At 30.0% G+C, this 55,699-nt stretch carries 56 protein-coding genes; 32 read left to right on the plus strand and 24 right to left on the minus strand.

The window, feature by feature from the left end; translation table 11 throughout:
* The 14 genes from GQ540_RS10060 to GQ540_RS10125 form a co-directional block, all read left to right on the plus strand.
* The coding region (locus GQ540_RS10060; RefSeq protein ID WP_291800616.1) for a hypothetical protein at positions 1–417 on the plus strand (417 nt) is incomplete at its 5' end.
* A 53-nt stretch (positions 418–470) separates the two neighbouring features.
* Entirely contained in the window at positions 471–1,946 is a 1,476-nt protein-coding gene (locus GQ540_RS10065; protein WP_291800618.1) for a DUF5687 family protein, read from the plus strand.
* A gap of 10 nt (positions 1,947–1,956) precedes the next feature.
* Positions 1,957–2,652 (plus strand): ABC transporter ATP-binding protein, encoded by a 696-nt coding sequence (locus tag GQ540_RS10070; RefSeq protein ID WP_291800620.1) that lies wholly within the window; start codon positions 1,957–1,959, stop codon positions 2,650–2,652.
* Positions 2,653–2,747: 95 nt separating this feature from the next.
* Positions 2,748–4,931: a hypothetical protein gene (locus GQ540_RS10075; protein ID WP_291800622.1), complete on the plus strand. Its 2,184-nt coding sequence runs from the start codon at positions 2,748–2,750 to the stop codon at positions 4,929–4,931.
* 21 nt (positions 4,932–4,952) lie between these two features.
* Positions 4,953–5,351: a polymer-forming cytoskeletal protein gene (locus GQ540_RS10080; RefSeq protein ID WP_291800624.1), complete on the plus strand. Its 399-nt coding sequence runs from the start codon at positions 4,953–4,955 to the stop codon at positions 5,349–5,351.
* Positions 5,320–5,550 (plus strand): AtpZ/AtpI family protein, encoded by a 231-nt coding sequence (locus GQ540_RS10085; protein WP_291800626.1) that lies wholly within the window; start codon positions 5,320–5,322, stop codon positions 5,548–5,550. The genes GQ540_RS10080 and GQ540_RS10085 overlap by 32 nt, the downstream gene beginning before the upstream one ends.
* Positions 5,543–5,929, plus strand: a complete 387-nt coding sequence (locus GQ540_RS10090; protein ID WP_291800628.1) for a hypothetical protein — start codon at positions 5,543–5,545, stop codon at positions 5,927–5,929. Before GQ540_RS10085 ends, GQ540_RS10090 begins: the two co-directional genes overlap by 8 nt.
* Positions 5,930–6,045: 116 nt before the next feature.
* On the plus strand, positions 6,046–7,155 hold the full coding sequence (atpB, locus tag GQ540_RS10095; protein WP_291800630.1) for a F0F1 ATP synthase subunit A: 1,110 nt from the start codon (positions 6,046–6,048) through the stop codon (positions 7,153–7,155).
* A gap of 33 nt (positions 7,156–7,188) precedes the next feature.
* Positions 7,189–7,380, plus strand: a complete 192-nt coding sequence (gene atpE, locus GQ540_RS10100; protein WP_291800632.1) for an ATP synthase F0 subunit C — start codon at positions 7,189–7,191, stop codon at positions 7,378–7,380.
* Positions 7,381–7,466: 86 nt separating this feature from the next.
* Positions 7,467–7,967, plus strand: a complete 501-nt coding sequence (locus tag GQ540_RS10105; RefSeq protein WP_291800634.1) for a F0F1 ATP synthase subunit B — start codon at positions 7,467–7,469, stop codon at positions 7,965–7,967.
* A gap of 10 nt (positions 7,968–7,977) precedes the next feature.
* Positions 7,978–8,520 (plus strand): ATP synthase F1 subunit delta, encoded by a 543-nt coding sequence (gene atpH, locus GQ540_RS10110; RefSeq protein WP_291800636.1) that lies wholly within the window; start codon positions 7,978–7,980, stop codon positions 8,518–8,520.
* Between the two features lie 44 nt (positions 8,521–8,564).
* Positions 8,565–10,142: a F0F1 ATP synthase subunit alpha gene (atpA, locus tag GQ540_RS10115; RefSeq protein ID WP_291800638.1), complete on the plus strand. Its 1,578-nt coding sequence runs from the start codon at positions 8,565–8,567 to the stop codon at positions 10,140–10,142.
* Positions 10,143–10,210: 68 nt separating this feature from the next.
* Complete coding sequence (gene atpG / locus GQ540_RS10120; RefSeq protein ID WP_291800640.1) at positions 10,211–11,071, plus strand: ATP synthase F1 subunit gamma; 861 nt, start codon at positions 10,211–10,213, stop codon at positions 11,069–11,071.
* A gap of 132 nt (positions 11,072–11,203) precedes the next feature.
* Positions 11,204–11,683 (plus strand): hypothetical protein, encoded by a 480-nt coding sequence (locus GQ540_RS10125; protein WP_291800642.1) that lies wholly within the window; start codon positions 11,204–11,206, stop codon positions 11,681–11,683.
* Positions 11,684–11,709: 26 nt separating this feature from the next.
* Here the strand turns inward: GQ540_RS10125 and GQ540_RS10130 are convergent, their stop codons facing one another.
* The 3 genes from GQ540_RS10130 to GQ540_RS10140 all read right to left on the minus strand — a co-directional run bounded on the left by GQ540_RS10130 (position 11,710) and on the right by GQ540_RS10140 (position 13,858).
* Complete coding sequence (locus GQ540_RS10130; protein ID WP_291800644.1) at positions 11,710–12,948, minus strand: DEAD/DEAH box helicase; 1,239 nt, start codon at positions 12,946–12,948, stop codon at positions 11,710–11,712.
* 83 nt (positions 12,949–13,031) lie between these two features.
* Positions 13,032–13,268, minus strand: coding sequence for a VF530 family protein (locus tag GQ540_RS10135; RefSeq protein WP_291800726.1), 237 nt, complete (start codon positions 13,266–13,268; stop codon positions 13,032–13,034).
* A 23-nt stretch (positions 13,269–13,291) separates the two neighbouring features.
* Positions 13,292–13,858: a hypothetical protein gene (locus GQ540_RS10140; protein ID WP_291800646.1), complete on the minus strand. Its 567-nt coding sequence runs from the start codon at positions 13,856–13,858 to the stop codon at positions 13,292–13,294.
* A gap of 128 nt (positions 13,859–13,986) precedes the next feature.
* Between GQ540_RS10140 and GQ540_RS10145 the strand changes: the two genes are divergently transcribed.
* Complete coding sequence (locus GQ540_RS10145; protein ID WP_291800648.1) at positions 13,987–14,715, plus strand: NYN domain-containing protein; 729 nt, start codon at positions 13,987–13,989, stop codon at positions 14,713–14,715.
* A 116-nt stretch (positions 14,716–14,831) separates the two neighbouring features.
* The gene (locus GQ540_RS10150) at positions 14,832–16,310 is read left to right on the plus strand and encodes a Na+/H+ antiporter NhaC family protein (protein ID WP_291800650.1); all 1,479 of its coding nucleotides are present in this window, start codon (positions 14,832–14,834) and stop codon (positions 16,308–16,310) included.
* Between the two features lie 12 nt (positions 16,311–16,322).
* Here GQ540_RS10150 and GQ540_RS10155 read toward each other — a convergent pair whose 3' ends face one another.
* Complete coding sequence (locus GQ540_RS10155; RefSeq protein WP_291800652.1) at positions 16,323–17,609, minus strand: DEAD/DEAH box helicase; 1,287 nt, start codon at positions 17,607–17,609, stop codon at positions 16,323–16,325.
* Positions 17,610–17,732: 123 nt separating this feature from the next.
* On the opposite strand from GQ540_RS10155, the gene GQ540_RS10160 reads away from it, so the two are divergent.
* On the plus strand, positions 17,733–18,539 hold the full coding sequence (locus GQ540_RS10160) for an HAD family hydrolase (protein WP_367206035.1): 807 nt from the start codon (positions 17,733–17,735) through the stop codon (positions 18,537–18,539).
* Here the strand turns inward: GQ540_RS10160 and GQ540_RS10165 are convergent, their stop codons facing one another.
* From GQ540_RS10165 to GQ540_RS10180, 4 genes are all read right to left on the minus strand, one after another.
* Positions 18,540–22,403, minus strand: coding sequence for a T9SS type B sorting domain-containing protein (locus GQ540_RS10165; protein ID WP_291800654.1), 3,864 nt, complete (start codon positions 22,401–22,403; stop codon positions 18,540–18,542). It lies immediately after the preceding gene.
* Positions 22,404–22,499: 96 nt separating this feature from the next.
* Complete coding sequence (locus GQ540_RS10170; RefSeq protein ID WP_291800656.1) at positions 22,500–22,895, minus strand: nuclear transport factor 2 family protein; 396 nt, start codon at positions 22,893–22,895, stop codon at positions 22,500–22,502.
* 42 nt (positions 22,896–22,937) lie between these two features.
* Positions 22,938–23,354: a hypothetical protein gene (locus tag GQ540_RS10175; RefSeq protein WP_291800658.1), complete on the minus strand. Its 417-nt coding sequence runs from the start codon at positions 23,352–23,354 to the stop codon at positions 22,938–22,940.
* Between the two features lie 78 nt (positions 23,355–23,432).
* Positions 23,433–23,723, minus strand: a complete 291-nt coding sequence (locus tag GQ540_RS10180) for a hypothetical protein (RefSeq protein ID WP_291800660.1) — start codon at positions 23,721–23,723, stop codon at positions 23,433–23,435.
* A gap of 92 nt (positions 23,724–23,815) precedes the next feature.
* Here GQ540_RS10180 and GQ540_RS10185 point away from each other — a divergent pair, with 92 nt between their 5' ends.
* The 3 genes from GQ540_RS10185 (at position 23,816) to GQ540_RS10195 (ending at position 28,195) form a co-directional block, all read left to right on the plus strand.
* Positions 23,816–24,235 (plus strand): OsmC family protein, encoded by a 420-nt coding sequence (locus GQ540_RS10185; protein ID WP_291800662.1) that lies wholly within the window; start codon positions 23,816–23,818, stop codon positions 24,233–24,235.
* Positions 24,236–24,270: 35 nt separating this feature from the next.
* Positions 24,271–25,968, plus strand: a complete 1,698-nt coding sequence (gene recJ / locus GQ540_RS10190) for a single-stranded-DNA-specific exonuclease RecJ (protein WP_291800664.1) — start codon at positions 24,271–24,273, stop codon at positions 25,966–25,968.
* Positions 25,969–26,311: 343 nt separating this feature from the next.
* Positions 26,312–28,195, plus strand: coding sequence for a proprotein convertase P-domain-containing protein (locus tag GQ540_RS10195; protein WP_291800667.1), 1,884 nt, complete (start codon positions 26,312–26,314; stop codon positions 28,193–28,195).
* Between the two features lie 243 nt (positions 28,196–28,438).
* Here the strand turns inward: GQ540_RS10195 and GQ540_RS10200 are convergent, their stop codons facing one another.
* Positions 28,439–28,894, minus strand: a complete 456-nt coding sequence (locus tag GQ540_RS10200; protein ID WP_291800670.1) for a 3-oxoacyl-ACP synthase — start codon at positions 28,892–28,894, stop codon at positions 28,439–28,441.
* 42 nt (positions 28,895–28,936) lie between these two features.
* A complete protein-coding gene (locus tag GQ540_RS10205) occupies positions 28,937–30,271 on the minus strand; it encodes a Na+/H+ antiporter NhaC family protein (protein ID WP_291800672.1) in 1,335 nt (444 codons plus the stop codon).
* Between the two features lie 95 nt (positions 30,272–30,366).
* On the opposite strand from GQ540_RS10205, the gene GQ540_RS10210 reads away from it, so the two are divergent.
* Positions 30,367–31,302 (plus strand): TIGR01212 family radical SAM protein, encoded by a 936-nt coding sequence (locus GQ540_RS10210; protein ID WP_291800674.1) that lies wholly within the window; start codon positions 30,367–30,369, stop codon positions 31,300–31,302.
* Positions 31,303–31,305: 3 nt separating this feature from the next.
* Here the strand turns inward: GQ540_RS10210 and GQ540_RS10215 are convergent, their stop codons facing one another.
* Positions 31,306–31,530 (minus strand): hypothetical protein, encoded by a 225-nt coding sequence (locus tag GQ540_RS10215; RefSeq protein WP_291800676.1) that lies wholly within the window; start codon positions 31,528–31,530, stop codon positions 31,306–31,308.
* Positions 31,531–31,598: 68 nt separating this feature from the next.
* Positions 31,599–32,243, minus strand: coding sequence for a hypothetical protein (locus GQ540_RS10220; RefSeq protein ID WP_291800678.1), 645 nt, complete (start codon positions 32,241–32,243; stop codon positions 31,599–31,601).
* A gap of 220 nt (positions 32,244–32,463) precedes the next feature.
* Between GQ540_RS10220 and GQ540_RS10225 the strand changes: the two genes are divergently transcribed.
* The gene (locus GQ540_RS10225) at positions 32,464–33,597 is read left to right on the plus strand and encodes a saccharopine dehydrogenase C-terminal domain-containing protein (protein ID WP_291800680.1); all 1,134 of its coding nucleotides are present in this window, start codon (positions 32,464–32,466) and stop codon (positions 33,595–33,597) included.
* Positions 33,598–33,998: 401 nt separating this feature from the next.
* On the opposite strand, the gene dinB is transcribed toward GQ540_RS10225, so the two are convergent.
* The 7 genes from dinB to GQ540_RS10260 all read right to left on the minus strand — a co-directional run bounded on the left by dinB (position 33,999) and on the right by GQ540_RS10260 (position 43,121).
* Positions 33,999–35,090 carry a DNA polymerase IV gene (gene dinB, locus GQ540_RS10230; RefSeq protein ID WP_291800682.1) on the minus strand — a complete coding sequence of 364 codons (1,092 nt, stop codon included), beginning with the start codon at positions 35,088–35,090 and terminating at the stop codon, positions 33,999–34,001.
* A gap of 22 nt (positions 35,091–35,112) precedes the next feature.
* Entirely contained in the window at positions 35,113–35,484 is a 372-nt protein-coding gene (locus tag GQ540_RS10235; protein ID WP_291800684.1) for a hypothetical protein, read from the minus strand.
* 10 nt (positions 35,485–35,494) lie between these two features.
* Positions 35,495–37,114, minus strand: coding sequence for a CRTAC1 family protein (locus GQ540_RS10240; protein ID WP_291800686.1), 1,620 nt, complete (start codon positions 37,112–37,114; stop codon positions 35,495–35,497).
* 1 nt (position 37,115) lies between these two features.
* Entirely contained in the window at positions 37,116–37,793 is a 678-nt protein-coding gene (locus GQ540_RS10245) for a DUF6796 family protein (RefSeq protein WP_291800688.1), read from the minus strand.
* 15 nt (positions 37,794–37,808) lie between these two features.
* A complete protein-coding gene (locus GQ540_RS10250; protein ID WP_291800690.1) occupies positions 37,809–38,426 on the minus strand; it encodes a LysE family transporter in 618 nt (205 codons plus the stop codon).
* Positions 38,427–38,557: 131 nt separating this feature from the next.
* Positions 38,558–39,895 carry an NADP-specific glutamate dehydrogenase gene (gene gdhA / locus GQ540_RS10255; protein WP_291800692.1) on the minus strand — a complete coding sequence of 446 codons (1,338 nt, stop codon included), beginning with the start codon at positions 39,893–39,895 and terminating at the stop codon, positions 38,558–38,560.
* 193 nt (positions 39,896–40,088) lie between these two features.
* Positions 40,089–43,121 carry a PEP/pyruvate-binding domain-containing protein gene (locus GQ540_RS10260; protein WP_291800694.1) on the minus strand — a complete coding sequence of 1,011 codons (3,033 nt, stop codon included), beginning with the start codon at positions 43,119–43,121 and terminating at the stop codon, positions 40,089–40,091.
* 222 nt (positions 43,122–43,343) lie between these two features.
* Here GQ540_RS10260 and pheS point away from each other — a divergent pair, with 222 nt between their 5' ends.
* From pheS to GQ540_RS10275, 3 genes are read left to right on the plus strand one after another with little or no spacing between them, the layout of a single operon-like run.
* Complete coding sequence (gene pheS, locus GQ540_RS10265; protein ID WP_291800696.1) at positions 43,344–44,363, plus strand: phenylalanine--tRNA ligase subunit alpha; 1,020 nt, start codon at positions 43,344–43,346, stop codon at positions 44,361–44,363.
* 10 nt (positions 44,364–44,373) lie between these two features.
* Complete coding sequence (locus GQ540_RS10270; RefSeq protein ID WP_291800699.1) at positions 44,374–44,775, plus strand: hypothetical protein; 402 nt, start codon at positions 44,374–44,376, stop codon at positions 44,773–44,775.
* 14 nt (positions 44,776–44,789) lie between these two features.
* Positions 44,790–45,854: a lactonase family protein gene (locus GQ540_RS10275; RefSeq protein WP_291800701.1), complete on the plus strand. Its 1,065-nt coding sequence runs from the start codon at positions 44,790–44,792 to the stop codon at positions 45,852–45,854.
* 19 nt (positions 45,855–45,873) lie between these two features.
* Here GQ540_RS10275 and rlmF read toward each other — a convergent pair whose 3' ends face one another.
* On the minus strand, positions 45,874–46,800 hold the full coding sequence (gene rlmF / locus GQ540_RS10280; RefSeq protein WP_291800703.1) for a 23S rRNA (adenine(1618)-N(6))-methyltransferase RlmF: 927 nt from the start codon (positions 46,798–46,800) through the stop codon (positions 45,874–45,876).
* Positions 46,801–46,927: 127 nt separating this feature from the next.
* On the opposite strand from rlmF, the gene GQ540_RS10285 reads away from it, so the two are divergent.
* Genes GQ540_RS10285 through GQ540_RS10300 form a run of 4 tightly spaced genes read left to right on the plus strand, consistent with a single transcriptional unit; the run spans position 46,928 to position 49,994 of the window.
* The gene (locus GQ540_RS10285; protein WP_291800705.1) at positions 46,928–47,506 is read left to right on the plus strand and encodes a TetR/AcrR family transcriptional regulator; all 579 of its coding nucleotides are present in this window, start codon (positions 46,928–46,930) and stop codon (positions 47,504–47,506) included.
* 3 nt (positions 47,507–47,509) lie between these two features.
* Positions 47,510–48,169, plus strand: a complete 660-nt coding sequence (locus GQ540_RS10290) for an NAD(P)H-binding protein (protein WP_291800707.1) — start codon at positions 47,510–47,512, stop codon at positions 48,167–48,169.
* Between the two features lie 9 nt (positions 48,170–48,178).
* A complete protein-coding gene (locus tag GQ540_RS10295) occupies positions 48,179–48,811 on the plus strand; it encodes a nitroreductase family protein (protein ID WP_291800709.1) in 633 nt (210 codons plus the stop codon).
* Positions 48,812–48,833: 22 nt separating this feature from the next.
* Positions 48,834–49,994 (plus strand): iron-containing alcohol dehydrogenase, encoded by a 1,161-nt coding sequence (locus GQ540_RS10300; protein ID WP_291800711.1) that lies wholly within the window; start codon positions 48,834–48,836, stop codon positions 49,992–49,994.
* A 182-nt stretch (positions 49,995–50,176) separates the two neighbouring features.
* On the opposite strand, the gene GQ540_RS10305 is transcribed toward GQ540_RS10300, so the two are convergent.
* Entirely contained in the window at positions 50,177–51,628 is a 1,452-nt protein-coding gene (locus GQ540_RS10305) for an aminotransferase class V-fold PLP-dependent enzyme (RefSeq protein ID WP_291800713.1), read from the minus strand.
* 290 nt (positions 51,629–51,918) lie between these two features.
* Here GQ540_RS10305 and GQ540_RS10310 point away from each other — a divergent pair, with 290 nt between their 5' ends.
* Positions 51,919–52,053: a hypothetical protein gene (locus GQ540_RS10310; protein WP_291800714.1), complete on the plus strand. Its 135-nt coding sequence runs from the start codon at positions 51,919–51,921 to the stop codon at positions 52,051–52,053.
* A gap of 44 nt (positions 52,054–52,097) precedes the next feature.
* Entirely contained in the window at positions 52,098–52,232 is a 135-nt protein-coding gene (locus GQ540_RS10315; RefSeq protein WP_291800716.1) for a hypothetical protein, read from the plus strand.
* Between the two features lie 10 nt (positions 52,233–52,242).
* Here GQ540_RS10315 and rsmI read toward each other — a convergent pair whose 3' ends face one another.
* The 3 genes from rsmI to GQ540_RS10330 form a co-directional block, all read right to left on the minus strand.
* Complete coding sequence (gene rsmI / locus GQ540_RS10320; protein ID WP_291800718.1) at positions 52,243–52,914, minus strand: 16S rRNA (cytidine(1402)-2'-O)-methyltransferase; 672 nt, start codon at positions 52,912–52,914, stop codon at positions 52,243–52,245.
* 1 nt (position 52,915) lies between these two features.
* Positions 52,916–53,275, minus strand: coding sequence for a cupin domain-containing protein (locus tag GQ540_RS10325; protein ID WP_291800720.1), 360 nt, complete (start codon positions 53,273–53,275; stop codon positions 52,916–52,918).
* A gap of 84 nt (positions 53,276–53,359) precedes the next feature.
* Positions 53,360–53,713 carry a DoxX family protein gene (locus GQ540_RS10330; protein WP_291800722.1) on the minus strand — a complete coding sequence of 118 codons (354 nt, stop codon included), beginning with the start codon at positions 53,711–53,713 and terminating at the stop codon, positions 53,360–53,362.
* Between the two features lie 136 nt (positions 53,714–53,849).
* Here GQ540_RS10330 and aspS point away from each other — a divergent pair, with 136 nt between their 5' ends.
* A complete protein-coding gene (gene aspS / locus GQ540_RS10335) occupies positions 53,850–55,598 on the plus strand; it encodes an aspartate--tRNA ligase (protein WP_291800724.1) in 1,749 nt (582 codons plus the stop codon).
* Positions 55,599–55,699 lie beyond the last annotated feature (101 nt).

The raw sequence follows: 55,699 nt of genomic DNA on the forward strand, positions 1-55,699 counted from the left end.
CAGTTTTTTAATGTACCACACATTATTATTTCAATTTCAATTTTTTTAATATTACTAGTTGGTTTTCAATTTATTTCCTCAAAAACACTATTTATATCAATTAGTATTGGAGGTGTAATTATTTTGGGTTTCAAACTGTATTTTTTGAATAAAGAAAAAAAGAAACGTTTTAAAGAAACCAATAAAAAGTGGTTGCTAGAAGAATTTGTTTTTAATTTAGGAGGAGCAGTAGCTTTTTTAAATTTATTTTTACAAATGGCAAATTTTTCACCCGAAACAACTTCAAATACTCTTATCTTAATTGCCTCATTTATTTTAACAATATTTATTTTATTAATTTATATAACAACATTTATTTTACCTTCACAAATTGAAGAAATTTTAGAAAAACAATATCCTGAATACAAATTAGTGTAACAATTTATGTTTAAAACATACTTATTAACCGTAAAGTCTCAAAAATTAACCAAATGATTAAACATTTTATAAATTTTGAATGGAAACAGTTTACCCGTTCATCTTATTTTCAAAAGGGATTAACCATTAAAATATTGCTTTTTATAGCCGTAATTTATTTTGGAGGAATGGCACTGCTTTTAGGAACAGGGTTATTTTTTATTCTTAAAAAAATAATGCCAGAATTAGATCCTATTGTAGTAGTTAATAACTACCTTATTTTTTGGATTCTGACAGATTTGGTTATTCGTTATTTTATGCAACAACTACCAGTAATGAATATTAAACCTCTAATGCTTATTCCTATTAAAAAAAGCAAGGTGATTAATTATTTACTTGGAAAAACAACCATATCATTTTTTAATTTTATTCCAATATTCATTTTTTTACCCTTTAGCATTGTTCTTTTAGTACATGATTACCCTGTATTAAATGTTTTAAGTTGGTTTTTTTCGGTGATATTTATTGCTTTTTCAACTAATTTTTTAAACTTCCTTATTAATAAAAGTAACATAGGTTTTTATAGTATTCTTTCAGTATTAGTGGTGTTTGTTGGATTGGAGTTTTTTAATATTTTTAAAACTTCACATTTTTTTGGAATTGCATTTAATGCACTTTATAACAATCCTATTTTTACAATAATTCCTTTCTTGGTTTTGGTAGGAATGTATTATTTAAATTTCAGCTTTATTAAAAAAAGTTTTTATGTAGATGGTGCTATTTCTAAAGAAATAAAAGAAGTGAATGCTACAGATTTATCTTGGATGAATAGATTTGGAAGCACTGCAACATTTTTAAAAAATGATGTAAAACTAATTTATAGAAATGCAAGACCTAAACAAGTTGTACTTATGTCGTTCTTATTTTTGTTTTATGGATTAATTTTTTATACACAAGACGCCTATAAAGATATGCCAGCAATGATGGCATTTGCATCCATATTTGTTACTGGTGGGTTTTTATTAACCTTTGGGCAGTTAGTACCGTCTTGGGATAGTGAATATTATAAAATGTTAATGAGTCAAAACATTCAGTATAAAGAATATTTAAAATCAAAATGGTATTTAATGGTATTTGGAGTGTCCTTGTCCTTTGTTTTAAGTACTCCGTATATCTATTTTGGATGGAAAATATACGGATTAATAGCTGCCGCTGCGTCATTTAACATTGGATTAAATTCGTTTATCACACTATTTGGTGGTGCTCTTAATAGAGTGCCAATAGAATTAAATGTAAAGGCAAAAGCTTTTGGAAATACAAACGGATTTAACCCTACACAATTGTTAATAGCTTTACCAAAAATGGTATTACCAATGCTTCTATTTTATATACCATACAAATTAATTAATTACGAAGCAGGCATAATATCTTTAGGACTAAGTGGCGTTTTAGGAATTGTATTTCAAAACTTTTTCTTAAACAAAATCGAAAAAATTTATCAAACAGGAAAATATAAAACCATTGCTGCATTTGGCGAAAAAAATAATTAAAAGAAACAAAATGATTAAGACAACTAACCTTTCAAAAAAATACGGAAATGTAACCGTTTTAAATATAGAATCTTTAGAAATTCCAAAAGGACAAGCATTTGGTTTGGTAGGAAATAACGGAGCGGGTAAAACTACATATTTTAACTTACTGTTAGATTTAATAGCTCCTACAACCGGAACTATTTTTAATAACGAAATTCAAGTGAACACTAGTGAAGATTGGAAACCGTTTACAGCTTCTTTTATAGATGAAAGTTTTTTAATAGGCTATTTAACAGCTGAAGAATATTTTTACTTTATAGGAGAACTTCGAGGAATGAATAAAGCTGATATTGATACTTTTTTAGAACAGTTTTCAGAAATTTTTAATGATGAAATTATAGGTAAAAAGAAGTATTTAAGAGATCTATCAAAAGGAAATCAGAAAAAAGCAGGAATTGTAGCCGCTTTAATTGGAAACCCAGAAGTAATTATTTTAGATGAGCCTTTCGCTAATTTAGACCCAACCACACAAATTAGATTAAAAAAATTATTAAGTGATTTAACAAAAGATAGTAACTCAACAGTATTAATTTCAAGCCATGATTTAGGTCACATAACCGAAGTTTGTGAGCGTATTGTTGTTTTAGATAAGGGTTCAGTTGTTAAAGATTTAAAAACTTCAGAAGCAACATTAAAAGAGTTAGAGGCGTATTTTTCAGTGTAATTCAAATTAGTAAGTAGATTTTTGTATTTTTACAACCCTCTTACAATAATTGTAAGCTTTAATTAGTTAGAAGGGTAGTAAAAAAACGGTTTCTTTTGAAAAACAACATTAAAATAATTGTAAGCTTTTTAGTAGTTCTTTTTGCTGTGGGTTGCTCCACTAAAAAAGATGCATTTTTAAATAGAAATTTCCATGTAATGACCACAAAGTACAATGTACTTTACAATGGAAATGAAGCTTTACGAATGGGTTTAATAAATTTAAACTCAAGTTATGAAGATAATTTTTGGGCGCGTTTACCTATTGAACCTTTAAAAGTTGAAGAACAGGTTTTTCCTGACATGCAAAACAATTTAGACAACACGCCTAAAGAGTTTGAAAGAGCAGAAGAAAAAGCCGTAAAAGCAGTTCAAAAACATTCCATGTTAATTGCTAGGCAAGAGCGTAACAGTCAAATAGACAATGCGTATTTGTTATTGGGAAAATCACGTTATTACTCAAGTAGATTTGTACCGGCTTTAGAAGCATTTAACTTTGTACTTTTAAATTACCCAAGAGCCGATTTAATTAACGAAACCAAAATTTGGCAAGCCAAAACATTGGTTCGTTTACAAAATGAAGAGCAAGCAATAGAAAATCTTCACTATTTATTAAAAAACAAAGAATTAAGTAGCGAAATAAAAGAAAATGCGCATACTGCAATAGCAATGGCTTATATTAAAACGGATAGTTTACAGCAAGTAACTAACCATTTAAACAAAGCTATTTTAACAACTAACAACAACGAACAAACTGCACGAAATTTATTTGTTTTAGGGCAAATTTATAGAGAATTAAAATTAAAAGACTCTTCAAACTTTGCATTTCAAAAAATAATTGATTTCAAAAAGGCTCCTTATAAGTATAAGATTCACGCACATATTGAAAAAGTAAAAAATGTTTCAAATAAAGAAGAAGCTTTAAGCACTATTGAAACATTAAAAAAATTAGTAAAAAATAGAGATAACAGACCTTATTTAGATCAGTTAAATTATCATTTAGGAATGCTTACAAAAGAAGACGATTCCGAAAAAGCAATTTCTTACTTTAAGCAATCAATACATCATAGTGCAAAAGATAATTTTCAAAAAGAACTTACGTATGAAGCTCTTGGGAATTCTTATTTTGACAATACATCTTTTTTAAAAGCAGGAGCCTATTACGACAGTATTTTACAAATAACACAAGCGCATAACACAAAACGTGTGAGAATTGTAAAAAGAAAAAGAGATAAATTAAGTGATGTAATTTTATATGAAAACATCTCTAAAAGAAACGATAGTATTTTAAATTTAGTAGCTATGACCGAAAATGAAAGAGAAACTTATTTCTCTGATTTTATTGTGGCGCTAAAAGCAAAAGATAAAGAAAAAAAAGCAAAAATAAGCGCAGAACTTGAGCGTGCAAAACAAGCAAGTAAAAAACTAGTAAAACTAGACAATACTGGTAAATGGTATTTTTATAATATTCAAACGGTACTTTTTGGAAAAGAAGAATTTAAAGCACTTTGGGGAGATAGAAGTTTAGAAAATAATTGGAGATTAGCAGATGAAACAATTATAAATATTAAAAATGAAATTGCTGTAGAAAATCTTCAAGTAGTAGAAGTTGGAAGCGTAAAAAGATACGAAGTATGGTATTATACAGATCAAATACCAACAAGCCCAGTAAAAATTGATAGTATTATTGCTGAACGAAATTCAGCCTATTTTAAATTAGGAGTTATTTATAAAGAACAGTTTAAAGAATTGGAACTGGCAACAACCAGGCTAGAAAAATTACTAACATTTAAGCCAATACCAACTATTACATTACCTTCAAAATATCATTTGTATAAAATTTACACAAACCAAGATAACAGTAAAGCTGAAGGGTTTAAAAACGACATAGTAAATGAGTATCCAAATTCAAAATATGCTAAAATTATTTTAAACGCTAACGAAGTTGTAACTAATGAAAATGAAACAACTCCTGAAGATGAGTACGCACTTGTTTTTTATGAATATAAAGATGAGCAATTTGAAAGTGTTATAGAAAAATCTATCAATGCTATTCATAAATATGAAGGAGGAAAAATTATACCTAAATTTGAATTGCTAAAAGCCTATGCTATAGGAAAAAAAGATGGTATTATTGCTTTTAAAGAAGCATTAGATTTTGTTGCTATGAATTACCCAAATACTGAAGAAGGAAAAAAAGCGTTAGAAGTAATTAATACGATTAAAGAAAAAATAAAATAAATCCCAAAAACACATAGCAACATGTTTTCAGAAAAAAAAGAAACGAAACCACAAGTGTCAGAAAGAAATACCATTGGAAAAAACACCTCAATAACAGGTGATATTGTTTCTGATGGCGATTTTAGAATTGATGGAAAAATTGATGGAACTATTAAAACTTCAGGTAGAGTAATTGTTGGTAAATCAGGAATTATTAGCGGAAAAGTAGAATGCAATAATGCAGATATCGAAGGTAAATTTTCAGGTGAATTAATTGTAAATAGTTTACTTACGTTAAAGGCTTCAGCAGTTATTACTGGTGATGTAATTATTAGTAAATTATCAGTTGAACCTGGTGCAGATTTTAACGCAACTTGTTCTATGAAAGGTTCAGTTAAGGAATTAAAAAATGAACAAACCTCCAAAGAAAAAACAGCTTAACCGTTATATACAATTAACAGGCGTTGCATTTCAAATGGGTATTACTATTTATTTAGGTGCTTATTTTGGAAAGTGGTTAGATGCACATTTTCAAACTTCAAATAAAACATTTACAATTATTGGAACTTTAGTAGCTATGGTTGTTTCAATTTGGAGTGTTTTAGCTCAATTAAAAAAAATAAACGATAAATATGAGTAAAAACATCGTTGTGTTTTGTGTAAAACTAATACTTTCTTTAAGTGTAGTTTTTGCATTCCATTTAGCAATTTTACACTTTTTAGATTTCCCTTTATTTGAAAATCAACTAATAATGTCATATAGTATTAATGGAATTTTAGCCATTATAATTTTTATAACATTATATAAGCTAAGAGTAAAATACCTAGATTTATTAGGGTTTATTTTTATGGCTGGAAGTTTTTTAAAATTTGGAGTTTATTTTGTTTTATTTCGTCCAATTTTTAAACAAGACGGAGATGTCACAGCCTTAGAAGCTACCTCATTTTTAGCGCCATATCTTTTGTGTTTAATAATTGAAACTTTTTATCTTATAAAAATGTTAAATAATAAATTGTAACCCCTTAACAATTAGCAATAAACAACCGTTCAAATTCAAAGGAATTATTTTTTGGATTCTAATATAAAAACGTACATTTGCAAAATATTTTTAGAAAACAGCATTAATAAAGTGATATGCATAGAATTACCTTAGTAAAAATACTTACGTTACTATTTTTAACTGTAACAATATCGGTAAAAGCACAACATGACACACCTGAAAAGGAAACTGTTCATGTAGAAAGTAGTGATTCGGAAAAAGGAAGCCTAAGAACTGAGATTAAAGAGTACATTAATCATCACTTATTAGATTCTTACGATTTTAGTTTGTTTTCATATACAAATGATACTGGGGAACATATTTATTGGAGTGCACCTTTACCAGTAATTTTATTTGATGGCGGTTTAAAAGTATTTTCTTCCTCTAAATTTCACCACGGAGAAACTGTTGCTAATGTTAGCGGTAATTATTACAAAGTATTTCACAATAAAATATACAAAACAAACGCTGAAGGAACCATCAATTTAGATGACCATCATCATCCAACAAATGCAAAACCTTTAGATTTTTCAATAACTAAAAACGTAACTGTTATTTTCTTAGTTGGGTTATTAATGTTCTTTATGTTTAGTAGAATGGCTAAGTCTTATAAAAAAAATGGATTAATGCCAAAAGGAATGGGACGTTTACTAGAACCAATAGTATTGTATATAAGAGACGATATTGCAATTCCTAACATTGGTAAAAAACACTATAAGAAATACATGAGTTATTTACTAACGGTATTTTTCTTTGTGTGGATTATAAACTTATTAGGTTTAACACCATTAGGTGTAAACGTAACCAACAATATTGCAGTAACACTAGCATTAGCTTTAATTACATACATTTTAACAACATTTACCGCAAATAAAAATTACTGGAAACACATTTTTTGGATGCCAGGTGTACCAGTACCAATGAAATTTATTTTAGCGCCAATTGAATTGTTAGGAACTATTATAAAACCTTTTTCATTAATGATTCGTTTGTATGCAAACATTACAGCAGGTCATATTGTATTAATGAGTATTATTGGATTAATGTTTATTTTCAAAAGCTGGATTGGTAGCCCACTATCTTTCGGGTTGGCTTTTGCATTGGCTCTTTTAGAGTTATTAGTAGCAGCGCTACAAGCATATATTTTCACCATGTTATCAGCACTATATTTTGGTATGGCTGTTGAAGAACACGATGATCATTAAAATTGAATGTTTAATTAATTAATTATATATATTATGAATATTCCAGAAATTGTAGGAGCAGGTTTAATCGTTATTGGTGCTGGTTTAGGTATCGGTAGAATTGGTGGTTCAGCAATGGACGCTATTGCACGTCAACCAGAAGCTTCAGGAAAAATTCAAACAGCGATGCTAATTGCAGCAGCGTTAATTGAAGGTATTGGATTTGCTGCATTATTTGCTGCATAACAAAACTAACAACAAGTAGCTACAACGGTTGGTTGTAGCTACTGTTTTTAAATTAGAAATTAAATTATATATAACACCAAATAAACATGGATAAGTTAATAGAACAGTTTTCATTAGGGTTATTTTTCTGGCAATTAATTTTATTTGTTGGATTGGTACTTTTATTGAAAAAATTTGCTTGGGGACCAATTTTAAATTCGGTAAGTGAAAGGGAAGAAGGTATTAAAAGTGCATTAGATGAAGCTGAGAATGCGCGTAAAGAAATGCAAAATTTAAATGCAGATAACGCTAGAATTTTAAAAGAAGCACGTGCTGAGCGTGATATACTTTTAAAAGAGGCGCGCGAAATGAAAGATGCAATTATTACCGAAGCTAAAGATGAAGCTCAAGTACAAGCAAATAAAGTTGTAGAACAAGCTCAAGCAACAATTCAATCTGAAAAACAAGCTGCAATTGCAGATTTAAAAAATCAGGTAGCTGAATTATCTATTAATATCGCTGAAAAAGTTGTTAGAGGTGAATTATCTGATAAAAACAAGCAAACAAAACTTGTTGAAGATTTATTAAAAGAAGTAACTATTAGCTAATTAAATTCAAATGAGCGGATCTAGAGCAGCAATAAGATATGCAAAAGCAATACTAAGTTTTGCACTTGAACAAAACAAAGAAGTTCAAGTGAATGATGATATGTTGTTAATTGCAAATACAATTGAAGAAAGTGAAGATTTACAATTGTTGCTAAGTAGCCCAATTATTAAATCTGAATTAAAAAAGACAGCTATAAAAAAAGTGTTTTCTTCAAAAATAACAAGTTTAAGTACAGGTTTACTAGATTTGTTAATTGATAATAAAAGATTGTCAATTTTAAATGAAGTAGCAAAAAAATATACTATTCTTTTTGATACACTAAAAGGAATAGAAGTTGCACAAGTAACCACTGCAGTTCCATTAACCGAAGCTTTAAACAAACAAGTTTTAAGTAAAGTAAAAGAAATTACAGGAAAAGAAGCAACAATTGAAAACAATATAAACCCTGATATTATTGGCGGATTTATATTACGTATTGGAGATGTTCAATACGATGCAAGTATTGCAAATAAATTACAAGGATTAAAAAGACAATTTGAAAGCGAAAGCTAAATTGAATAACATAAAAAAGATTTTAGTTTTAAAAATTATATAAAATGGCATCAATAAAACCAGCTGAAGTATCAGCGATTTTAAAACAACAATTAGCCGGATTTGAAGCGTCAGCTTCATTAAACGAAGTTGGAACAGTACTACAAATAGGTGACGGTATAGCACGTGTCTATGGCTTATCTAATGTTCAATACGGTGAATTAGTTGAGTTTGAAGGTGGATTAGAAGGAATTGTATTAAACCTAGAAGAAGACAACGTAGGTGTTGTTTTATTAGGGCATTCTAAATTAATTACTGAAGGTTCAACAGTAAAACGTACTGAAAGAATTGCTTCACTAAAAGTAGGTGAAGGAATTGTTGGACGTGTTGTAAATGCATTAGGTTTACCAATTGATGGTAAAGGAGCAATTCAAGGGGAAACTTTTGAAATGCCTTTAGAGCGTAAAGCGCCTGGTGTACTTTTTCGTCAGCCAGTAACTGAACCATTACAAACAGGTGTAAAAGCTGTTGATGCAATGATTCCTATTGGTAGAGGTCAGCGTGAACTTATTATTGGTGACCGTCAAACAGGAAAATCTACAGTTGCTATTGATACTATTATCAATCAAAAAGAATTTTACGATGCTGGTGAACCAGTATATTGTATATATGTTGCAATTGGACAAAAAGCATCTACAGTTGCTGGAATTGCAAATTTATTAGAAGAAAAAGGAGCAATGGCATATACAACAATAGTTGCTGCTAATGCTTCCGATCCTGCATCAATGCAGGTATACGCTCCAATGGGAGGTGCTGCAATTGGTGAATATTTTAGAGATACAGGTCGCCCTGCATTAATTGTTTATGATGATTTATCTAAACAAGCAGTTGCGTACCGTGAAATTTCATTGTTATTACGTCGCCCACCGGGACGTGAAGCATATCCAGGAGATGTATTTTATTTACACTCTCGTTTATTAGAACGTTCTTCAAAAGTAATTAATGATGATACCATTGCTGCTCAAATGAATGACGTACCAGATTCTTTAAAAGGAAAGATAAAAGGTGGAGGTTCATTAACAGCTTTACCAATTATTGAAACGCAAGCAGGAGATGTATCAGCTTATATTCCAACAAACGTAATTTCTATTACTGATGGACAAATATTCTTAGAGTCTGATTTATTTAACTCAGGTGTACGTCCTGCAATTAACGTAGGTATTTCGGTATCACGTGTAGGAGGAAACGCACAAATAAAATCAATGAAAAAAGTAGCAGGTACTTTAAAATTAGATCAAGCACAATACCGTGAGTTAGAAGCTTTCGCAAAGTTTGGTTCAGATTTAGATGCAGCAACTATGAATGTAATTGAAAAAGGAAAACGTAATGTGGAGATTTTAAAGCAAAATCAAGCCGATCCGTTTAAAGTTGAAGATCAAGTTGCAATTATTTATGCAGGTTCTAAAAATTTATTAAGAGATGTTCCTGTAGAAAAGGTTAAAGAATTTGAAAGTGATTACATTCAGTATTTAAATGCAAAACATAGAGATACTTTAGATACTTTAAAAGCGGGTAAATTAACTGATGATGTTATTGACACTTTAACAAGTGCAGCAAAGGAAGTTTCAGCAAAATACGCATAAATTAGTTTTGAGTATTTAGTATTGAATCATTCAATACTAAATACTCAAAACTAGATACCAAATTTAAAATGGCAAACTTAAAAGAAATACGTAACAGAATTACATCCATTGGTTCAACAATGCAAATTACCAGTGCCATGAAAATGGTATCGGCTGCAAAGTTGAAAAAAGCGCAAGATGCAATTACTCAAATGCGTCCGTATGCTAATAAGTTAACAGAACTTTTACAAAGTTTAAGTGCAACTTTAGAAGGTGAAGTTGGTGGAATTTATTCTGAGCAAAAAGAAGTTTCAAAAGTATTAGTAGTAGTAATTACTTCAAATAGAGGTTTGTGTGGTGGTTTTAATTCAAGTGTAGTTAAGGCAACCATCAAAAATATTGAAGAAAATTACACAGGTAAACAAGTTGATTTGTTAACTATTGGTAAAAAAGGAAACGATATTCTTGCAAAAAGTAACAACGTAATTGAAAACCATAATGAAATTTTTGATGATTTAACATTTGATAATGTTGCTGAAGTTGCTGAAAAAATAATGAATTTATTTGCTGAAGGAGCTTATGATAAAGTTGAATTGGTGTACAACCAATTTAAAAATGCAGCAACACAAATTGAAACTATTGAGCAGTTTTTACCAATTGCACCAATAGAAAGTGACACAACTACAAATGTTGATTATCTTTTTGAACCTTCAAAAGCTGAAATTGTTTTAGAATTAATACCAAAGTCGTTAAAAACACAATTGTATAAAGCTATTAGAGATTCATTTGCAGCTGAACATGGTGCTCGTATGACCGCAATGCATAAGGCTACAGATAACGCAACTGAATTACGTGACGATTTACTATTAACTTATAATAAAGCCCGTCAGGCAGCTATTACAAGCGAAATTTTAGAAATTGTTGGTGGTGCTGAGGCTTTGAATAACTAAACAAAACCAAATTCCTTAAAAGGTTGAGGTATTGAATAAAAACAAAACATTAAAAGAGCTTATCTGTACAGATAAGCTCTTTTTTTATAGTTTGGTACACACTTTGTATATGATTGATTAAATAGTATAGTTATGAGTAAATTTACAGTTATTTTTAGTTCGGTTATAATTCTTTTAACATGTACGTTTTGTAGTGCTACAAAAGATATTTCAAAAGAAAATCACCCGTTTAAAGTTACAAAAGCAACGTATAATACATGGGTTGGTGGACAACCAGGTGTTAAAGGAATTAATATTTCTATCATAATTGACAATCCAGAGATTCAATTAGATACTGTTTTTTTTAGAAATATGAAAACAAAATTAAAGTCTAATAAAAATACTGAACCTATTGTTTTTATAGGAACCTTTATATATCCAAATACTAAAAATGATTATGTTTTACATAAAAATGCAGAGAAAGAGTATGGTAATACACCTCCAAATATTTTAAAAAACATCCCTTTTGAAATTCAAGAAGATGAGGCTATTGTAAGTTATATATTTAAAGGTAAAATACGTTATTATAAAGTTGAAAAATTAAAAGAAATCAAATCCGTAATTATGTATTAATTAAAAAGAAACCAGAATTAGTTGAATTAATACCAACGCTTTTTATTCTTTTTTGAAGCTTCAGATTTTCTATTTGGTCTGTGCTTACTTTTCCCAGGAGTTCTATGCACTTCTCTTTTAGCCTTTGGGTCTAAAACGTATGGATGCTCATCCATAACAGGTATTGTTGTATTTAATAACTGTTGAATTCCAGCAATATATGGTTTTTCATCAGCTGAGCAAAATGAGAATGCGGCACCAGAATTACCAGCTCTACCAGTTCTTCCAATTCTATGAATATAGGTTTCTGAAATATTTGGAATATCAAAATTTATAACGGCATCTAAGTTATCAATATCAATACCACGTGCTGCAACATCTGTAGCAATTAATACAGTGGCTTTTCCTTCTTTAAACTTTTCTAAGGCATCTTCTCTGTCGTTTTGAGTTTTATCACCGTGAATACTTTCAACCTTAAAATCGTTGCCTTTTAGCATTTTTTCTAATTTAGCAATACCCATTTTGGTACGTCTAAAAATTAAAATATTTCCTTCAATGTTGTTTCTTAATAAATGCAAACATAATTCCATTTTATGCTGTTTATCAACATAAAATAACAGCTGATTTACATTTTGTGCGGCTGAGGATGATGGTGTTGCGTTTACCGTTTCAGGGTCTTTTAAAATGGTATTTGCTAGTTGAACAACTTTTTCTGGCATAGTTGCAGAAAATAACAATAGCTGTTTTTCCTTTGGACATAAACGTTCAATTTTTCGAACATCATCAATAAATCCCATATCCAACATTAAGTCGGCTTCATCTAACACTAAGGTTTCTACATAATCGAAATTTAAGCAATCTTGTTTGTGTAAATCTAGCAACCTACCAGGTGTAGCAACTAAAATATCAACACCTTTGCGTAATATATCTTTTTGAGGATCAATAGAAGTTCCACCATAAATAACAGTAGTTTTTAAATTAGAAAATTTACTATAAGCATTAAAATTTTCCTGAATTTGTAGAGCCAATTCTCTTGTTGGACTGACTATTAAAGCTCTTATTTTTTTTCCTTTTTTACCAGAATCTTGTTTGTTAAACAACATTTGTAAAATTGGTAGTGCAAAAGCAGCTGTTTTTCCAGTTCCTGTTTGGGCTGTAGTAATTACATCTTTTTTTGCCAAAACCAACGGAATGGTTTGCTGTTGAACAGGTGTTGGAACCTCATAATTTAGCTCTAAAAGGGCTTTTAAAATAGATTTATTTAACTTTAAGTCTTTAAATTGCATGTGTGTTTTTTAAAACAAGATTTCTGCAAAGATACGGATATTTATAAGTACTTTTTTAGTGAAGAAGATAGATAAACTAAACTTTATTTTTCAATACTTTTTAGGTATAAGTTTTCAACTTTAGTTCTTGCCCATGGTGTTTTTCTTAAAAACTTAAGGCTAGATTTAATGGTTGGATTGTTATTAAAACAGTTTATTTTAATACGAATTCCAAGTTCTTCCCAGCCATATGTTACAACTAAATACTGAATAATTTCTGCTAATTTAACACCGTGAAGTGGATTGTTTGGTTGTTCTTTATCTGTGTTTTTTGAAATCATATTATTTTGCAAAAATAAGCTATTTAGAATGATTTAAATTCTGTTTTCAATTTAAAGTTTTTAATTCCAACTAATATAAGTACTACAATTAATATCATAAAATAAATTGAAGTAGTGATGCTTTTAATAATGGTAAATAGGTTGGTACTCATTATTAAGTTTTGAGAATAGCTAGGGTAATTAGAAAGCATAAAAATGATTCCTATATTTTCAAAATAATCAAATATACCAGCAATAATTGGCAGAAAACACAAGTAATAAAATGGTGATTTTAACTTGTTTAATTTATTTAGAAAATAGGCAAGGATTAAAAAATAACTGACTCCGAATAAAAAAGGATAAACCATATCTATTGGAATTTGCCTGTATAAATATAAAAACCTCCCTTTTTCACCAAGTGTATTAAAAAGAGTGTTTACATACTCAGTATTATAGCCAATGGGCATCATATCTAGTAGCTTTATTCCATTAGAAAAACTCATTACTTTAGGAATAGTTACTAGTAACATAAACCCATAAACAAAATTAGTGAGTAGAAAAAGCAGTAATACTTTTTTACCTTTTAAATGATTTTTTATTAATTTATCCATCTCTAAATTTGTGTGAGTTCAATTGTAATTTTCATTCAAAGATACTTTTTTATGAATTATTTTTATGCGGATTGTTAGTAATTAGATACTAGAGAAATTAAAACTAAATTTTCATTACCTTTAGCAATATGATAAAAGATATAAAATTAGCAGTACTTATTGATGGTGATAACATTCCTTCAAAATACATTAAAGAAATGATGGAAGAAATTACTAAATATGGTACGCCCACTATAAAACGTATTTATGGTGATTGGACCAAACCACAATTAGGAAAATGGAAAACCATTTTACTTGAAAATGCCATTACTCCAATACAACAATATGGCTATACAACAGGGAAAAATGCTACAGATTCAGCTATGATTATTGACGCTATGGATATTTTATATTCTGAAAAAGTCAATGGTTTTTGCTTGGTTTCATCAGATAGTGATTTTACAAAATTAGCAACACGTTTAAGAGAAGAAGGACTTGTTGTGTACGGAATTGGCGAAAAGAAAACCCCAAATCCATTTATTGTTGCTTGTGATAAATTTATTTATCTAGAAATTTTGGAAACGGAAGATGATAACAAAGATGGAATTAGAACACATAAAAATGTGAAACTAGATAAAATTACTCCAAAAGTAATTCAGTTATTAAAAAATTCTGTTTCTGATGCTGCTGATGATGATGGTTGGGCTTTTATGGGCGATGTAGGTTCATTTCTTTTAAAGAAACAACCCAATTTTGATGCACGTAATTTTGGATTTCAAAAACTAACACAACTGTTTAAATCTTTAAAACAGTTTGAAATTGAACAAAAAGATAAAACAACGGGTCGTTTTAAATTAATTTATGTTCGAAACAAATAAAAAGCCAAATTTTCAACTGTAAATTATTTACTATAATTCAATATTAAAAGTAATCCTAAAATTAGTTGGAATTAGGCTGCACATTTAATTTTTACTACATATTTACACTCCTCTTTATGAATGATTATGGATTTTTATCAATTCTTCCACCAGTTATCGCTATTATTTTTGCATTAAGAACCAAACAAGTTTATATCGCATTATTTTTTGGAATCTGGTTTTCATGGTTTATAATGAACGACTGGAACTTTCTTACAGGAACATTAGCCGCTTTAGAAGGAATGGTGAATGTGTTTAAATCTGAAGGAAATACAAGAACAATTATGTTTAGCGCTTTAGTTGGTGCTTTATTATTATTTATTCAATATTCAAGAGGTGTTGAAGGCTTTGTAAATAAATTAAACATTTTAATAACTTATTTTGAACAAAAGAAAACAGGTTATAGTAGGGTAATTGTACAATTATTAGCAATGGTTACGGGTGTTGTTTTATTTGTAGAAACAAGTATTAGTTCACTAACAGTAGGTACTTTATACCGTCCAATTTTTGATAAATTAAAAATCCCAAGAGAAAAACTAGCATATATAGCCGATTCTAGTTCAGCACCAACTTCAATTTTAATTCCTTTTAACGCTTGGGGAGCATTTATTATGGGTTTATTAATAACTCAAGGCATAGAAACCCCCTTTGCTACACTAATAATCTCCATTAAATATAATTTTTACCCAATTGTAGCTTTATTAATTTTAGCGGCTGTTATTATTTTTAAAAAAGATATTGGACCTATGGCAAAAGCTGAAAAGCGAACCAAAGAAACTGGTAAGCTTATGAATGAAGGTTCTAAACCAATGATTTCAGAAATAGTAACATCATATCCGCCTAAAGAAGGAATTAAAGCAAAAGCCTATAATATGGTTATTCCTTTAGTAACTATGGTGGTAATGATGCCTATTAATTTAGCGTACACAGGTTGGGATAAAGTTGAAAATTATAGTTCTTTCAGACATCATTTTTCACAGGCCATAGGAAAAGGATCAGGATCTTCATCAGTATTATATGCAGTTGTAGCAGCACTTTTTGTAGCCATGATTTTATATCGTATACAAGGAATTATGAAAACCAAGGAAATGGTAGATTTAACATTAAAAGGAATTAGTGAATTAATGCCTTTAGCGTTATTAATGTTACTAGCTTTTGCCATTGGAGATGCTTGTAATCAATTAGGAACAGGAGAATATATTGCAACTGTTTCTAAAGAATGGCTTTCGCCTGAATTATTACCTGCTATTGTTTTTTTAATTAGCTCATTTATTGCATTTTCTACAGGAACTTCTTGGGGAACTTTTGCAATTATGTTAGCCATTTCTTTACCTATGGCTGAAATTCATGGCGCAAATATACATTTGGTAATTGCAGCAACATTAGGTGGTGGTGTTTTTGGAGATCATTGTTCACCAATTTCCGATACGTCAATTATTTCTTCAATGGCATCAGCAAGTGACCATATTGACCATGTTAAAACGCAATTACCTTATGCTTTAATTGGTGGATTGATAAGTACAGTTTTGTATCTTATTATGGGTTTTGTTGTTTAAAGTAAACTTATGTTAATAACGGCGACGCTTTTTTGACGCATTTCTTCTAGATTGGTTTGGGTTTTTAGTTTCACCACCTCTAGGTTTTTGTGCCGAATGATGTTTTATCTTTTTCTTTTGATTTTTTGAAGGACCTTTTGGAATTGGAGCTGATTCAATTTCATCATCAACAAATGGATGTTCACTTATTACAGGAATTTGCTGGTTAATTAATTTCTGAATATCTTTTAAATATGCTTTTTCTTCAATATTACAAAAAGACAAAGCAATACCACTCGCTTTAGCTCTTCCAGTTCGTCCAATTCTATGCACATAGGTTTCAGGAATATTTGGTAAATCATAATTTACAACTAAAGATAAATCTTCAACATCAATACCACGTGCAGCAATATCTGTAGCAATTAATACGTTTAGTTTCCCATCTTTAAAATTACCTAAAGCACGTTGTCTGGCACCTTGTGATTTGTTTCCATGAATTGCGGCAGATTTTATCTGCGATTTTCCTAAAATCTTAACAATTTTATCTGCTCCATGTTTTGTTCTTGAAAACACAAGTACTGAAGCGTTTGGGTTTTCATTTATAAGATGAATTAGCAATTTAGATTTATTAGGTTTACTAACAAAATAAATAGCTTGTTTTACTTTTTCAGCAGTTGCCTGTTTTGGTTTTATGGTTACTTTTTGATAGTTACCAAGAATTTTACTCGATAAATCTATAATTGAAGAAGGCATTGTAGCTGAGAAGAAAAGTGATTGTCTTTTTTCTGGTAATTTGGCAATTATTTTTTTAATATCATGAATAAAACCCATATCCAACATTTGATCAGCTTCATCTAATACAAAGTATTTTATATACTTTAAAGAGATAAACCCTTGCGAAATTAAATCTAACAAACGCCCGGGAGTTGCTACTAAAATATCTGTCCCTCTTCTTAATTCATCAGTTTGTGATCGCTGTTTTACACCACCAAAAATAACCACATTGGTAATACCTGTATATTTTCCGTAATCAGTTATGTTTTGTGCAATTTGTATGGCTAATTCACGTGTTGGGGTCACAATTAGCGCTCTAACTTTTCGTTGTCCTTTATGGTCATTTTTACTATTGTAAAGATGTTGTAATATTGGAATTGTAAACGCAGCAGTTTTACCAGTTCCTGTTTGTGCGCATCCTAGTAAATCTTTTCTATCTAATAAAATAGGAATTGCTTCTGCTTGAATAGGTGTTGGATGTGTGTAACCTTCATCTTCTAAAGCTTTCAAGATTTGGTCGTTAATTCCTAAGTCTGTAAATTTCATGGCGGCAAAGGTAAGTGAATTGTTTTAATAATTGGTTTTGTAAAAAAATATCAAAAAATAGTGTTTAAAACTCAATAGGGATGCTAACATTTGATTGCTTATTTTTACATCTGAAAAAATGAAATGATGGCTTATAAATTAATTTGTACAGATATTGATGGAACACTTTTAAATAAAGACAGAAAACTATCTGAAGCTACAATTAGTGAAGTACAGCGAATTTCTCCAATTCCGTTTGTGCTTATTTCTTCTAGAATGCCAAAAGCTATGAGGCATTTACAACAGCAATTTAAAAATGAAACCACTCCAATAATTGCATATAATGGCGGGTTGATTTTAGATAATGACACTATTTTACATTCAACAGTAATTTGCAATACAGTTTTAGAAGTAATTATAAATCAATGTTCAACAACTTCAATTCATTTAAGCTTGTATTATGCAGATGAATGGTATGTGCCATCAATGGATTTTTGGGCAAAAAGAGAAGCTAATAACACCAAAGTTACTCCAGTTATAAAATCAAATAAAGCTGTTTTATCTCAATGGAAACTAGAAAAGAAAGGTGCGCATAAAATTATGTGTATGGGCGATGAAACTGAAATAGATGCGTTATATACACTATTAGAAAAAAACTTTTCAAATGAAATTATGTTGTATCGTTCTAAGCCAACATACATTGAAATTTCACATCATTCAATTTCAAAAAAAACAGCTATTGAAGTATTATTAAAAAATTGTTATCCTGAAATTTCAATAAAAAACGTAGTCGCTTTTGGTGATAATTATAACGATATTAAAATGTTAAAAGCTGTTGGTTTAGGAGTTGCAGTTGCAAATGCAAAAGATGAAGTACTTCAAATTGCACATAAAATTACCGATACTAATAAAAATGATGGAGTTGCTAAAGTACTTCAGGAATTATTTTAATTAACGTCTAATTAAACTAAAGTGTCCTTTTCTAGTTCTAATAGTTCCGTTAATATCTATTAACTCAACAGAGAACCAATAATCTGTTGAAGGTAATCTCACGCCATTAAAAAAACCATCCCAACCATTACTTGTTGGGTCTATTTTGGTAACTAGTTTTCCAAACCTATCAAAAACAAAAATATTTGAAGTAGCATAAAAATTTTCATTTACACCTAATACTTTCCAAGTATCATTTGCGCCATCATTATTTGGAGTAAAAAATTTTGGGAATCCAATAATTGAAACATCAATTTGTGCAATTCCACAATTATTTTTATCTCTTATAAAAACAGTGTAAACCCCAGGTGTTAGTTGTTCAAAATAAGGTTCATCTTGAAAAGAAGAACTAAATTCATCGGACTTTTTGATAGCAAATTCGTAATCTCCAATTCCTAAATTACCGGTTGCAATTGTAATAGAATTATTTTCAGAATCATCAACTATTGTAATATCATTTTCAGTAATTGTAGCAATAATTGAAGGTTCAATAAGTATGGTTTTAGGAAGAGATTTACAGCCTCCAAGTGAGGTTGCAATTACAGTATATTCACCAGGGCTTGAAATTTCAGCATAAAAATTAGTGCTAATAATAAGTCCACTATTATTTTCCCATTGATATGTGTAATTGCCAGAAGCATTGTAAGTTTCAACAGTAATTGGAGGTAGGTTTAAACAATAAACTGCAGTTTCATCTAACTCAAATTGAGGTTTAGGATTAACAATAAAGTTAACCGTTGTTACAGCAATACAATTAGTATTTAATTCATTTTCTACTTTAACGGTAATTGTTTTTGTATCAGTAAAAAATGGGTTTGGAAGCGGGCTTGATAATGGGGTGTTATTTTCATCAAAATAAGAAACTAACATTCCTGGTTGTCCGTTTAAAATAGTAGTTTCAATAGTTGAAGTATCAAAAGAGAATAGTCCATCAAAATCATCGTCGCATTCTATTATATTTGGAATAGAATATGCTATTGGCTTTTTATCTACAATAAATTCCAATGTAGTTTCATCAAAACAAGCTCCGGTAGAAACATTGGTATTATTATTTGTAACTCTAATTGTAATAATTTGGCTTTTGGTTAAAAAAGGATTTGGCAATGGACTTGATAAAGTAGTTCCATTTTCATCAAAATAACTAACTGTTGCATTTGTTTGAGTATTTAAAACAGTGTTTTCAATAGTTGAAGTATCAAAAGAGAATAGTCCATCAAAATCATCATCACATTGTCTATCAATAGTAACATTATTGGCAATTGGTAACGCTTCAACATGCAATGTAATTACATGGCTTAATCCTAAACATGCGTTTACATCATCACTATCAATTCTAACATAAATTTGTTGTTCCCAAGCAGTTGTATTTTCATAATTAGAAATGTTTACTATTGCATTAATTTCAGAAAGGGCATCATTTAAATTTGCATAAAATGAAATTCTAACTAATTGTGATGAAAATATTGGTTTACTATCAATTAATTGTTGTTCTGCATCGCTAAAATCGAATAAAGTTTTCCCATCTTGGTTATTTGAAGGATTATCTTCACAAGCATAATATTCTAACAAAAAATCAGAAGGTATTTGTGTAGCGCCTACTTTTAAAACTATTTTAGCAAAACGTTCACAACTATTTTTGGTGATAACTTTTACAAAAACTTCACTATTAAGAACTATTGGGTTTTTGTAAGCTATTGGGTTGTTAATTAATTGTGTATGTACATTATCAGTATAAAACTCAAAGGTTTCATTTAGGTGATTTGTAGAAATTAATTCATTGGCTTCATTTAAATTAAAAATGCTAAATCCATCATTACTTAAATCATCGTCACATTGTTCCAAAATAACTTCAGTATTTAATAAAACAGGTAAAGGATTTACTTTTAATTGGAAAGAAATATCAGTAAAACAAGAAGCGTCAAGATTATTAGTTATACGAACATAAATAGTTTGTCCACCAGAAACACTATTAGAAAATGAAGTTGGGTTTATTGGACTTAAATAAGCAGCATCTGTAAAATATGTTAAGGTGAAATTGGAAGCTGATTTTCCATTTAATAAAACGGAAGCGTTTGAAGTTAAATCTACGTTTACAATACCATTTGTATCATCTCCATCTAATAAGTTATCACACACATTCATTATAGGAATATCTATTGGCTGAAGAGGTACAACTGTATCAAAAATAGTAACACTAACAGCTAATCTAGTTGGGCTTTCACATCCATTTACAGTTTGCGAAGCGTAGTAAGTAGTGTTAGTTAGTATTTCAGAAATATTTAAAAGGTTTCCTGCGGAAGGGGTATCATACCATAAAACAGCACTTCCTACAACTGATAAATCAGCTATTGATTTATTTTCAATATCGCAAAACGTTTGAATATTCACTCCAGAAGGTGAAGCTGTATGTTGAACCGTTAAAGTAACAGGAGTTCTACTTGTAGTTGTACATCCATTTTCAGTAGCATCAACATAAAAGGTTGTAGTGTTGGTAACTGTTGGAGAATAGTTGTTTCCTGAAATAATAAAGTTACCTAGATTGTCGTACCAATTCACAATTCCTGCGGAAGAAGTAGCTGAAATAGTCCCAGTTCCTGAACCACAAATTTGAGTTTCAATTACAGAAGTTATTGTTGGGATGTTATATATTGTTGCAATTACAGGTGTTCTAATACCTTCTTCACATAAAACAGTTGAAGAAGCTAAAACATAAAAAGTAGTAGTTGAACTTATGGAAGGTGTTGTAAAATTAGGGCCAGACCCTATGTTTCCTCCAGTTAACGAGTCAAACCATAAAATTGTAGCACCTAAAGTTGCTGTGGCTGATAATGAAACTGTGCCTATACCACAATTTGATTCTTCTGTAATTGAACTAATTTTAGGAACACTAATTTTTGTGCTCGCTGAAATATTTAATATAGGATCGCCTGGCATTCCACCATATTCAACAATATAACCTTGAGGGTGATAATCGCTGTCAGAATCTGGATCACCTGATTCAGCTAAATCATTCCAAGAACCGGGCAGGCCCACGCCAGGAGCTGTAATATGTGCATAATTTTCATTTCCTAAATTATTGGGTTCGCCTGAATTCCAAAAGGCAAAAGGTATATCGGCACCAATTGTAGTTCCCCCAGCCGTACCAAACCAAAAAGTTAATCCAGCTTCTGGGCCTGTCATCCATTTCCATGTATTTTCAATTTCAGAATCACTACCACCAATCCATCCAAAATTTGAAGATTGTTCACCTGTTATTTGAGCCTCTTCAATTGAAGTTACAGTTGCTAAATAACCTTGTAATCCATAATGAAATTTACTTTCAGCAGCAGTTTTTGCAGCTGTCCAAGAGATTCCTTTATCAGGCACAAATTCATAAAAATGTCCGTTAGATGGTAAATAATTAGCCTCATCTATAGTAATTGAAAATAATTTCTCACCTGAAATTAAGGAAGTACTACTTTCAAAAACAACATCTTTTACAGCGGCAATTAAATCTAAATATGCAGTTGCTGATGGAGTTAAAGCGGATAAATTTAATTTTCCTTCAAGCGCATCCCAAGAAGTTGAAATAGTTGGATGACTTCCAAGTAACGTTAGTGTATCTTCACCTTGTATGTAGTTTTCTGAAATTTGTATAAATAGTTGATTTATTTCTGCATCACCTGGAATAATATCAAAGTTTGTAACAATATTTTGTTGACTTAACGGACAGTATAATTGATTTCCAGTAGCTGTAACAATTGGAGGAATTTGCGCCCAATTGTTTTGAATTAAAAAAATTGAAAAGAATAAAGAAAATAAAGTGGTAAATCTTTTTTGAGACATTAAAAAATGATAAATATTTTTACAGCGTAAAAATACATAATTGTTTTAACATTAAGAGTAATATTAATAGTATTTAGAATTGAGCATATTCAAGTATTAATCCCAAACAAATTTCCATGTATCATCAGCTTGTTTTTTCCAAACAGTATGAAAAACACCATTGGTTTTAACTGTATTCCCTTCAGGATTTAGATATGAGTAGTTGTATTTTCCATAAGTGTAGCCTAAATCTCCAGAATTTGAAACTTCAACAAAGCTGGTTTCCCAAACAAGCTTAATAAGTGTATTTTTTTCTGATTGATTTTCAAAATAAATGCACATCTCTTTTTGGCCTTTTATTAATGAGTTGTTTCGCATTAATACTGCTTTTTCATCAGAAAAAGTTAGAAAAGCACTTTTAACACCTTCTTTTTTAACCATTTCAGCAAAACTTTGCTCGGTTTTAATAATTTCTTTTTTCCATTTTTCAATGGTTTCTTTTGAAGTTTTCATTTAAAAAGTAAGGGAATTATATGATGTACGATTATATAATTATTAAAAATCAATAATTATATAATCGTTTTCTAGGAAATTTTCTTTTTCAAAATCAATATTTAAAAATTTTATAGAAGCTTCTAGTGTGCTAAAAACCTTTGTGTTTTTTCTAAAAAAAGGGTCAAAGGTAATTAACATTGATAAAGCAGTGGCTTTTGGTTTAGAAGTAATAATACCCCACTTTACCTCCCTCTCTTTTGTCATGTTTTTAACAAATTTAATGTATTCATTAACTTCAAAAATAGAAATCTTAAATTTAGCTTGCGCCACGTTGGTTAGCACCTTATCAAATTGCATGAATTGTTCGTCTGCACTAAGTTTTTCAAATAAAGTTTTTAACTCCGTGAAATTAAAAGTACCTGAAATAATTTCAACTAACAGCTTCTTTTTTGGGTATATTTTATATTTAAGCTTCATAGCAACTAATTAATTTTAACATAGCATACAATAAACTAATAAGATACTCATAAAGGTACAAATTATATGATGAGAATATTAATAATAATTAAAAATCATAAAGATTACAAAAACGCCAATTGCAAAAAATAACCAATATATATGTTGTTTACGATACTCTTTTCTAGCCTCTTCTTTAATTTTAGTTTTAATTAGTTTTAATTTTGATATAGAGATTTCAGGAAAATCATATTCAGGTTTTGGTTGTTCTTTCTTTGAAAAATTTATTTTTCTATTATTTCCTTTAAATTTATTTCTACGAGAAACTTTTAAGGCTGCATTTTTCCTTATTCTGTTCATCATATCCACTATGTGACCTCCTGCACTCATTTTTAACTGTGGTTTAGTAGTTAAATTGTAAAGAATGTTACCAATATGCAGTATAATTCTTTTAAATTTGCACTTTTAAAATTAAAACTATTATGACAAATAAAATAGAAGTTAATTGGAAAGGGCAAATGCTTTTTGAATCTGTAGCGCCTGAAGGAAGTGTTATGATTGATGCAGCTGAAGAAGTTGGAGGCCAAGGGAAAGGGTTACGTCCAAAAGCAATGATGTTAACAGCTATGGCTGGTTGTACAGCAATGGATGTTGCTTCACTTTTGAAAAAAATGCGTGCTGAGGTTGATGATTTTAAAATTGAAGTTGAAGCTAATTTAACTGATGAACACCCAAAATATTACGATAAAGTTCATGTAACGTACCGTTTTTATGGAAGCGATTTTAAAAAAGATAAAATTGAAAAATCGGTAAACCTTTCAGTTGATCGTTACTGCGGTGTCATGGAAATGTTTCGCCAATTTTCTAAACTTACAACAGAAATTTTATACATAGAGCAATAAAATAATTTGCTTACTTTTGAGGAAAAAGCAATGCTATGCGCTGGACATTAAAATCCGAAATAAATCCTCAAATAACTTCAAAATTGGCTCAAGAATTAGGAGTTGAAAACACCATTGCTAAATTGTTAGTCAATCGTGGAATAGAAACTTTTGAACAAGCCAAAGATTTTTTCAGGCCCAATTTGAATAAATTACACAATCCATATTTAATGAAAGATATGGATTTGGCTGTTGCCAGAATTGAAAAAGCAATTTCTGAGAGTGAAAATATATTAGTTTATGGAGATTATGATGTTGATGGAACAACTTCAGTTTCATTAGTTTCATCTTATTTAAAAACAATTCATCCAAACATTGCCACTTATATTCCTGATAGATATGCTGAAGGCTACGGTATTTCTTTCCAAGGAGTAGATTATGCTGAAGACAATGAAATTACACTTATTATTGCGCTAGATTGTGGAATAAAAGCCGTTGACAAGGTTAAATACGCAAAAGAAAAAGGTATTGATTTTATAATTTGTGACCATCACCGTCCTGGAGATGAAATTCCAAATGCTATTGCTGTTTTAGATCCAAAACGATCAGATTGTAATTACCCGTATAAAGAATTGTGTGGTTGTGGCGTTGGTTTCAAATTAATTCAAGCTTTGGCTGGTGAAAGAAATCAAACAATTGATAATTTAGTTGAATACTTAGACTTGGTTGCTACTGCAATTGCTGCTGATATTGTTCCAATTACGGGTGAAAACAGAATTTTAGCATATTTTGGTTTGCAAGTAATTAATCAAAACCCAAGAACTGGTTTCAAAGCAATGATTCAGCAAGTAAAAAAAGAAAAATTTACAATAACGGATGTTGTTTTTACTATTGCACCAAGAATTAATGCTGCTGGAAGAATTAAACATGGAAATTATGCGGTTGAACTTTTAACTGAAATGGATTTTGATACGGCTGTTAAATTTGCTTCAGAAATTGAAAAAAACAATACAGATAGAAAAGAGTTGGATAAAAACATCACTATTGAAGCATTGCAACAAATTGAAGATAATAAGGAACAACATACTTTTTCAACAGTTGTTTATGCTAAAAATTGGCATAAAGGTGTTATTGGTATTGTGGCTTCTAGATTGATAGAAACCTACTACAAACCAACCTTAGTGTTTACAAAAAGTGGTGATAAATTAGCAGCTTCAGCACGTTCAGTAAAAGGGTTTGATGTATATAATGCATTAGAAAAATGCTCAGAATTTATTGAACAATTTGGAGGTCATAAATATGCAGCTGGTTTAACTTTAGAACCATCAAATTACGAAAATTTCAAATCAAAGTTTGAAGAAGTTGTAAAAAACACGTTACCTAACGAGCTTAGAACACCTGAAATTTTTATAGATTCAGAAATTAATTTATCAGAAATTTCGCCAAAATTCTTTAGAATATTAAAACAATTTGAACCTTATGGACCTCAAAATATGAAACCTGCTTTTACAGCTAGTGGATTAAGAGATAATGGTTATGGGAAAAAAGTGGGTGCAGATGAAACTCACTTAAAATTGAACATTTTTCAAGGATCAGATCAAAAAACATATAATGCAATAGGTTTTAGTTTGGGTGAAAAACACCAACTAACACAAAAAGGAAACTCTTTTAAAGCTGTTTTTAATATTGATGAAAACCATTGGAATGGAAACACATCTTTACAACTTTTACTGAAAGATATAGAAGAAGAATAAGTTGTTTTTATTTAATGAAGGTTAGTTTTTGTTTACAATTTTGGCTATTCTAAGAGAATTTATCTAAAATACGTATATTATTAAAACGTTAATAATATATAATTTATTGATGTTTTGGTTATATCTAAATAATATAATTATACGTTGAAATTCAGTGTAATAGCTATCCAAATACACATAAATAATGCGCGTGTTAACGCAACTATAAGAAAATCAATGTGTTACAAGTGAAAGTTGTTTAAGAATAACTAATTTAATTCATAGTTTTTTCCTATCTTTGTTTAAAACGCATGGAAAAACGAACTATTAACCCCGTAGTAACAATATAATAACCCCGAAAAAAATGTTAAAAAAAGCGCTTACTTTTTTAGGTTTCTTTTTAGCAATAACACTCACAGTTTATTGCTTAAATACCTATGCCAAAATAAATACTGAGCTTGCTACAAATACTAGCGTTGGGTATTATAAAAATACCGAAACAGCAATAGCTACGTATCCTGTAGGAAAAAACAATAAAATAATTGAAGTTGATGCTCCTGAAAAGGTGATGGCCGGGAGTTTTACATTAACACCCGTCAATAGTCCTGTGCATACGTGTAATACAATTGATGCTGCAACTTTCACAATTAGCTATGCAACAACAGTTGATTATGATGAAACAACGACTTTCTCAGCTTCTTCAGCCAATCCAGAGCTTGCGGGCGCTATATATAGCTTTCCTTCTGGAGACTTAACAGTTGGCCCAGTAGATTTTAATATGGTTACTACAAATTTAACAGGTATTGCACCGGGAACATATACAATTACAGTTCTTGGAACTGGTAGTGGTGCGGCTACATTCTCTGTAGATGTTACTTTAACAATTGATGATTTTACTGTTGTTGTTGCTAATACTACAGCTCCAGTTAATGGCGCTACAGGTATTGCCATTGTTGGACATACGTTTACTTGGAATGCTTTTTCTAATGCAACTTTTTATTTTTTAGATATTGCTACTGACCCTGGATTTACAACAATTGTTAAATCTAAAAAAGTAACAACAGGTACATCTTGGGTAAATGATTTTACATTAACACAAGGAACAATATATTATTGGAGAGTTAGAGGTAGAAATGCTTGTGTAGCTGCTCCAGGGACAATTTCAACAACTAAAAATTTCCAAACTCTAGCATTAGATGATACTTGTGGTGCTCCAATAGATAGTGGAACTATTAATCTTGGAATACCTGATGCTGGTTCAATATCAAATGTTTTAAATGTAGCGTCTAGTATTACAATTAGCGATGTAAATGTAACTCTAAATATTACGCACGATCTTATTAGTGATCTAGTAGTTACTTTAGAATCTCCGTTAGGAACAACAATTACGTTGTTTGATAATCAATGTGGTGATCAAAATTTGAATGCAACTTTTGATGATTCTGGAAGTTTAATATCTTGTACGTACCCAATAACTGGTTTAATCACACCCGTTAATGCGTTATCAAGTTTTAATGGTGAAGATACTGCGGGTAATTGGACTTTAACATTAACGGACTCTTTTGGTGGTGATGTTGGAACTTTGGTTAGTTGGTCTTTAGAACTTTGCGAGGCTGTTGCAGCAACTGTTACAGATTCTGTACTTTTTCCACATGATGATTATAATTTTTTATCTAGTAGTGTTGGTTCTGAATTAGTTCCTTTATGGTTAGAAGCTACAAGTGCAGGATCTACTGCTTTAGAACAAGTATTTACCATTACCCAACTTCCAACTTATACTTTATTTAAAAATGGAGTTGCATTTATTGCTATTGGTGAGACGTTTACACAAGACGATATAAATAATAATTTAATTACTTACAACAATACTGCACCAGGAACTGAAATAGACACTTTTATGGTTGATATTACCAATGCAACCAATGGATTTTTACCAAATCAGATAATTACCATTAATCTTGACCTTGATGCTTTATTAGGTGTAGATGACGACTTTTTTATAAAAACAGGAATTTCAATATTTCCTACGGTTTCAAATGGAGAGTTTAAAATTTCTTCTAGTAAATATTTAGGGAAAGCTATAATAGAGTTATATACTTATACTGGTATGCGTGTATTTACAGATGAATTAAACTTTAATGGAAACACTTTAGAGTCTGTAAATGTTTCTAATTTAGCACAAGGAATTTATATTTTAAAAATAATTTCAGACACAACTGTTGGAAGTAAAAAAATAATTATTAGATAATATTAAATCTAAAACACAACAGATTACTTCGTCGTGAAAAACTCCTCGTAATAACACGTCATTGCGAAGTTTTGAGAAAAACTGCGGCAATCTGTTTCTTTGTAAAAGATGACTACGTTGTGAGAAACTCCTTATAATAACACGTCATTGTGAATGCAACACAGTGAAATGAAGCAATCTCATGATTAAATATAAAAAGTAATAGATTATTTTGTTGTTATGGTTCCTTGTAAAGACTATGTTTTAATAAATCTCTAAAATTTTAGCTTCATTAAAAGGAATAACAGCACCAATACTTTTCCCTAATAATTGTTTTCCAATTGGTGAATTTGTAGAAACTGCATAAAAATTCACAGAATTAATAGTTATTTCACCAACACTTATAGCTAAATAATAATTTACTTTGGTAGTTTTAATTAAACTTCCCAAACAGATAATTTTAGAAGTTTTTTGAGTCTCTATTTTAGCTAACACTTCTTTCATTTCAATAATTGAGGCTAATTGTTGACTAGCTTTCTCCATTTCTAATTGCAACATTGCTCTTCCTGTTTCATGTTTATCACCGGCCGAACTTTTAGTTTCGGAAAACAAGGATTTTTTGTTAGATTCAATAATTGAAGTAACAGTGTTGTGTTTTTCTTCAACAAACAACAAACAAGCTTTATATAATTTTATTTTTATTTCTAAGAAATTCTTCATAATTTAAGAGTAAAAATAGCTCAATAAATTTTCATAAAAAATTTAAAAACCAATATAAACTGCAACAACAATTGCTATAGCTCCAACGCTTAATATTACCAACGTAAATTTAAAAATGAACTTAAACCACTTATTAAAAGGTATTCCTGCAATGGCTATAATTGCCATTAAAGCGCCTTGTGTTGGATAAATTAAATCCGTCATAACAGCACCATATTGATAAGCTAATACACAAACCTGACGAGAAATTCCAATTAAATCAGATAATGGAGCTAAAATGGGCATTGTTAAAATGGCTTGACCCGAATAACTTGAAACTGGAAAATGTAACAAAGATTGAGAAACCATCATGGAGATAGCCGCTAAGCTTTTTGGTAAGTATTGCATTGGCTTAAACAAACCGTATATGATTGAATCTATAATCATTCCTTGTTTTAAAATAATTGAAATACTACTTGCAAAACCAACAATCATAGCGGCAAAAACTAATTCTTTAAAACCATTAATATAGGTTTCAATAGTGCCGTTCATTCCTAGTTTTCCAATTAAACCAACTAGTATTCCAAGTGCGAAAAATTCTGCTGACATTTCATTAAATCCCCAGTTATATTTCATCATTCCAATAACCAAAATAACAAAAGCTATCCCAACAAGTATTAAAATTAGAATACTTCGTACACTTACTTTTTCAATCAATTCATTCTTTTCTACAAGCTTTTCAATTTTGTTTTTATTTGCATATCTAATAATCATAAACATCCAAACTACAAATGCAATAAACATAATTATTAATCTAAATTCACTTCCCGAAAGAAATTCTAAACCAGTTTCTTTTTGAGCAATTACAACTGCAAACGGATTAATTGGACTAAAAGAAGCGCCTAAAATTGCAGATCCAAAACTTATGGCAATTGCCACAAAAGCGTTATAACCTAAACGCGAAGTTAAATAGAGTAAAACAGGCATCATTGCAATTATTTCTTCTTGCAAACCCATAAGTGCACCAGCAATTAAAAAAATAATAGAAACTAATATTAATACAATTTCTTCTCTTCCTTTGAGTTTTACAGTTAAAAATGTAATCCCTTCTTTTAGTGCTCCTGTTTTTTCAATCACATAAAAACAACCGCCAATTAAAAGAATTAGCGCAATTAAATCTGCTCTATCTACTATTCCTTCGGGAATAGATACGATTGTTTTAAAAATTGAAATTGGTTCTGCGTCAACTAATTTGTAAGAATTTGGAACTACGGTTACCTGATTCGTTTCTGGATTGGTAATTCTTTCGTATTGTCCTTGAGGAATAATGTAGGTTAAAATTGCAGAAAGCAAGATAAACCCAATCATAATGACTAGCGCATTCGGGAATTTTTTCATTCGTTTAGTTAGTTAGTATTTTGAAAGGTAGTAAAAAAATATAACCAATAGGTTTTTAGGTAATTATACTAGATAATCTTAATTTTGAATCGCAGATGAAAAAAGTGAATTTTACAGGAAAAAGGTACTTAGATTACTCTTCTTTTATCAAATCGATATTTGGTGAAAGAGTTCAAAAAATATCGTTAGATATTGGTTTTTCTTGTCCGAACAGAGATGGTTCAAAAGGATATGGCGGTTGCACGTATTGTAATAATAATACGTTTAATCCTGATTATTGCGAGCCAACAAAAAGTATTAAAGAGCAACTAGAACAAGGTATTTTCTTCTTCGGTAAAAAATACAAAGCGCAACAATATTTAGCATATTTTCAAGCCTATACAAATACATATTCCGATTTAGATTCGCTTAAAAAAATGTATGAGGAAGCGTTAAATGTTGAAGGAGTTATTGGGTTGGTTATTGGAACAAGACCCGATTGTATTTCAGAAGAAATTATTGATTATTTATCTTTTTTATCAGAAAAAAACTTCATTTCGTTAGAATTTGGCGTTGAAAGTACTTTAAACAGAACATTGGAGAATGTAAACAGATGCCATACGTTTGAAGAAACTAAAGTAACGTACGAAAAATGCAAAAACAAAGGGTTTCATTTAGGTGCTCATTTAATAATTGGGTTACCAGGAGAAACAAAAGAGGAGTTGCTAAACCACGCTATTGAAATTTCTAAATTACCTATTGACACTCTAAAACTACACCATTTACAAATTGTAAAAAAGTCTGTGATGGAAGTTCAATACAAACGAAATCCTGAGAATTTCAACTTATTCACTTCAGAAAATTACATTGATTTTATAAGTGATTTTATCGGTAATTTACGCCCAGATATAATTATTGAACGCTTTATTAGTGAAACGCCACAAGGTTTATTAATTGCGCCAAAATGGAACAACCTTAAAAATTTTGAAATAGTTGCTAAAATTGATAAAAAACTCATTGAAAAAAATACGTGGCAAGGGAAAAATTATTAGGTTTTACTGCTCATTCAAAAGAACTGTGCTCCAAGTACGCATATCATTCCACAAGCTTTCATTATCGATATCTGAAATATATAATTCATAATATCTTGCTTCATAGTTTGTATATCCTAATTCAATTCCTGTAGCCGGATTTCCACTTGTAACTTTATCAACGCCGGTAAATGGCGAAGTCCAAGAAGTTAATGCTTGAAACATAATATAAGTATCGTCAGAAACCATATTTATTTGGAAATGCTTCTCTTATATTGTGTACTGAAACACTAACTAATTGCGTTAATAAATTTTTCTCATGTATAAGAAGCTAAATTAACCAATTTCCCAGAAGTATCTCGTATTCCAGATAAGCCCATAACAGGAGCGTCCACCGATTCAAGAGTTGGATGTTCAGATAATGGAATCATTGTTCCGTCAGCTAATGCAACTTGATGATTTGCTAAAGCTTCAGCTGCATTACCCCAAGCTTCTAATCCAAATGCATCCCAAGGAACTGGACTTCCTGATGAAAAATTCCAAGTTTCAGAAGCACTATCTAAAACATATTGTGGTGTGTTAAAAACTAAAACTTCTAAAGTTAGTTTTTGATTAATGTCTTGTAATTTTGCAATAGCATCATCAATGGTAGTGTAATTGTAATTTCCTTGAGATGGCTCTAGTTCTCCCCAATTAATTCTTAAGGTAAAACCCGAAACAAAATCGTAATCACGAATATTTCCCGTTGTATTTCCATTGCTTAAAACGTAAATTCCTTTTGGGTTTGTATCATTATCAGAATTCCCTGTAGTGTCTTCATTATTTACAGTATCATAAATAATAGGATTGTCAGAATTTGAACAGTTAAAAAATAAAATTGATAGAAACAAAACAAGTGCTTGTTTTTTTATTTTAAAGGGTGTTTGAGAGTTTGGTTTATGTATACCTACATGTTTAGACACTTAAAATACTAAAAAGTTTAATAGTCGTATTAAAAAAATCACATGACATAAATTGTTTAAAATTTTGTATGTTTAACATATGTTTATAAAAGCTGTAAAACACCTTTCTGAAATGCCTTGGGTTTTTATTCCCGGTTTATAGGTTAACATAACTTTTCCTGTTCGTAAGAATTTCTATTTACAACAAAATTTCATCATTCATTTTAAATTTAAAAACAGTATGAGCAATATAATTGTATTAGGTGCCGGTATGGTTGGTAGTACTATGGCTATTGATATGGCAAAAAAACATAACGTAACAATCACAGATTTTAGTGAAAAAGCATTAGAAAAAGCTATAAAAAAATGTGACAAACTTATTCCTGAAATTCTAGATGTAACAGATAAAAAATTACTTCAAGAAATAATAAAGCCCTTTGATTTGGTAATATGTGCGGTGCCTGGATTTTTAGGTTTTGAAACTATGAGAGCTATTATTGAAGCTAAAAAAAATGTAGTTGATATTTCATTTTTCCCTGAAAATTCTTTAGAATTAGATACGCTCGCAAAACAAAAAAATGTAACCGCTATTGTAGATTGTGGAGTAGCTCCAGGAATGGGAAATATAATTTTAGGGTATTACAATGAAAAATTAAAATTAACCGATTTTGAATGTCTGGTTGGTGGTTTACCAAAAGTAAAAAAATGGCCTTTTAGTTATAAAGCACCTTTTTCACCTGTTGATGTTATTGAAGAATATACGCGTCCGGCTCGTTATGTTGAAAACAGTCATATTATTGTAAAAGAAGCTTTATCAGATTGTGAATTTGTGAATTTTGATGGAGTTGGAACACTTGAATCCTTTAATTCTGACGGATTACGTTCTATTATTTTTACGATGCCTCATATTAAAAATATGAAAGAAAAAACATTGCGTTACCCAAATCATATTGAATATATAAAAGTGTTAAAAGCAAGTGGGTTTTTTAATGAAAAAACAATAAATATTAACGGAACTGAGGTTTCTCCTTTAGAATTTTCTTCAAAAATCTTATTTAACGAATGGAAACTAGGCGATACTGAAGAAGAACTTACTGTGATGCGAATAACGCTTAAAGGAACCAATGAAATAGGAGAAAATAAAACCATTGTTTATAATTTACACGATGAATATTGTGCTGATACTCAAACTTCATCTATGGCGCGTACAACTGGTTATACCGCAACTGCGGCTGCCAATATGTTTTTAGATGGTTTGTTTAGTGAAAAAGGTGTTTTTCCTCCTGAGTTGTTTGGAAAACATGAAGAGTGTTTTAAGTATGTTTTAAATTATTTAAAAGAACGAAATGTGATTTATAAAATGGAGGATTTTTAATATATTATTTTATACTTAATTTAAAATCGACAAACTAATTTATTACAACATAAAGGCATTATTGTGGAGACTATTTTAGTTTATAATTTAATTTTTAGAAAAGAAATAATTAAATTATAAACTTAAGCACAACGCCTCATAAAATTTTTGCTTAAATTTGAACTAACACAAACTACAAACATTTAAAGAAAATATCATGGCAAAAGGTAGAGATTCACAGAAAAACGTTAAAAAAGAACCGGCTAAAACTCCAAAAGAAAAAAAAGCAGAAAAGAGACTGAAAAAAGCGAAATAAGATTACTTGTTTTCTTAAAACCCTCAACACTAAACCGTTATTATTCTTACGTAGATCGGGATCCACAAACTAGATTTCTTTCTACGTAAGAATGATATACTAATTGTTAAAACTCAAATTTTAACTGAATATCAATTGCTTTTTCAATTTTTTTTGAATGAATATTTAAGTTAGTAACTGAAATTCCTAACAAACGTACTGAGTTCATTACTTTTTCTTGAAAAAGTAATTCTTTAACGGTTTCAAATAAAATTGTTTTGTCTTTCACAAAATAGGGCACTGTTTTACTGCGAGTTTGTGTTTTAAAATCGCTGTATTTTATTTTTAAAGTGATGGTTTTTCCTGAAACTTTTGAATGAATTAATCGTTGTTCTAATTCGGCTGAAATTTTTTCTAATTTTTCGAGCATAAATATTTCAGAAGTCAAATTTTTTATAAATGTATGTTCTGCAGCAACTGATTTTCTAAGTCGGTTTGGTTTTACTTCACTATGGTGAATTCCGCGAACAATATTGTAATAATGACTACCAGATTTTTTAAAATGCTGAGCTAAAAATTCCTGACTTTTATCTTTTAAATTTTCCCCGTTAAATATTCCTAAACTGTACATTTTTGCAGCAGTTACTTTCCCAATTCCAAAGAATTTTTCAATAGGTAATTCTTCTAAAAAAGAAAGAACTTCTTCTGGTGGAATAGTTTTTTGTCCGTTTGGTTTATTAATATCAGAAGCAATTTTAGCAACAAATTTACTGTTTGATATTCCTGCGGAAGCATTCAAATGCAATTCATTAAAAATCCGTTGTCTTATTTCTTTTGCAATTAAACTTGCTGATGGATTTCCTTTTTTGTTTTCAGTAACATCTAAATAAGCTTCATCTAATGAAAGTGGCTCAATCAAATCGGTATAATCATAAAAAATAGCGCGTATTTTTTGAGAAATTTCTTTATATCTCTCAAATCGAGGTTTTACAAATAGTAAGTGTGGACAATTCTTTTTGGCTATTACACCACTCATTGCCGAACGAACATTAAATTTTCGCGCTTCATAACTTGCTGCTGCAACAACACCACGCTCTCCACCACCTCCAACAGCTACAGGTTTACCTCTTAATTCAGGATTGTCTAATTGTTCAACAGATGCAAAAAAGGCATCCATATCTATATGAATTATTTTACGATGTTGTACATTTTCGTTCACTTTATAAAACTACAAAACTTTACTATTTCTTTTTGATTAGTATCCATTTTAATGAAATTAAACTGGCGAAAATTATAAAAGAAATATAACACATTGGAAAACCATGTTCGGTTTTTGGACATTGTACATTTCCAAATAACTGACCAATAGTTGCGTAAGTTGCAATTAGCAAGGCTGTGCCTGTAAATACAAAGTAAATGACTTTTCCTTTAGTTAAAATATGAGCAATAAAAGGAATTAATAAACAAGAAAAAATAATATAACAAGCTGGAATTATACCTAATTTAGGGCAAGTTCCTATTTTTAAAAATTCATGATATGCTAAATTTCCAGCGCCTAACAACCCAAAAATAAAAACGAGATAAATACTGTAATCAATTACTTTTCTCTTCATTATAAAATTATTATTCATCAATAGTAATGGTTGTATTTATGGCTACCTTTTCAATAGTTTGATTCGTTCCATCTGTTTTATGAATAACAATTGAAGTAATAGTTTCTAGAGTGCCCAAACCAAAAATTAAGGTATTAGATTGATCACTACATAAACCCTCTCCAATAACATTGTAATTTGTTTGTGAGCTGTTTTCTGTATTAATAGTAATTGCTGCGCCAATTAAGTTAACAGCATCTTTCATTTTTACTTTTAAATAGTTTGCTGTTCCACCATTATTCATAAACCCTTTTACTTCGCCATTTAAATTAGCATAAACCAAATCGGGATAACCATCATTATTAAAATCGCTACTTAAAGGCGTAATTGCATAGTTTTTATTTTCAACATTTGCTTGTTGTTCTGTTGCTGCAAAAGCTCCATCTTCTAACTGCACTAAAAATCTGCAAGGTAATTTAAACAAAGCTTGAGGCGGAAATGCAATATAGTTTTCAGCAACTACCAAATCTTGTTTACCATCAAGGTTAAAATCTTCAAAAATAGCGCCCCATGAAAATTCAAATTCAGCAATATTAGTTTCTTTGGCTGTGTTTTTAAATTCACCAGTTCCATCATTATTAAATAAAATCCAATCGGTAAATAATTCTTGACCTTCTGTTAGATCTCCTTTTGCTAAAATTTTTGGTACTGAAGTTCCTGTGTTTGAAAAAAAGAAATCAACCGTTTCATTGTTATCATAATCTCCTAAAGCAATTCCCATTGGGTATGAATATTTTCCAGTTAGCGGATTATTTTTTAATGTGAAAGAAACTCCATCTTGGTTTATGTAAATTCTTGGTTCTCCAGTATCATAAGCTACTACTAAATCTAGTTTACTGTCTTTATTTACATCTACAAAAATGCCTTGGAACGTATTATGAATATATTCTAAACCTGCTGATTTTGTTATATCTGTAAAGGTATTATCTCCATTATTCAACAACAACACGCTAGAACCACCATACGCCAAATCATTAAAAATAGTTTGCCCTTCCATCAGCTCTTTTTTAATGTAACCAGCAACAAACATGTCTATAAATCCATCTTGGTTTATATCACCTAATGTTAAAGAAATTGCCGTTGATTTTTCATTTAATTGCACATTTATTTCTTCTGAAGAAAAAGTACCATTGTTGTTTAATAAAACAAAAACACCTGTATCACGTGTTACTAAAATATCTGTAAATCCATCTTGATTAAAATCGTATGAAACAGCACCTAATGTGTTTCCTGTTTTTGAAGGTAATTTTACATCTTTAGAAATATTTTTAAATGTGTCATTTTCATATTGAAATAAGCCATCTTGTTGGCTACTTCCGCCACCAATAAAAAGTTCATCAATACCATCATTATTTATATCAATTAAGCAAGAACCTAAAACAGGCAAACTGGTTTCATCATTAAATTGATGTTTAAAATTGATGGTTATTTCTTCAAACTTTGGAATTAAATGATCTGCAACAGTTAAGTCACAACCTTTCACTGAAAGTGGCATAGCAACATACGGGTTTGTAGTGTCTTTCCAAAAATAAGTTAATAAAGTTCCAATTAATACGATTATTAACAGTAAAACCCATTTAATTTTTTTCATTTTATAAAGTTTTTTGTTTGGTTCTTATAATAATTAATGACAGTCCAAATACAATAAAGTGTACCACATTCATAGCAATTGGCCCAATAATAAAACCTATTGAAGGAGCAATAGTATAAATTACTAAAACGGATAATAAAATAACTATTGGGTTAAAAATGGCCATCCATTTTGGATATATAGTATTGCCTTTTAAAATTGGAATTACAAACAATACTGAAATAGCTGCAACCCATATTCGTAATGATTTTACTAAAATTTCAGCGTGGTTTTTGTAAACTTCTATTAACGATTGCAAAGCGGCATCATTTGGAAATTTAGCTATTGAATGTACTAAATATCCCAATTGTGCTCGTGAAGAAATCCACATACCACCAATCATAAAAGCAATAATACCTAAAGAGAAAATACCCATTGCAATTTTTGGGTTGTATTGTTTAAATACTAAATATAAATGATAGTAGCCTGCAATATAAAACGGTACAAAAGATACAGCAACAAAATGCCCAAGAGTTAACCGGCTTAAAGATACTTGATTAAAAAACTCAAAATTAATACCATCATAGCCAATCCCATTAGGCGAATAATGCAATAAAAATTCTCCAACTCCAACACCAATTGCACCAATAAACCCTAAAATTCCAAAAATATATAACTGTTTAATTGTTGATTTTTCCATTTCTTATGAGTTAGTTTAGACTATTTTTATGAAAGTAATTACAGCTAATACACATGTTAAAATACTTAATATTAAGTTTAAATTTTTAGCCAAGCCTTTAGATTTTAACTGAATTACTTTCGCGAAATTTGCGTACATATAAAGTAAGGCGAAAGTTCCTAATGCTGAACCAACCACAAAAATTAAAATATTTTGTTGAGAAAACTGTAACCATCCTGCAACATCTAATGCTGTTGTAACACCACAATAAAAAGGTATTGAAAACATATTTAATGCTGATAGTAATAAACCAACAACAAAACTGTTACCTGCTTTATCTTTTACAGCTTCAGTTGGCGCTTTATCTTTTTTAAATTGACGATAAAAATAAAATGACAATAGTGCAAAAATCACCATTGCTATTTTTTGAAGTGATTGTACAAAATCTGGATTTCCACGTAAAAACTTTGTAAATAAAATGGCTACATATGCTTGAAGAAATACAACAATTGAAACACCTATTGCAAATTTAATAGCATCAAATTTACTTTTATGTAAACTAATTTTTGCAGCGGTCATATTTAACATGCTAGGTGTTAAAGTACCTAAAAATGAAGTGGTGAATCCTAAAATGAAGTGAAAAACTAAAGTCATTGGTTGGTTAATTTTTTATTCAAAAGAATAAATGAATTAACACATAAGTCGTAATCTAGCTTAGATAATTACAATATAAATTTCATAAAAAAAAGGCTTGCAAATTTGCAAGCCTTTTAAAGATTTTTTTATTAAACAATACCTTGATCTAGCATTGCATCTGCAACTTTAATAAACCCAGCAATATTTGCTCCTTTTACATAATCTATATATCCATCATCTTGAGTTCCGTATTTAGAACAAGCCACGTGAATTGAGGACATTATTTGATGTAATTTAGCATCTACTTCTTCTTTTGTCCAGTTTAATTTCATAGCATTTTGAGACATTTCTAGTCCTGAAACACCTACACCTCCAGCATTTGCAGCTTTTCCGGGTGCAAATGGTAATTTATTTTTATGAAATAATTCAATAGCTTCAGGAGTACAACCCATATTAGAAACTTCAGCAATGTATCGTACACCATTTTTTATTAATAATGCAGCATCATCACCATTTAATTCATTTTGAATAGCACTAGGCATTGCAATATCACATTTCACTTCCCAAGGTTTTTTACCTGGTACAAATTTAGCTTCAGGAAATTCTTCAGCATAAGGAGAAACAATATCGTTATTAGATGCTCTAAGTGTTAATAAATAATCAATTTTATCTTCATCTAAACCAGCTTCATCATAAATATAGCCATCAGGCCCAGAAATAGAAACAACTTTACCACCAAGCTCAGTTACCTTTAAAGCAACACCCCAAGCAACATTTCCAAAACCAGAAACAGCAACAGTTTTTCCTTTAAACGTATCGTTTTTAGTATCTAACATTTCTTTTGTGAAATATACAGCTCCAAAACCTGTAGCTTCAGGTCTAATTAAACTTCCTCCCCAATTTAACCCTTTACCAGTGAAAACACCGGTATTTTCTCTTTGTAATTTTTTGTACATACCATACATAAAACCAATTTCTCTACCACCTGTTCCAATATCTCCTGCAGGAACATCAGTGCTTGGACCAATAAGATGCCATAATTCAAGCATTAAGGCTTGACAAAAGCGCATAATCTCTGCATCAGATTTTCCTTTTGGGTTAAAATCAGATCCACCTTTACCACCACCCATTGGTAATGTTGTTAGTGCGTTTTTAAAAATTTGTTCAAAACCTAAAAATTTCAAAATGCTTAAATTCACACTTGGATGTAAACGAATACCTCCTTTATATGGGCCAATAGCATTGTTAAATTGAACTCTATGTCCCAAATTAACTTGAACTTCACCTTCATCATCAACCCAAGAAATTCTAAACGTTAAAATACGGTCAGGCTCTACTAATCTTTCAATAATTTTTGCAGCTTCATACTGTGGGTTTTCATTATAAATACTTTCAATAGATTCTAATACTTCATGCACTGCTTGTAAATATTCTTGTTCACCCGGATGTTTAGTTTCTAGGTTATTTAATATATCTTTTACATTCATAATACTATAATTTATAAGTGTTTAAACTTTTTAAAAATTCTTTTACAAAATTACTGATATTAAAATCATTTTTTAATTAAAAAAATAGAATATTTTTGACTTCTGTAATTTATGTTGCTAAACTTTGATAAAAACAAATAAAAAGCATACTCAAACATCTAAAAATTATCAAATTTATAACAATGTTAATTTTTTACATAAAACCTTCAGGAGGTAATTCTTCCATAGAATCCTCTAAAGTTTCTCTGTTTTTTTCTAATTTATATCCTTTTTTAAATATTGCTGCTTTGTTACTTTTACCTTCAATTACTATGGTTATAGGTTCTTCAAAACAAATATGCCTTAAATACTCATCTTCACAACAAGCATCTTGTTTATTTAAATATTCTAAATCAAAAAAACCATCATTGATAAATGGGTTTATAGTTAAATACCCAACTTTGAATGATGTTAAGTTTTGAAAAAAGTGAGTTCCTTGACTTGGGTCAATTCTAAAATCGTTAAGCCCCGCTTCTACAATTATTTTTGCGGCTGATATTTGTGCCCAAATTACTGGAATTCCCAACCAAGGATCGCTAGATCCCCATCTACCTGGGCCTACTAATACATATTTTCTATCTAATTCAATAAATTTTTTATTCATTTTTTCTACGGCAGCAGCAATTTCTCTTGTATTAGCACTGTTAAATGTTTCGGGCTTTACATATACAAAATCGTAAATATCATCATATTTACCATTTCCTAATGCAGATTCAGAGTAAATAATAGTGTCTTCAGTATCAATATTTTCTGGAAGCTCGCTAGTTGCTTCATAACTTTCAATAATTGGTCTAATTTGTAAAAAGCTAAACTCCTTAGGTTGACCTGCGGGAACATCTAATTTTACAGCAAATTCAATTTCAATTGGGTTTCTCATTTCACGTTGACCAATACGTAATAAATCTTTTAAAATATCAGGCAATGGAAACGTATTGTATTTTAAAATATTATCAAAAGTAATTACTCTAATACCATCATGTAAAACACCTGGTTTTATAATGTTATTTTGTAAATCGTAGGTTGAAGCTACAAATTTTAGAGATCCATGTTTTTCAGCACGTCTTATTGAAATTTTCTTTTTATTGATAGATTCATTGGTTGAAGCCTTATAACTATCTGGGTTCACATCTAAACCGTAAATATGTTGTTGTGTTTCACGTTGTGTAGAATCTGGTGATGATAGTTGTAATATTTTTTTAGGATGCGCAGGTGAAAATCGTAAAGTTCTACCTCCACCAACAATTATTTCACCCAAACCTATTGCAATATTTGCAATTCCTTCATTTGGTAATTCATGACCAATTGGATAAAAATTTATTGATCTTGCAACTCCAGAAATATTCGGATAATAGACATCGTTGTATTGTTTTCCTACAACTTCTTGTAAAATCACACCCATTTTATCTTCTTCAATAGAATGAGAAGTCGCTTTTAAGTATGATTTACTATTATGAAAAAAGGCAGATGCCATCACCGACTTAATGGCATTGGAAGCCATTATTAGCATTCTTTCTTTTTCAGAACTTGGAATCATATATGTTGCAAAAACCCCTGCAAATGGCTGATAGTGAGAATCTTCTAAAACACTTGAAGACCTTATTGCAATTGGTGAATTGGTTATTTTAAGAAATGCTTCGATATCATTTAAAACCCATTGAGGTAAAGGTTTTGAAATAAATTTTTCTAAAATTTCATCATCATTATCGCAGTTAGCAACAAATTGTATTAATTCATGAATTTCCATAAATTCATCAAAAACATCAGTACTTAAAACAACGGTTCTTGGTATTGAAATTGTGACATCTTTATATTTATGAAAAAGTTTATGACGCTTTAAAAAAGAATCTATAAATGCTAAACCACGTCCTTTACCACCTAATGAGCCTTCTCCAATTCTTGAAAATCCTAAATATTCATCATATTTATCTTTATCAAATTTAGCAATAATACCCCTTGATCTAAATATTCTATATGCTTTAATTGCTTTAATTAAAAAACCACGTACATGTTCAGCATCTTCAAAATCTTCAAATTCAACTTTACTAAATAAATTGGCTAAAGGGAATAAAGCTCTAGATTTTAACCATTTAGAGTATTCGCTTCTTTTTGCGTGGTAAGAAATTGCTTCAGGAGTTACAAAGGTTAGTGCTTTTTGAAAGGTGTTTAAATCTTTCACTTTAGCTAAAACTTTCATTTGTTTTGGATCCCAAAATTCAAAAGCGCCAAAAGAAAAATATTTTGTAATGTATTTTTTTAATTCTTCACCTAAAGTTTCAGAATGTTTGTATAAAAACTTTCCTTTTAACTCTAATGCAATTTTTCCATTTTCATTGTCTGAAGATTGAATTAAAAATGGAAAATAACGCTCTAAACTTCTTACATATTTTAAAAATTCAAAACCCGCGTGTGGATCTCGTTTTCCTCCTTTAAAATAACTAACATCTGAAATAACTCCTAAAAGATTGTGCTGGTACTGTTCAAACAGTTCCATTCCTTCTTCGTAATTTGTAGCTAATAAGATTTTTGGACGACCTCGCATTAGCATCATTCCACGGTGTTCATTTAGTCCTTCAGACATAAATGAGTGCGTTTGCTTCAATATAATTTTATAAATAATTGGTAAATATCTTGAATAAAACCGCAATGAATCTTCCACTAACAAAATAGCTTTAACCCCAATTTTATTTATGTCTTTTTCAGCATTCATTCTGTCTTCAGTCAGTTTTATAATTGCTAAAAAAATATCAACATTGCCATTCCAATGAAAAACAAAATCTATAATTCCTGTATTTGCTCTTAATACTTTTTTTCTTAATTCAGATGAATAATGGCTAAGCGCTGCAATTGGAACATTTGGAAAATTTTCTTTTATTATTTTTGAAGTTTCAAAAGCTTTATAGTTTCCAATATCTAACCAAGTAATTACCAGGTCAATTTTATCTGAATTTAATTTTTTTACGGCACTTTTTGCAGAGTTTGCGTGCACAAAACTAGGAGGATATCTTAAGTTTAATGCAGTATATTCATTAAAAATTCGTTCATCAATCCTACCATCTTCTTCTAACATATAAAAATCGTAATTAGAACAAACTATGAGTACTTTGTTTATCCTATTCTGCATTAATTCATTAAAAGCAACATCTTCAAATTCGTATGCTTTTAAATCTGGTAAAGGATTTTTTATCATTTTAATGGCTTTATTTGTATATGCAAGATAAAATTTTAACCCTACATTTTAATGATTTTAGAAAGATAAATTAGAGAACCCAATAAAGGCAGTATTAAAAAGCCTAAAATAGAATTAACAACTCCTGTTTTTGAAATAAAAAGACTAGTAAAAGCTTTCAGTCACAAATTCTTTAATACAAAATAAAATTGTTTAAATTTGCAGCCTAATTTTATATACGAAATGTTAGATAAAGTAAAAGAACTGATTGGTGAAGTAACTGCATTTAATGCAACTACTACAAATGAAATTGAAACTTTTAGAATTAAATTCTTAGGTAAAAAAGGATTGTTAAATGATTTATTTGTTGAATTTAAAAATGTGGCTCCTGCAGAGAGAAAAGATTTTGGGCAAGCATTAAATACCTTAAAAAATTTAGCACTAAATAAAGTTACAGAACTTAAAGATATTTTAGAAAACTCAGCCGAGAAAAAAGGCTTTTACGGAGATTTAACTCGACCTTCTGAACCTATTGAATTAGGTTCTCGTCACCCAATATCATTGGTAAGAAATCAGATTATTGATGTGTTTTCACGTATTGGCTTTACAGTTTCAGAAGGGCCTGAAATTGAAGATGACTGGCATAATTTTACGGCTTTAAATTTACCTGAATATCATCCGGCACGTGATATGCAGGATACTTTCTTTATTGAAAAAAATCCAGATTTGTTACTGCGTACACACACCTCATCGGTACAAGTGCGTTATATGGAAAATCATAAACCACCAATTAGAACCATTTCTCCAGGGCGTGTTTTTAGAAATGAAGATATTTCAGCACGTGCACATTGTATTTTTCACCAAGTTGAAGGGTTATATATTGATACGGATGTTTCTTTTGCCGATTTAAAACAAACATTACTTTATTTTACCAAAGAAATGTTTGGGAAATCTAAAATACGCTTACGTCCATCTTATTTTCCATTTACAGAGCCAAGCGCAGAAGTAGACATTTATTGGGGTTTAGAAACAGAAACCGATTATAAAATTACAAAAGGGACTGGTTGGTTAGAAATTATGGGTTGTGGTATGGTTGACCCAAACGTACTTAAAAATGCAAATATTGATCCTGAAGTATACTCAGGTTATGCATTTGGAATGGGAATAGAACGTATTGCTATGCTATTGTATCAAATACCTGATATTAGAATGTTTTATGAAAACGATGTTCGATTTTTAGAGCAGTTTAAGTCGGTATTGTAACATACTGTTCATGAAAAAAGACATTCAAATTCCTGAAGTAACTAACGTTTATATAGCTATTGTTAAAGAGTTTAATAATGAATTTCAATGTGATGATTGGAACGCTTACATTATTAACAACAAAGAAGTTGCTATTGAAATGGTGATAATTGTTTCAAAAGGTTATGATGAAGATAAACTATTGGAAACTTCGGTAATGCGAAAAAAAATTGAAAAACTACCTGCAAAATCTTTCGCTAAAATTGAATTACTACAAGGTGAAGTTGTAAATATTACCAATTTTTTTAATGTTACTTTTTTTGAAGGAACTAAAATGTACGATAAAAAATATGTGTTTGAAAAAGGAACAATTAAAGAAAGTGCTTTGCGTACCATTCCTTTATTAAATAAACGAGGAATAGTCATAAAATAATAAACATTTTAGGTATGAAACAGTTATTTAACACCTTATTTTTAGTTGTTGGAATTACAACTTGTGCTCAAAACATTCCTCTTTATTTAGGAACCTATACAGATGAAAAAAGTGAAGGAATTTACTATTATAATTTTAATACAAAAACTGGTGAAATTAGCGATCAAAAACTAGTTGCTACATTAAACAATCCATCATTTTTATCTTATTCTTCAAACCGTAAATTTTTATATGCGGTAAGTGAAGTTAATAATTTTAGCAACACCAATAGTGGGTTTGTTAGTGCTTTTTCTGTAGTTAAAAATGGTGAACTTCAATTTATTAATAGTGTTAGTTCAAATGGCGCGCACCCTTGTCATATTGAAGTAAATTCAAAAAATGTCGCTATTTCAAATTACTCAGGTGGTACAATTTCAATTCATAAAATTGGAGGTAATGGAGAAATTAAACCAGCGAATCAAATACTTAATCATAATACCGTTAAGAAGAAATCTCATGCGCATTCTACGCAGTTTTTTAAAAATGATTTATTTGTTGCAGATTTAGGGCGTAATTTTTTAGCACATTATTCTAAAGAGGATAGTAATTTTGTTTTAAACGAGAATTATTTGATGGGTAAAAAATCAGGTCCTCGTCATTTTAAAATTACTAAAAACGGTAATTTTATTTATGTGATAAATGAATATTCTTCAACAATTTCAGTATTGAAAAATTCAAAACATCAATACAAAAAAATTCAAAATATAAGTACTTTAGATACGAATTTTAAAGACGAAAATTCGTGTGCTGATATTCACTTATCAAATGATGAAAACTATGTGTATGGCTCAAACAGAGGTGAAAATAGTATGGTGGTTTTTAAAAGAAATGCAATAAACGGTACTCTAAAAAAAATACAAACTATTAGTGTTGAAGGAGATTGGCCTCGTAATTTTACGATTGCACCCAACGGGCAATTTTTATTGGTAGCCAATCAAAAAAGTAAAAATATTAGCGTGTACAAAGTCGCTTCTAAAACAGGTAAATTAAGTTATTTACAAAGTGTACAAGTTCCAACACCTGTTTGTTTATTATTTTAAATAAAGCAACAATTATACTTTATAAAGTAGAATTCCACTCTTTTTGTTCTTCTTTTGAAAGAAATGTCCAGGCTACAATACGAGTTGCTTTATTACCTTGATGCATTGGAATTGTTTTAATTTCAGTTGCGCCCAATTTTTTCAAAGAACTTAACATGCTTTCAGCGTTTTCCTTTTTTGAAACAAGCGTACTATACCAAAAACACTGAGTTTTAAACATAGAGCTTTCATACAAATACGTATGAATAAATGCTTTTTCGCCTCCTTTATACCATAATTCTTGCTGTTTTCCACTAAAATTTCGAGATGTAGACATATTGTTATTTCCCAATCCTTCTAATTTTCGAGCATTGGCTTCCATAGCATCTTGTTGAGATCTGTAAAAAGGCGGATTACACATAGAAGCAGAAAATTTATCAGTTGCATTCAAAATACCATTAAAAATATTGGCTGAATCTTTTTGATGTTTTAGTTGAATAGCTTCTGTAAGCTTGTTCTTTTTTAAAATTATTTGAGCTCTATCCAACGATTTTTTATCAATATCTGTCCCAACAAATTTCCAATTATATTCAGCGTTTCCTAATAACGGATAAATACAGTTTGCACCAGTTCCAATATCTAAAATTGAAATAGGTTCTTTAATTTTTGAAGATTTCAACACATCAGCTAAATAATGAATATAATCAACTCTACCTGGAATAGGCGGACATAAATTATCATCAGGAAAATCCCAAAAAGAAATAGTATAAAATTTAAATAATAAAGCTGTATTTATTGCTTTTACCGCTTTTGGATTTGCAAAATCTATGGTTTCAGTACCGTATTTATTTACAAAAACAAACTCTTTTAAATCTGGATACGCTTCACATAGCTCATTAAAATCATAACCATTCTTATGTTTATTATTTGAATGTAATTGTTCGCTATTTTTTCCTTTAATTCTCATATTCTTCATTGTGCTACAAAAGTACTCTTTTTAAGTCTTAACATTAATTTATATTTTCAAAATGAATGAACGTTCGCTTTGTAAATTTTTTATTTATATTTACACTCTAAAATATTAATAAACTTAGATGGCTATTCGACAAAAATGTGATAAAAAACGTATTGATTTATTAGATGCAACGCTTCATTTGGTAAACAATCATGGGTTTCATGATGCACCAATGTCTAAAATAGCGAAAATGGCGGAAGTATCTCCAGCTACTATTTATATTTATTTTGAAAATAAACAAGATTTAATTAATCAATTGTATTTAGAAATGAAAAAGTTGTTTAGTGCTTTTGCATTTAAAAATTACTATGAAGAAAAATGTGTAAAAGAAAGTTTCAAGCAAATATGGTTTAACATTGCAAATTTTAAATTAGATAAAGTTGAAGAAGCTGTTTTTTTATCACAATGTGATAATACACCTATGATTGATGATGCTTTTAAACGTGAAGGTTTAAAGCATTTACAACCACTACTAGATTTATGGGAAAGAGGAAAACAAGAAGGTGTTATTAAACCCATTTCTCCCTATTTATTGTATGCATTTACCATTTATCCGTTAGCATTTTTAACAAATAAACAATATAAAAATAACTGTGAGTTAAATCAGGAAAAGCTAAATGAGGCATTTCAAGCTGCTTGGGATAGTATAAAATTATAAGTTATGGGAAAAACTGCTATTATATTGGGAGCATCAGGTTTAACGGGTTCTATTCTTTTACAAAAATTGGTGAATGATAATCGTTATAAAACGATCAAACTTTTTTCTAGAAAAAAAATAGATGGGTTGCCTTCAAAAGTGAATCAATATATGGGGGATTTATTTGAATTAGAAAGTTTTAAAGCTGAATTTACAGGCGATGAAGTGTATTGTTGTATTGGAACCACCGCCAAAAAAACACCTAAAAAAACTATTTATACAGCCATTGATTATGGAATTCCGGTTGCTGCAGCAAAACTTTCAAAAGAAAATGCAATACATACCTTTTTAGTTGTTTCTGCTCTTGGAGCAAATGCAACTAGTAGCATTTTTTACAATAAAACAAAAGGTGAAATGGAGCGTGATGTGCTTTCAAAAAAAATTAAAAAAACACACATTTTACAACCTTCAATTATTGCTGGAAACAGAAAAGAACAACGAATAGGAGAAAAAACAGGAATATTTATATTTAAATTACTTCAACCTTTATTCTTCGGGAAATTAAAAAAATACAGAATTACAGAAGCTGAACATATTGTGAAAGCTATGCTAAAATTAGCAAATTCAACTTCAACAGTACAAATTATAACTTCAGAAAAAATAAAAGAAATAGCAACTATATAAATTGAAAATATGGAATTATTAGATAAATTAAATTGGAGATACGCTGCAAAAGCAATGAACGGTAAAAAAGTAGCGCAAGAAAAAATTGACAACATTATTGAAGCGGCTCGTTTAGCACCAACATCAAGTGGTTTACAACCTTTTGAAATAATTGTAGTTAAAAATAAAGCTATTAAAGAAGCTATTAGACCTGTGGCTTGGAACCAATCTATGATTACAGACTGTTCTCATTTATTAGTATTTGCTGCTTGGGACACTTATACAGAAGAAAGAATAAATAAAATGTTTGACTTAACTAATGAGATTAGAGGATTTAAAAACGAAGGCTGGGAAAACTATCGTAAAATGTTATTAGTTGCGTACCCTCAAAAAGATGCTGAGGAAAACTTTAACCACGCTGCAAAACAAGCTTATATTGCTTTTTCAGCGGCTATTATTGCTGCCGCTTACGAAGGTGTAGACACAACTCCTATTGAAGGTTTTGACCCTGCTAAAGTTGACGAAATTTTAGGATTACGCGAAAAAGGTTTAAGAAGTTGTGTACTATTACCCATTGGTTATAGAGATGTTGATAGCGATTGGTTAGTGAACTTGAAAAAAGTTAGAAAAAGCACTGAAGATTTAGTAACTGTAATTGAATAATTATTATTAAAAAAATGCGATTATGAATAATTTCGATTTTAAAAATCCAACAAAAATACTTTTTGGAAAAAACCAAATAGAAAATCTTGCAACTGAAATTCCAGCAAATGCTAAAGTATTATTACTTTATGGAGGTGGAAGTATTAAAAATAATGGAGTTTATGAGCAAGTAAAAACAGCAATTTTAAATTTTGAAGTCCTTGAATTTGGTGGAATTCCTGCAAATCCAGAATATGCAGTTTTAATGGATGCGTTAAAGGTAATTAAAGAAGAGAAAATCACATTTTTACTAGCTGTTGGTGGAGGTTCTGTAATTGATGGAACTAAATTTTTATCATCTGCGGCATTATATAAAGGTGAAGATCCTTGGGAAATATTAACTAAAAACATTCCAACACAAAAAGGAATGCCTTTTGGAACAGTGCTTACACTTCCAGCAACGGGTTCTGAAATGAATTCCGGTTCAGTAATTACACGAAAAGAAACTAAAGAAAAATTAGTGATGGGCGGACCAGGTTTATTTCCCGTGTTTTCAATTTTAGATCCAGAAGTAGTTAAATCTATTCCGCAACGTCAAATTGCAAACGGACTTGCAGATGCTTTTACACACGTTTTAGAACAATATATGACGTATCCGGTTAATGGACTTTTACAAGATCGTTTTGCTGAAAGTATTTTACAAACCATTATTGAAGTAGCTCCAAAAATATTAAAAGATACTTCTGATTATAATGCTGCTGCTAATTTTATGTGGAGTTGTACTATGGCTTTAAATGGTTTAATTCAAAAAGGTGTGCCGTCCGATTGGGCAATTCATATGATGGGGCACGAACTAACTGCTTTATTTGGAATAGATCACGCTTGTACTTTGGCAATTATTACTGAAAGTCATTACACGTATAATTTAGAAAGCAAAAAAGAAAAATTAGCACAATACGCTGAACGCGTTTGGAATATTTCTGAAGGTACTAAAGAAGAAAAAGCAATTGCTGGAATAAAAAAAACAACTCAGTTTTTTCAATCATTAGGTATTAAGACGAAACTTTCTGAATATACAAAAGATTATAAAGGCACTGCTCAAATTATTTCAAAACGATTTACAGATCGTGGTTGGAAAGGTTTAGGAGAACACGGTAAAGTAACACCAGGTGATGTTGAAAAAATTGTGGAAATGAGTTATTAAAAAATTACTCTTAAATTGAAAGAGAGACCGTTTGAAAATAAAATTGTCATCAACCTGAACTTGTTTTAAGTTCTCATAACCATTGAAAATAATTTTGCTGAGATTCTAAAATAACACTTCGACAAAGCTCAGTGTGACATTATTCAGAATGATGGAATTTAATAAATTTTCAAACAGTCTTCTTAAAGAATTGAAAATGCTTCTTTAGTCTGCGTTAAACATTTTTGAATCATTTCAATAGCTGTATCAATAGTTGCTTTTTTAGTTCTAATAGAAAGTATAGCCATTCGTATTACAAACTTTCCATTTATTTTAGTTGTGCTAAAAAACACATCACCATTTTCATGGATAAACTCAACTAACTTTTTATTAAATGTGTTTTCATCAATTTTTGCTGAAGGATACCAAAAATAACTAATTGTTAAGTCTGGTTGAGGTCCTACTTTAAAGCCTATTTCAGTTAATTTATTTCTGAAATATTCAGTTAATAATATTTTTTCCTCAAAACTAGCAATAAAAGGTTTTAACCCGTGAATTTGTAACGGTAACCACATTCTTAACCCTCTAAAATGTTTTGTTAATTCAGGAGAAACATCTGAAGGATTTATTTGTAAATCTGCTGAAATTGCATCTTGCATATAATCTGCCGTGTAATGATGTGAATGAAAAACAGCTTCTTTATCTTTAATTAAAACAGCGCCTATTCCGTAAGGTAAAAATAATCCTTTATGTGGATCAACAACTAAAGAATCAGCTAATTCAATTCCTTTAAATAGTTGTTTTTTACTTTCCACCAACATAAAAAACCCACCATAAGCACCATCAATATGATACCATAAATTGTTTTCTTTCGCTATTTTTCCTATTGCTGATAACGGATCAATTGCGCCTGTGTCAGTTGTTCCAGCAGTAGCAATTACCATAAATGGATTCAGTCCATTTGCAATATCTTCTTCTATTTTATCTGTTAATTTACTCGTATCAATTTTAGATAATTCATCCAACTCTAAAATGCTAATTTTGAGATCTTCTAAGCCGATAATTCGAAGCGCTTTATGAATGCAATGATGTGCTTGCGGACTTAAATACAACACACTTTTGGGAATTTTTTCATTTTTAATTTTATGTTTATCACGTGCTGCTGTTAATGCAATAAGATTTGCTATTGAACCTCCAGAAGTTAGATTTCCAACGGCATCTTTTGGAAAACCAAAAATAGATTTCATCCAATTTAATGTTTCATTTTCAATAGCAACAGCACCAGGTGAAGCATAATACATTCCTGCATATTCATTAGTAACACTCGCTAAAAAATCGGCTAAAGCTGCTGTATAAATTCCACCGCCAGGCACATATCCTAAATGTTTTCCTGAGGCTGGTTTAATTCCTTTTGAAACAACTTCTGAATTATAAATAGCTAAAATTTCAGCCAAATCTTTTTTAATTGAATTAATAGTTAGTTTGTTAAAATCTGGATTTCCTTCAACATAAGCAGGATAATTTTCTAAATTTTCAATAAAATTGTTGGCAAATTCACGAACTTGTTGATTCAGTTTTTCTCTTTCTTTAAAAGAAGGGTTTAGTTGCTGAGAGATTTGTTGTAGTGCTTCTATTTGATTAATTAAATTATTCATAAGTAAAATAAACATCAAAGGTAATTTATTGTATTTAAAGGATAACATAAGTATTTAAAGAAGTACAAACCCTTAAAAAGGCTCATTAAAATATGAAATTATGCTATTATTGATTTGTTTTCTCTAAAAAATAAAATTTACAAAAATCTCACATTTCACATATTTATCTATATATCAGTAATTTACATTTTTAACATGTGTTAAATATTTCACAATATAGTACTTTGTTTTGCATAGTACTATATTTAAATATATATTTGTACTATCATTAACCAATTAAACTATTTATTATGAAAACTTTAAACAATATTATCGATTATTTAAGCACAACGGAAAACGATCAGTTAAAACACAAAGGAAGATTTATTAATTTCCATACCACAAAAAGAACAAGCTGGAACAGAAAAAGAAATTACGGATTTTAATCCTTGAATTAACCACATTAAACTAACTATTAAAACTATATATTATGAAAACTTTAGACAACATTATTGACATTTTAACTACACAAGAAAACGATCAGTTAAAACACAAAGGAAGGTTTATTAATTTCCATCATACAAAAAGAACAAGCTGGAATAATAAGAGAAATTACGGATTATAAAATTTAAGTATTATTTCTTTCCTCCTACTACAATAACAAATTCACCTTTGGTTGATTTTGTTGTGAAATGCTCAATAACTTCTAAAACAGTTCCTCTTACAGTTTCTTCGTATAATTTTGTCAATTCTCTTGAAACTGAAATAGCGCGACCTTCACCAAAATACTCTGAAAAATGAGTTAGTGTTTTTAATAATTTATGAGGCGATTCGTAAAAAATCATAGTGCGTGTTTCTTCGGCTAAAAAAGTTAATCGAGTTTGTCGTCCTTTTTTTACAGGTAAAAACCCTTCAAATACAAATTTATCATTTGGCAAACCACTATTCACAAGCGCTGGTACAAAAGCTGTTGCGCCAGGTAAACATTCAATTTCAACATTATTTTCTAAACAAGCACGCGTTAATAAAAACCCAGGATCGGAAATTGCAGGTGTACCAGCATCAGAAATTAAAGCGATGTTTTCACCATTTTTAATTCTCTGAACAATGTTGTTTACCGTTTTATGCTCATTGTGCATATGGTGGCTATGCATATGTGTAGAAATTTCAAAATGTTTTAATAATTTTCCACTTGTACGTGTATCTTCAGCTAAAATTAAATCAACTTCTTTTAAAATTCGAATTGCTCTAAGGGTAATATCTTCTAAATTTCCAATGGGAGTTGGCACTAAAAAAAGCTTTGCCATATTATATATTTTCGAATGTTTCAACGGTTAAATTACTCACCACATTTCCTGTGTGTTTAATAGCTAAAGGTTCAAATAGTAACACATGAACTTCTTCTTTTGCAATTGGTTTATGTTCAACACCTTTTGGAATAATAAAGATTTCACCTTCGTTTAATTCAACAGTTTTATCTCTAAATTCAATAATTAAACTTCCTTTTATTATAAAAAAAAGTTCGTCTTCATTTTCATGTGCATGCCAAATAAATTCACCTTTTATTTTTGCTAATAATAACTGTTGTCCGTTTAACTCTCCAATTTTTTTTGGAGTCCAATGTTTACTAAACAGCTTAAATTTTTCAGAAATATTAATTGGTTTCATTTTGCTAAAATACAAAGTTTTTAGCTAAAAAAATGGTATTAATGAAGTCTTCATTTTTTAAATCAACTGTAAAACATCAACAACTTAACGTCCCTTTTTTTTGCCTGTAACATAAGAAATAACCAATAATGTCATAAAAATAGTAGGGAATGGGTCAAATTCACCAATCATAACATGAGCAAAAAAAGCCAATACAAAATTGAAGAAAAAACCAGCATACGCCAATTCCTTTAACCGCGATTTTTTATAAAACAAAACAACTAGTGAGCCTGCTATTTTAGCAATAGCCAAGGGATAAATTAAATAGATTGGATAGTCGTAATTCTCAAAATACAATACTAATTTTTCATAATATACCATGTAAAAAATCCCCGTAAGAATAAGCAAACTAAACAGGCTTATAGTTGATATCCAATACAGGTATTTATTATAAATCATTGTACCGTTCTTTTAAAAATGGTATAAATCTTTTCTTCAAATTTAAAGTTTTATTGTGAATTTCAAAAAATACTTTTAATTCTATTTATCTAGCTACTATTTCATTAAATTTGCACTTTCTTATAAAAATAATACAATGTATAGAACACATTCAAACGGAGAATTACGATTAACAAGTGTAGGCCAGGAAGTTACTTTGGCTGGTTGGGTGCAAAAATCGCGGGATAAAGGGTTTATGATGTGGGTTGATTTACGTGACCGTTACGGAATTACGCAATTAATTTTTGACGAAGAGCGCACTCCAAAAGAAATGATGGAAAAAGCGAAAACTTTAGGGCGTGAATTTGTAATTCAAGTAAAAGGTGAAGTTATTGAGCGTGTTTCTAAAAATAAAAATATTGAAACTGGCGAAGTTGAGATATTAGTGAAAGAATTGACTGTTTTAAACAAATCTATTACACCTCCTTTTACAATTGAAGACGAAACCGATGGTGGTGATGAATTAAGAATGAAATATCGTTATTTAGATATTAGAAGAAACCCTGTAAAAGACAATTTAATTTTCCGTCATAAAGTAGCTATTGAGGTTCGTAAATATCTTTCAGACAAAGGGTTTATTGAAGTTGAAACACCTGTGTTAATTAAATCTACTCCTGAAGGTGCTCGTGATTTTGTGGTGCCAAGTAGAATGAACGAAGGTCAATTTTATGCATTACCACAGTCACCTCAAACTTTTAAGCAATTGTTAATGGTTGGTGGAATGGATAAGTATTTTCAAATTGTAAAATGCTTTAGAGATGAGGATTTACGTGCAGATAGACAACCAGAGTTTACACAAATTGATTGTGAAATGGCATTTGTTGAACAAGAAGATATTTTAAACAGGTTTGAAGGATTAACACGTCATTTATTAAAAGAAATTAATAATGTTGATGTTGCTGAATTTCCAAGAATGACGTATGATGAAGCCATGAAGAAGTACGGAAACGACAAACCAGATATTAGATTTGGAATGGAGTTTGGCGAATTGAATGAAGTTGCTCAACACAAAGAATTCGGTATTTTTAACAATGCTGAATTAGTTGTTGGTATTGCAGTTCCTGGAGGAAATAACTACACAAGAAAAGAAATAGACAAATTAATTACGTGGATAAAACGTCCACAAGTTGGCGCTTTAGGAATGGTTTATTCACGTTGTAATGATGATGGTTCTTTTAAATCATCAGTTGATAAATTTTATGATCAAGAAGATTTAGCAAAATGGGCTGAAGTTACCGGAGCACAAAAAGGAGATTTAGTTTGTGTTTTATCTGGTAATGCCGATAAAGTTAGAGCTCAACTAAGTGCTTTGCGTATGGAATTAGCTGAGCGTTTAGGGTTGCGTAAACCAAATGAGTTTGCACCATTATGGGTGGTTGATTTTCCATTGTTAGAATGGGACGAAGAAACTGAACGTTACCACGCAATGCATCACCCGTTTACTTCACCAAAACCTGAAGACATGGCAATGTTAGATACCAACCCAGGAAAAGTTAGAGCAAACGCTTATGACTTGGTATTAAACGGAAATGAAATTGGTGGTGGTTCTATTCGTATCCACGATAAAGCAACACAGGCTTTAATGTTTGATCATTTAGGGTTTACTCCTGAAGAAGCAAAAGAACAATTCGGATTTTTAATGAATGCGTTTGAATATGGAGCACCTCCACATGGTGGTTTGGCTTTTGGATTGGATAGATTGGTTGCTATTTTAGGTGGGCAAGAAACCATTCGTGATTTTATTGCATTCCCAAAAAATAATAGTGGTAGAGATGTTATGATAGATGCTCCTTCAAATATTGATAAAACGCAATTAAAAGAATTAAACTTAAAGTTAGATTTATAAAAATAACAATAGGCTGTATAAAAAGTTATAAAATTCGTCATTCTTGATAATGTCACACTGAGCTTGTCGAAGTGTTATTTTAGAATCTTATCATACTGGTT

It is taken from the genome of Lutibacter sp. (assembly GCF_013139515.1).
In the GTDB taxonomy this organism is placed as follows: domain Bacteria; phylum Bacteroidota; class Bacteroidia; order Flavobacteriales; family Flavobacteriaceae; genus Lutibacter.

Excerpts from the sequence above, each read along its gene's own strand:
- GQ540_RS10065 (WP_291800618.1), top strand. The coding sequence starts at position 471 with ATGATTAAACATTTTATAAATTTTGAATGGAAACAGTTTACCCGTTCA.
- GQ540_RS10070 (WP_291800620.1), top strand. The coding sequence starts at position 1,957 with ATGATTAAGACAACTAACCTTTCAAAAAAATACGGAAATGTAACCGTT.
- GQ540_RS10080 (WP_291800624.1), top strand. The coding sequence starts at position 4,953 with ATGTTTTCAGAAAAAAAAGAAACGAAACCACAAGTGTCAGAAAGAAAT.
- GQ540_RS10085 (WP_291800626.1), top strand. The coding sequence starts at position 5,320 with ATGAACAAACCTCCAAAGAAAAAACAGCTTAACCGTTATATACAATTA.
- GQ540_RS10090 (WP_291800628.1), top strand. The coding sequence starts at position 5,543 with ATGAGTAAAAACATCGTTGTGTTTTGTGTAAAACTAATACTTTCTTTA.
- atpB (WP_291800630.1), top strand. The coding sequence starts at position 6,046 with ATGCATAGAATTACCTTAGTAAAAATACTTACGTTACTATTTTTAACT.
- atpE (WP_291800632.1), top strand. The coding sequence starts at position 7,189 with ATGAATATTCCAGAAATTGTAGGAGCAGGTTTAATCGTTATTGGTGCT.
- GQ540_RS10105 (WP_291800634.1), top strand. The coding sequence starts at position 7,467 with ATGGATAAGTTAATAGAACAGTTTTCATTAGGGTTATTTTTCTGGCAA.
- atpH (WP_291800636.1), top strand. The coding sequence starts at position 7,978 with ATGAGCGGATCTAGAGCAGCAATAAGATATGCAAAAGCAATACTAAGT.
- atpA (WP_291800638.1), top strand. The coding sequence starts at position 8,565 with ATGGCATCAATAAAACCAGCTGAAGTATCAGCGATTTTAAAACAACAA.
- atpG (WP_291800640.1), top strand. The coding sequence starts at position 10,211 with ATGGCAAACTTAAAAGAAATACGTAACAGAATTACATCCATTGGTTCA.
- GQ540_RS10125 (WP_291800642.1), top strand. The coding sequence starts at position 11,204 with ATGAGTAAATTTACAGTTATTTTTAGTTCGGTTATAATTCTTTTAACA.
- GQ540_RS10130 (WP_291800644.1), bottom strand. The coding sequence starts at position 12,948 with ATGCAATTTAAAGACTTAAAGTTAAATAAATCTATTTTAAAAGCCCTT.
- GQ540_RS10135 (WP_291800726.1), bottom strand. The coding sequence starts at position 13,268 with ATGATTTCAAAAAACACAGATAAAGAACAACCAAACAATCCACTTCAC.
- GQ540_RS10140 (WP_291800646.1), bottom strand. The coding sequence starts at position 13,858 with ATGGATAAATTAATAAAAAATCATTTAAAAGGTAAAAAAGTATTACTG.
- GQ540_RS10145 (WP_291800648.1), top strand. The coding sequence starts at position 13,987 with ATGATAAAAGATATAAAATTAGCAGTACTTATTGATGGTGATAACATT.
- GQ540_RS10150 (WP_291800650.1), top strand. The coding sequence starts at position 14,832 with ATGAATGATTATGGATTTTTATCAATTCTTCCACCAGTTATCGCTATT.
- GQ540_RS10155 (WP_291800652.1), bottom strand. The coding sequence starts at position 17,609 with ATGAAATTTACAGACTTAGGAATTAACGACCAAATCTTGAAAGCTTTA.
- GQ540_RS10160 (WP_367206035.1), top strand. The coding sequence starts at position 17,733 with ATGATGGCTTATAAATTAATTTGTACAGATATTGATGGAACACTTTTA.
- GQ540_RS10165 (WP_291800654.1), bottom strand. The coding sequence starts at position 22,403 with ATGTCTCAAAAAAGATTTACCACTTTATTTTCTTTATTCTTTTCAATT.
- GQ540_RS10170 (WP_291800656.1), bottom strand. The coding sequence starts at position 22,895 with ATGAAAACTTCAAAAGAAACCATTGAAAAATGGAAAAAAGAAATTATT.
- GQ540_RS10175 (WP_291800658.1), bottom strand. The coding sequence starts at position 23,354 with ATGAAGCTTAAATATAAAATATACCCAAAAAAGAAGCTGTTAGTTGAA.
- GQ540_RS10180 (WP_291800660.1), bottom strand. The coding sequence starts at position 23,723 with ATGAGTGCAGGAGGTCACATAGTGGATATGATGAACAGAATAAGGAAA.
- GQ540_RS10185 (WP_291800662.1), top strand. The coding sequence starts at position 23,816 with ATGACAAATAAAATAGAAGTTAATTGGAAAGGGCAAATGCTTTTTGAA.
- recJ (WP_291800664.1), top strand. The coding sequence starts at position 24,271 with ATGCGCTGGACATTAAAATCCGAAATAAATCCTCAAATAACTTCAAAA.
- GQ540_RS10195 (WP_291800667.1), top strand. The coding sequence starts at position 26,312 with ATGTTAAAAAAAGCGCTTACTTTTTTAGGTTTCTTTTTAGCAATAACA.
- GQ540_RS10200 (WP_291800670.1), bottom strand. The coding sequence starts at position 28,894 with ATGAAGAATTTCTTAGAAATAAAAATAAAATTATATAAAGCTTGTTTG.
- GQ540_RS10205 (WP_291800672.1), bottom strand. The coding sequence starts at position 30,271 with ATGAAAAAATTCCCGAATGCGCTAGTCATTATGATTGGGTTTATCTTG.
- GQ540_RS10210 (WP_291800674.1), top strand. The coding sequence starts at position 30,367 with ATGAAAAAAGTGAATTTTACAGGAAAAAGGTACTTAGATTACTCTTCT.
- GQ540_RS10215 (WP_291800676.1), bottom strand. The coding sequence starts at position 31,530 with ATGGTTTCTGACGATACTTATATTATGTTTCAAGCATTAACTTCTTGG.
- GQ540_RS10225 (WP_291800680.1), top strand. The coding sequence starts at position 32,464 with ATGAGCAATATAATTGTATTAGGTGCCGGTATGGTTGGTAGTACTATG.
- GQ540_RS10235 (WP_291800684.1), bottom strand. The coding sequence starts at position 35,484 with ATGAAGAGAAAAGTAATTGATTACAGTATTTATCTCGTTTTTATTTTT.
- GQ540_RS10240 (WP_291800686.1), bottom strand. The coding sequence starts at position 37,114 with ATGAAAAAAATTAAATGGGTTTTACTGTTAATAATCGTATTAATTGGA.
- GQ540_RS10245 (WP_291800688.1), bottom strand. The coding sequence starts at position 37,793 with ATGGAAAAATCAACAATTAAACAGTTATATATTTTTGGAATTTTAGGG.
- GQ540_RS10250 (WP_291800690.1), bottom strand. The coding sequence starts at position 38,426 with ATGACTTTAGTTTTTCACTTCATTTTAGGATTCACCACTTCATTTTTA.
- gdhA (WP_291800692.1), bottom strand. The coding sequence starts at position 39,895 with ATGAATGTAAAAGATATATTAAATAACCTAGAAACTAAACATCCGGGT.
- GQ540_RS10260 (WP_291800694.1), bottom strand. The coding sequence starts at position 43,121 with ATGATAAAAAATCCTTTACCAGATTTAAAAGCATACGAATTTGAAGAT.
- pheS (WP_291800696.1), top strand. The coding sequence starts at position 43,344 with ATGTTAGATAAAGTAAAAGAACTGATTGGTGAAGTAACTGCATTTAAT.
- GQ540_RS10270 (WP_291800699.1), top strand. The coding sequence starts at position 44,374 with ATGAAAAAAGACATTCAAATTCCTGAAGTAACTAACGTTTATATAGCT.
- GQ540_RS10275 (WP_291800701.1), top strand. The coding sequence starts at position 44,790 with ATGAAACAGTTATTTAACACCTTATTTTTAGTTGTTGGAATTACAACT.
- rlmF (WP_291800703.1), bottom strand. The coding sequence starts at position 46,800 with ATGAGAATTAAAGGAAAAAATAGCGAACAATTACATTCAAATAATAAA.
- GQ540_RS10285 (WP_291800705.1), top strand. The coding sequence starts at position 46,928 with ATGGCTATTCGACAAAAATGTGATAAAAAACGTATTGATTTATTAGAT.
- GQ540_RS10290 (WP_291800707.1), top strand. The coding sequence starts at position 47,510 with ATGGGAAAAACTGCTATTATATTGGGAGCATCAGGTTTAACGGGTTCT.
- GQ540_RS10295 (WP_291800709.1), top strand. The coding sequence starts at position 48,179 with ATGGAATTATTAGATAAATTAAATTGGAGATACGCTGCAAAAGCAATG.
- GQ540_RS10300 (WP_291800711.1), top strand. The coding sequence starts at position 48,834 with ATGAATAATTTCGATTTTAAAAATCCAACAAAAATACTTTTTGGAAAA.
- GQ540_RS10305 (WP_291800713.1), bottom strand. The coding sequence starts at position 51,628 with ATGAATAATTTAATTAATCAAATAGAAGCACTACAACAAATCTCTCAG.
- GQ540_RS10310 (WP_291800714.1), top strand. The coding sequence starts at position 51,919 with ATGAAAACTTTAAACAATATTATCGATTATTTAAGCACAACGGAAAAC.
- GQ540_RS10315 (WP_291800716.1), top strand. The coding sequence starts at position 52,098 with ATGAAAACTTTAGACAACATTATTGACATTTTAACTACACAAGAAAAC.
- rsmI (WP_291800718.1), bottom strand. The coding sequence starts at position 52,914 with ATGGCAAAGCTTTTTTTAGTGCCAACTCCCATTGGAAATTTAGAAGAT.
- GQ540_RS10325 (WP_291800720.1), bottom strand. The coding sequence starts at position 53,275 with ATGAAACCAATTAATATTTCTGAAAAATTTAAGCTGTTTAGTAAACAT.
- GQ540_RS10330 (WP_291800722.1), bottom strand. The coding sequence starts at position 53,713 with ATGATTTATAATAAATACCTGTATTGGATATCAACTATAAGCCTGTTT.
- aspS (WP_291800724.1), top strand. The coding sequence starts at position 53,850 with ATGTATAGAACACATTCAAACGGAGAATTACGATTAACAAGTGTAGGC.